Genomic DNA, 57,671 nt, shown 5'->3' with positions numbered 1-57,671 from the left:
GATCGCAACTTGTAAACTGGCTGCAAAACCATCAACAGCCAGTGCGAGAAGAAACTTGGAGTGCCGAGCTAGTCCAGAGATTTGAAGCGATCGCCTACACTAATAGTGTGGTCGAAATTATTCCCATTCATACAGTTCATCTGCCTTCAGGGTCGCTACAATGTAATCCCTACCATGATAGTTTTCAGCTAATAAGGGAGCTTTTTTTAGCATGACAACCACGCCAAATTTGTTATATCTTAAGATAAGTTAACATAATTCTTAATAATCACCTTTTTGAGCAGAGAAGCTAGGCGATTGCGCGAAAAATACCGGAGGATAGACCTTAGTGAATAAAAGATGGAGAAATGCAGGGCTGTACGCGCTGCTGTTTATTGTCGTAATTGCGCTGGGAACAGCATTCTTTGACAAACAACCCCAAAGCAGAGAAACATGGCGATACAGTCGCTTTATTCAAGAAGTTCAGCAAGGCAGAGTAGAAAAAGTCAGTTTGAGTGCAGACCGCTCTACAGCACTGGTTACACCCAAATATGACCCAGCTAAACGGATTGTTACCTTAGTCAACGATCCAGACTTGATTAATACTCTGACTTCTAAAGGCGTTGATATTTCTGTTTTGCCCCAAACCGACGAAGGATTTTGGTTTAAGGCACTGAGCAGCTTATTTTTCCCTGTATTGCTTTTGGTTGGCTTATTCTTCTTACTACGTCGCGCTCAAAGTGGCCCGGGTAGCCAAGCGATGAACTTTGGCAAATCCAAAGCCAGAGTGCAAATGGAACCTCAAACTCAGGTGACATTTGGCGATGTCGCTGGTATTGACCAAGCCAAGTTGGAATTAAACGAAGTCGTAGACTTTTTGAAAAACGCCGATCGCTTTACCGCCGTTGGTGCAAAAATTCCTAAAGGTGTGTTGTTAGTTGGCCCTCCTGGTACAGGTAAAACCCTCCTAGCTCGTGCCGTAGCTGGTGAAGCAGGTGTGCCCTTCTTCTCAATTTCCGGTTCAGAATTTGTGGAAATGTTCGTCGGTGTGGGTGCATCCCGCGTCCGCGATTTATTTGAACAAGCTAAGACCAATGCTCCTTGTATCGTCTTCATCGATGAAATTGACGCTGTAGGTCGTCAACGGGGTGCAGGTTTAGGTGGTGGTAACGATGAGCGGGAACAAACCCTCAACCAGTTACTCACAGAAATGGATGGTTTTGAAGGCAACACTGGCATCATCATTATTGCTGCTACTAACCGTCCTGATGTCCTAGATGCAGCACTGTTGCGTCCTGGTCGCTTTGACCGTCAAGTTGTGGTTGACCGTCCCGACTATGCCGGACGCAGCGAAATCCTCAAGGTACACGCCCGTGGCAAGACCTTGGCGAAAGATGTGGACTTGGATAAAATTGCCCGTCGTACCCCTGGATTTACTGGCGCAGATTTATCCAACCTGTTGAATGAAGCCGCAATTCTGGCAGCACGCCGGAATTTGACTGAAATTTCAATGGATGAAATCAACGACGCGATCGACCGCGTATTAGCTGGGCCAGAGAAGAAAGACCGGGTAATGAGCGAAAAGCGCAAAACCTTGGTGGCTTATCACGAAGCTGGTCACGCTTTAGTTGGTGCTTTGATGCCAGACTATGACCCAGTACAAAAAATTAGCATCATTCCTCGCGGTCGCGCAGGTGGTTTAACTTGGTTTACCCCCAGTGAAGACCGGATGGACACTGGTTTATATAGCCGCGCTTATTTGGAAAATCAGATGGCTGTGGCTTTGGGTGGTCGGATTGCTGAAGAATTAATCTTTGGTGAAGAAGAAGTTACCACTGGTGCTTCTAATGACTTGCAGCAAGTAGCACGGGTTGCGCGTCAGATGATTACTCGATTTGGGATGAGCGATCGCTTAGGCCCTGTTGCCCTTGGTCGTCAACAAGGTAATATGTTCCTCGGACGGGATATCATGTCAGAGCGCGATTTTTCTGAAGAAACCGCTGCTGCTATTGATGAAGAAGTCCGTAAACTTGTAGATGTAGCCTATACACGTGCTAAAGAAGTGTTAGTGGGCAACCGTCACATTTTAGATCAGCTAGCGCAAATGTTGGTTGATAAAGAAACAGTAGACGCTGAAGAGTTGCAAGAAATTCTGTCGAACAACGATGTGACAACCGCAGCGTTTGCCTAATTTAATGAGTAGTTAGGAGTAGAGACGCGATGAATCGCGTCTTTACAAAAGTTAGGAGTTAATAACAATCCGTAACTTTTAAAAATTGGGTAATTCTGGGATTTTCCAGAGTTACCCCAATTTTTTTTAATTCATTGGCAAAAGCCCGGTCATGAAGACCGGGCTTTTAATCCGTAATGGGGTTATATTCCCCGAAGGTTCGTTATAGAGTTTCAGTATAAATCGCTAATCTGATGATAAAGACTACCACACGAGCATAATCAGTTCCGGAAAATTAGAAAAATTTTTTTTAGATACACCAAAATCAAATTACTAACGCCGGAAGAACGTGTCCAAATGTTGGCACAGAAGTTACGCGAACTTGGTATCGATCCTGATTCTCTCCCGTAATCACTCGAAATCAGGGTAACTCGGAGATTTTACGAATTACCTTGATTGCGATCGATCCAAAAAGAATTTATGCATTCTGTCGTACACCCCTCATGGCATCAAATAGATAACTTTCTAAATCTCGATCGGACTAGCATCACGAGTGACTGGATACTAATCAGTTGGTTTTACGCTCTGGATGTCGGTTTCAAAAATAGCCACGCCACAAAGAATGTAGCCGCCGTAAATAGTTGCGTTAAATCCAAAGCAGATAGATAGCCATCTGCAAATGAAGCAATGCTGCGATCGGTAATGCCAAATACCCAGGATGACAGGCCAAATAACCAAATCCCATTCTTGAGATTTCCGACGAATTCTTTAGAGTCCGATCGTTTTTGATCTTTCATAATCTTCTGTTCCGTTGGTGAACAATCTAGTGATTGATGCTCAATACCTGCCATTAGGAATTTTTTCCGATTCCTGACGCTGAATTTACATTTACTATCTATTAATAATATTAATAAATATTTCACCTACTTGACATCCCTACCTAAAGGTACATCTCATAATGATGACATTCCTCTTTTGGTTCTGTTACCTCCGATAGACGGCAATACGTTGAGTTCTCAGCTTTACAGCGTCAGGTTTGAATACTGAAATCACATAATTTTTAAATAACCATATAAATATTTATTTATGCTTTGCATAAAATACCTCATAGGATAGATGCGTTTCCAAAATCTCTTTATATTTCAATTGTGTAGAGACTTCGTAGGGGCGCACAGCTAGCTATGCGCCCCCACAAAGAAATGAAATACTTATTTTGGAGTAGATTAATTCCTTACTCTTGACTCAGCACGGGCTAAACGCCCCGCTTCCGCTAACAGCACTCAGCACTCAGCACTCTTCATCTCACCAACTGCGCCGCAGAATTAAAAAATTGACGACACAACCCCTTCGTGACTAAAACTGTTGTCAACAAGTTAGCAAAAGCAACCATAAACATAATCAAAATTTCGTAGGAGACAGCATCTAGAGGTTTGACACCAGCTAATAACTGTCCGGTGGTAATTCCTGGTATTGCGACCATACCTATGAGTATCATTTGATTGAGAGTAGGAATCAATCCGGCTTTGATGGCGTCTTTGCGATACTGGCTAACTGCTTGCTCTGGAGTTGCACCTAAGCTTAAATGGGTTTCTATTTCGAGATGGCTGGAATTAATCGTGCTGACAAGGCGATCGCCTGCGATCGCAGCTGCATTGGTAGCATTTCCTAAGACTATCCCTGCTAGGGGAATTATATACTGTGGTTCGTACCATCTCTCTGGTTGAACGATTAACAAGTTGATGTAAAACACTGTCACGGCGGTACTAATTAAAATTGCACCCCACACCAAAGGCAACAGATGAGGAATTTTTGGAGTAATGCGATTTCGTGCGACAATCGCCGTAATTGTCAGCATTATTGCTAATAGCGCCAAAACTGCCCAAGGATTGTCTAAAGCCAAGATGAAATCTAAAATGTATCCCAATACAAGAAGTTGTAAGATGGTTCTCCCAGTAGCAAGGGCTAGGTTCAACTCTAATCCTAATTTTTCCCAAGCAGATAAACCAATGGCGATCGCCATCAATCCCACACCAATAGCTAAATCCACGAAATCCAGCTCGATCAGATCCTGCATAGGTTCTCTATCTCCTGGTATTTTCTGCTCAAAGCAGCCCACACAAGAGGAACTTTGACCTGATGTGTTGGATCTTGGTTGATATATATCACTTTCATCAATTCAAAATGGTACGACCTTAACATGGCAAACACCTAGTATGCCTACATCTGTAAATTAAATGTGCGGTGGTTTCCTGTACCACAATTTAAGTAAAAACCCTAATAGATGCGTATCTTGGGCGATAGTCTTTTAGTAGCTCCTCTTTGATTAACAATTCAATCAGCAAAAATTGACTGTTGAAGTGCATCCTTTGTATCTCCCGATAAAATGAGAACTCATGATCCAAAGTGTAAATCCCATCCCTGTCTTTGATATCAAGCAGCAATATACCACCATCGAAGCAGAAATAAGTGCAGCCGTCTTAGAGGTTTTAGCTTCTGGCCGCTATATCGGCGGCCCCTTAGTCGAAGGCTTTGAACAACAGTTTGCCGTTTATAATACTGTTACTGAATGTGTGGCTTGTAATTCTGGTACTGATGCGCTCTACTTAGCGTTACGAGTTTTGGACATTGGTGCAGGCGATGAAGTTATTACAACGCCTTTTACCTTTATTGCAACATCTGAAGTGATTAGCGCCGTTGGCGCAAAGCCTGTTTTCGTTGATATTGACGCGACTACGTTTAATTTAGATGTAGAGCAAGTCGCAGCGGCGATTACACCCAGAACTAAAGCGATTATCCCGGTTCACCTCTTTGGACAACCCGTGGATATGACATCATTAATGGCGATCGCTCAGTCTCACAATTTGTCCATAATTGAAGATTGTGCTCAGTCTACAGGCGCGATTTGGGCCGGTGAAAAAGTCGGAAGTATTGGACATATTGGTTGCTTTAGTTTCTACCCTACCAAAAATCTTGGTGGTTGCGGCGATGGTGGAGCAATAACCACTAACGACCCAGCGATCGCCACTAAACTGCGAATCCTACGAGATCATGGTAGTAAGGTTCGATATTTACACGAAGAAATCGGTGTAAATAGCCGCTTGGATGCTCTCCAAGCAGCCATTTTGCAGATTAAGCTACGTTATTTGGATATTTGGAACGATCGCCGTCGAGATATTGCCAATTATTACTATCAGTTCCTCAGTCAACTTCCGGGAATTGTCCCGCCCCAAGAATTACCTGGGGGTATTGGAGTATGGAATCAATACACTATTCGTATATCAGGCGAAGGGCGAAATGGTTCTAGCGCCAAATACCGAGATTGGGTGCGCAGTCAATTGCAAGAACAGGGCGTGAGTTCAATGATTTACTACCCCCATCCTTTACATTTGCAGCCAGTTTATCAAAGTCTGGGCTATCAAATTGGGGACTTTCCAATAGCAGAGCAAGCTTGTCATGAGGTTATATCCTTGCCGATGTTCCCAGAACTGACACAACAACAGCAAGACCAGGTGATTTATGCGCTGAAAGAAGTTAGGAGTTAGAAGTTAGGAGTTAGAAGTTAGGAGTTAGGAGTTAGAAGTTAAAAGTTTTGAATAAATAAGTTTCTTCAACTCATAACTCATTACTCCTAACTCATCACTCCTAACTCATAACTCTTAACTCATAACTCTTAACTCCTTACTGTATTTGCACTCGCTAAGGCTTCTACTAGTCCACGCACAGCAGCAATCATTGCGACTTCGCTATTGAGTTGATTGATGGCGGAACCAACACCAACACCAGCAGCACCAGCCGCGATCGCTAATGGTGCGGTAACGTTAGAAATGCCGGAAGCACACAATACGGGCACTGTCACTACACGGGAAATCTCAAAAGCTGCTGCCAAGGTGGGAGCAGCTTTTTCAATTAATCCTAGAGTTCCGGAGTGAACTGGGTTACTGCTAGTACCGCCTTCGGTTTGGATAATATCTGCTCCAGCTTTCACCAATTCTTCTGCTAGCTGTACTTGTCGATCTAGTTCCAGGATGTGGGGAACGGTGACAGATAAGGTGATTTCCGGGAGGAGAGCACGAGTTTGCTTAGTCAGCGCTAGCACTTCTGGAGCTTCAAAGCGGCGTCCTTGAGCATAAAAGGAATCGAAATTCCCGATTTCAATTAAATCAGCACCAGCTGCTACTGCTTGCACAAATTTCTCTGGCTCTACTGCTGATACACAAATAGGTAAATTTGTCAAACTTTTAGCTAGTTGGACTAAAGCGGGATCGGCGGCAATATCGACAAAAGTTGCACCGCCTAATTCAGCAGCTTTGACAGTAGCACCGACGCTAGCGGCGTCGAAGTTATTCAAACCGCTAATCACTTTTAGAACGCAGCGGTTAGTAAATGCACGTTGGAGTGTGGAATGCATCGTCATAGTTTGGCTTTTGAAGCTACGAAAATTAGGTATATTCTACCGTCCCTCAGTTGATGAGATACTAAATCAGTATGATAGTTGCCAAATATTGATAGTTTTTTGATAATTTTATCCTTAGCGCCACCGATCAAAGTTTTGCCATCTGTACTGAAAGCGATCGCATCAACTTCTAATTCCATCCATTTATCTACGTTTGTAAGGTTTTTACCACTATCCTAGTCAAACTCTGGAGGCCATAAATCTGCGATTGGTACTTCCCATCCTGGGAGCAGTTCGGGAACTGTTAAAATATCGCCATCACGAAGTATTATTGCCTCTTGTCCAAAGTTGTAAACTTCAACAATCCGCTCATCTGGATTGAGCAAAATTCCTACCTTAGTTCCCAAACTCAGAAATTCTTGAATTTTGGCTCTCAAATCCTCTAAATTATCGCTAGGGGACTTCACCTCTACAGTCAAATCGGGAGCCAATTGAGCAAAAGACTTGGGACTACGACGCAAGCGTTCGGCTAAAACAAATGAAGCGTCTGGTGCGCGCAAATCGGAATTAGGCAACCTGAAACCGGCGCTAGAAGCCGCTGTTCGTCCTAGTTTGCGCGGTCTAACCCAGTTATGTAACTGGGCAATCATTGCCGCTGCGACTTCATCTGATTCGTATCCTGATGGACTCATAACAATAATATTACCCTTAACCAGTTCCATACGAAAGTCAGGGTGCTGTTGCTGCATTTGTTCCAAGTCTTCAAGCGTTAGGGACATAAAACCTCTAATTACACGCCTTGTTTCTATATTAATTATGGAGACAACAGACCTCTCTAGGTGCGATCGCTCCATGAATTACCTTGACTTTTTACGGAATTTAGAAAGGGTACATTGATTTTACTAAATGAATTTCCTAATTATTTTCCACGTTTACAATCAAACTTTATTTCCTGCGACTATGACTTTAGATACCAAAACCATTTTTGCTATCTTGACTGATAAAGGGTCTGCCATCGACTGGAACCAACTACTTACCGAAATCCTGACCGCTTTCAACTGCTCTACAGGTAGCATCCATACCCTAGATAAAGACAGTCAGTTATTGCACCTAAAGGCTTACCAAGGCATTCCAGAATTGCTTTTGCCTAAAATGACGATAATTCCCATTGGCAAAGGAATGGCTGGTGTCGCCGCCGAACGCAAGCGACTCGTACAGATTTGCAACCTGCAAACCGACGAATCAGGAGTGGCGAGGCCCTCAGCAAAAGAAACGAAGGTAGAAGGTTCTATGGCAGTACCGCTGATGCTGAATGGTCAATTGCATGGTATCTTGGGCATTGCAAAGCCAGTTACCTACGAATTTACTGCCGAAGAGAAAGAGATACTGATGCAGATTGGAGAGGCTATTAGCCGGAAAATCGTCAGTTAAAATCAAATACTATTACTATTTTTCAAAATACTTCATTGCTGTTTGTACTTTCTCAACTTGTCTGGGTGCTTGCATTTCGTTAAAGAGGGCGTAGGCGTAGCCCATCGCAGACATCGCTTGGACAAAACTTTCCCTATTTTTCTCAATTTCACCCATTTTTTTATGAGTCAATGCCAACTGATAATAAGCCTCAGCTAAGTCTGATTTAGCACCAATTTTATCAAGAATTTCTATTGCTTTTGAATGATGAAAAATTGCTATAGTAAATTCTCTCTGTTCTCGAAAAATTTCCGCCAGACAACTTATAGCTTTAGCTTTAATCTGGGTAAAGTTGTTTTCTTCAGCATGAAATATAGCTTGTTGGCAGAACTTAAAGGCTTTTTTTAGATTACCTAAATTTATATAAGTTATGCAGAGAGTTACTAAACTATGCCCCATTCCCCATAAAGTCACTCTACTTGACAATGACATAGTATAAAAGGCATCTTCAGCAAGATAAAAGGCATCTTTTCTGCTACCAAAACGTGATTTTATCAAAGCTAAACAACATTGAGCATAAGCCATGTAATCATCAAGATTGCTATTTGCTTCAGCAAGGCTACAAACAGAATTAAAACAATCTTCGGCTGCTTTTATTTCCCATAATTCTAGTTTACAAAGCCCTGTATTGAACAAAATAGATATTTTTGTTTGCTTGACATCTAATTTGCCTAATACTTCTTCTGATTTCTCATAGCATTCTATAGCTTCTCTAATGCAACCGATAATTCGATATGTATAGCCAAGGATATTGTAAAGTCTAATTAATCTTTCTTGCGATTTTATATCGTCTATTATCCGTTTAATGACAGAGAAGTTTTTCTGGAGCAGTCCCAGTTGGTAAAATGAGCAACCCAAAGGCAAACCTAGACTCCACTGTTTACCTCGTCCTTGTAAAATTACATCACCAGCTTGCTCAAAATCATTAATTTCTACATAGTGATAATAAGCTTCTAAAGCAGTCAAAGCATCTGTAATATTTTTGATATCTGTAACTCTTCGCGTCCAAAATTCTGCGGCTTTTCGGTTGACTAATTCCCATTCTTCACTGACTAACCTTAATCGGCTAATTGCTTCATCACGAATTACCGGATGCAGCCAATATTGTCCTTTTTTTGCTTCTATTAAAGACAAATCTTGCAGAGCTTTAATTACCCGTCTACGTTGTTGTTCTGGTACATCCCAAAGCAAAGATAAAACTCCTTCAATAGGCACTGAAGTAATATCTTGATAACGATAGCATCCTAAGCGACACAAGAGGCAATAGGCTTCTAAATCATTCGTTTGGAGTCGCGTAAATTGACTGGCAACTAAATCTTTTAACTCTCTTTCTATTAATAAATATGTACAGTTTTCCTGCCAATAGGCGTGTATATCACCAGAAAAATCTGTCAATATTGCTCCTCGGAGAATTTGCATTGCTTTGGCATTACCTCCATAAGCTCTACACATTTCACTGAGAATAGTAGAATCACAATTGATATGGTGACGGCTGAAAAACTGTCGCCATGCTTCATCATCTAAACCTTCGAGTGGATAGAGATGAACTTCTACACTAGACTCCCGCAAACGCTCACGACTTGTTACTAAAGTAACTGAATGCACATCTGAATCTGCTAATACTCTCAATAACTCAACATAAGGGCGACGATCTTCTAGGAACTTGCCATTTTTATCGAGAGCAGTTTCTAGATTATCGATAAATACCCCAATTTTAAAAGTTTGCTCTCGGAGTTTGCGCCGTAGTCGTTCTAAGCTGATACCGAAGTCACCTCCTGGTTCTTCGTTAAAGTATCGCCGCAGCCATTCTTCAACCACACTTTCCACTGGCGTGAGGTTTTGGATTTCTGTAGCCATCCACAGTTCCAGGACAAAATTAAATTTTTGACTTTTAAAATATTTGCGTGCTAATCTGGTTTTGCCAACACCACCTTCACCTTGGATGAGGATAACTTTTGCTCCCCGACTAACGAGGGTGTGAAGTTCGGCTATTTGGCGATCGCGCCCTACAAAGTTAGAATCTAAATCTTGGGGTCTAGTGCCATTAGTCGCTAAATTGGCAATATGGAGGATTTTTTGCGACTGTTGGCTTGTTCTAAATCCCTGAACTATCCCTTGGAAGGTTGATTTAGAGACTTTCACTCCTAGCACTTTTGACAGTAGATGCCAAAGTTCTGCACCAACTGATTTTAAATGCGCTTCTGTATAACCACGCCTACTGGCAATATCCTGGTAAGTCCGCTTTTCATCCTCCCACAAATGCCGCAAGATAATCCTTTGAGTTTTATCTAAGTGTTCTCCCGTCTTGAGAAAAACCAAGTTATCTACAAACTCTAAGGCTTCTTCTGCACCCATTTGCGAACTTGATGTATCATTTGCAGTTTATTATAACTATATTTTTACTACTTATTCCTACCTTCCATAGTACAAAATACTTTTTCCTACTCGGTAGGAAACTTACTTTATCCGACTGCAAAGCATTTTCGGCTGTATTACTCTTGTAATTAATACAGGCGAAGTTAAGTTAAGCGCCAAGCCAAAGTGGTTGAGGAGAGGTTTAGAGAGCGTTACTACTGCAAGCTTAGTAAATCACAAATGTTATTGTCCCATATTAATTACTCATGAAAGTGGTGTCTACTAAACAGGCAGTGGGTATTAACTAACTAGATTCTGTAGAGCGTATTTACAACTAAGTATGTAAGTCTTTACCCTACAGGAGGTTCAATGATGTTAGACAAAGATTGTCATCATGATTGCAATCAGAATCAGTGCCCTTTTGCCCAAGATACGCGTAATCTCAATAGATATGTCTGCCTCAAATGTGGTATTGAGCGAGAAATAAATCAGTGTTCTTCTGGTTTTGGCTCGTTATTGCTGTTGTTATTGAGCTTGTTTATTGCATTTCAACTACTAGTTAATTATGAAAAGCAAAACAATGTACAAAGACAACAACAGTCTTGGAATAATTCACCTAACAACGCAATTATCCACTTATAAAACTAATACTGTTGATTCTCCATAGCCTCATATTTTTAGAGGTGTAGGGGAATCACAAAAAATATTCACTGCCAAAAATTTAGCTAATTTCGTGAGTAAAAACATGGACACAAATCAGGATACGCTTTTATTTCGTTTTGCCTCTAAATCCTTGAAATATTTTTTGTTGGTACTATTTGGCATTGCGATCGCTTACGTTTTATCAAGTGGTTTAGGTATCTTACAAATCATACCCATACTGCTGTACCTTTTACAACAGTTTTTGTTTCCACTGGGAATTATCCTGTTGTGTTTAATGACAATAGCAGTCATTTTTGAATCCCTGCGTTAAAAATTGGGGGAGTGGTAAGTTAGGAGTTAGGAGTTAGAAATAGAATTGCTTCTCTTGTCTCCCTTATCTCTCTAATCTCCATCACTTTCCCCTGGCATCTAAAAACTTCAACTGGTGGTATAAACAGCTAATCTGCACTAAATCCACACCTACTGCTTGGGCTTTTCGTAATGGGTTGCCGAAAATTGCTTCTATCTCCAAAGGACGATGTTCGTCGTAGTCAATTTTCATACTGGGGCGGTAAGGTGTCATTTTGACAGTATAATCGAGCATTGTTTGAATGAAGCGATCGCTAATAATCCGCCCATAACTTTTCGCCCCCGCCGCTACTTCATACATCAACTGTTCGACTAACTTGCGGGTGTACTCATACGCCATTAATTCATCAGTTCTAGCGTTGAGAATCACAGAAAGCCCATTGTAGGGGATATTCCACACCAACTTTTTCCAACGTGCTAGTAGTAAATCTTCAGCTAATTCAATTGAGATACCAGCACTTTCAAAGTCATCAGCAATTTGCTGCATCCTCTGAGTTATCCCACTAGGCTGATAGTTAGGGGTATATTCACTGAAGTTAATTTGTCCATAGTCTAGATGGTGTATATGCCCTGGCCCCACTTTGTTAGAACACAAAAAGCACAATCCACCGATAACCGTTACATTACTAACTATTTCAGCGACTTCCTCTTCTACACCAAGTCCATTCTGTAATACCAACACCACCCCATTGTCTTTAACTACAGGTGGCAACATCTTTGGTAGTAAATGGTTTTGCGTCGTCTTTAGTGCCACCACCACCACATCGCATTGTGGCATCTTTTCTACGTCGTTGTAGGCGTGGACTTCGGGAAGGGTAAAGTCACCGTCTTTGGACTCTACCACTAAACCATATTTGTTTACCTGTTCGTAATCACTCTTGAGCAAAAAGTGGACATCCAACCCAGCTTTTTGGAGTCTAGCGCCATAGAACCCACCTAATGCTCCAGTTCCCAGAATGGCATACGTGCGATCGGACATTTCTTTGATAACGGAATTTTCCTAGAAACATCATAAGGTGATGTCTGACAAGGGTACGCGTCTAGCTGTAGTTTATTCAACGCCTGATTTTAAATTTATTTTGTTTAATAAAACTTAAAACAGGTTTATTATCCTTTAAAATCTTTTGCAGAGATTTAGGTAAGATATATGGCTGATATTGTTGATATTGCAGTTACGTCTGAGTCGTTTAAAACACTAGTAGCGGCTGTACAAGCTGCTGGTTTAGTAGAAACATTAAAAAGTCCTGGCCCGTTCACTGTCTTTGCACCAAATGACGATGCTTTTGCCAAGTTACCAGCGGGAACTATCCAAACTCTGTTACAGAATATTCCCCAGCTAACACGGATTTTAAAGTATCATGTCGTTCCTGGAAAGCTGCTAGAGGCTGATTTGGCACAACTCGGTACGGTTAATTCTGTGGAAGGTTCACCCATTAAAATTCATTCTTCTGATGGTTTTGAAGTTAAAAATGCCACAGTTTTAGCAGCAGATATCGAAGCTGATAATGGTGTAGTACACGTTATCGATACGGTAATTTTACCGGGTTAATTCTGGCTAGGGTGGGTATTTTCCACCCTACCGATCCAAAATCTTTATAATTAACTAACTATTGGTACTATCAAAACGCAACTCAAAAGTTTAGTTTGTGTTATGTTTGCAATGTGAGTACTCACTGTTATGTTAATGTAAATTTCGTTGTTTTAAAATAAATTAAATTCTTAAAAAGCCAACATCTATCCCAGGAAATTAATGCTCGATTTTAACACCTTGGCTGAGTTCTCTCGTGGCAATTGCGTAAGTATTTGTGCATTTCTCGTACCAGCGAACTTACTTGTCACAATTTTAACGATGAGCCTAGTTGCCTTACGTCGTCCATCGCCTCAAGTGTGGCAATCTGCTGGAATCGCTAGCTTTTTCGCTTCTGTAATGATACTGCACGTATATACTTGGTTCATGATTGGTGTGGTGATGGCTCCTACTTATATCTTGATGTGGCTAGCAATCACCTGCTTAGTGACTAATTTTGCAGCAATTCTTTTTCAAAGACGCTACAGCAACAGCCCTAGTCTTTCCAATTAAAGTCTATCGGGCATCTATGGATGATATTTTCAGAAAATCAATCATCATTTGACCAAATAATTACTAATTCGTAATTCGTAATTATGAAGTTAAACTACGAATTACGTTAGCGCAGCGTTAGCGAAGCGGTAGCGAGTACTCGAGCGTCCGCAGGAGCGTCATTATCAATTACGAATTATGTTGACGCCTCTCCATTCATGCTCAAGGATGGCATATAGCCAAGAGTCTCGCCATTCTCCCTTAATCCAATGGTGTTCTCGCAAATATCCTTCCTGCTGCATTCCGATTTTTTGCATCACTCTTGCTGAGGCAATGTTTTCTGGGTGACAAGTAGCAAAGATGCGATGCAAACTTAACTCCTGAAAACCAAATGATACAACGGCTTTTACAGCTTCAGTTGCATATCCTTGCCCCCAAAATTCCTTAGTAAAAGAGTATCCAATAGAGCCTATTTGGTTGTCAGTATCCTGAACGGATATACGACAGATACCAATTAATTGCTTTTGGGGTTTCAAAGTCACTGCCAAGGCAAAATGCTGACGGGGTTTTTCCCCTTGCAATGAAATCTCTCTTTGCAAAAAGTTTTTGGTATCTTCTTCGGTATTCGGGCCAAAAGTCAAGTAACGCACAACTTCAGCATCAGCAGCGTATTGATGAACCTCTTGCCAATCTGATTCTACAAAGTCTCGCAGTATAAGACGTTTGGTTTCTAGTGGTATCATTTGGGAAATTCTGCACGTAACTGATTGACTACCCGATCTAGTCCCACAGAATGGGCGGCTTTGAACAATAAACGATCACCTGCTTGCACAAATGTTTTCAACCTAGCCACCAACTCGGCATGAGTTGCAAAACACTCCGATGCAATACCCTCAGCACTAAGAGCGATCGCTTCGGCATCTTGTCCATCTACCAAAACCAACAAACCGTCTAAATTCAACTTTCGTACTGTTTCTCCCACTCGCTGGTGCAACTGCTGCGATCGCTCTCCCAATTCTTTCATTGCACCCAATACGGCAATTTTTCGCTTTCCGGGTGTATCTGCCAATAATTGCAATGCTGCAATCATAGCTTCTGGTGCAGCATTGTAAGTTTCATCTAAGATTACCACATCGTTGGGTAAGGTAAATCGCTGCGATCGCCCTGTGGGCATATCCACCATTACACCTGATTTGAGGGTTGCCCAATCGATCCCTAAAACCTTTGCCACCGCTAAAGCTGCCAAGAAATTAGTGGCATTATGACGACCAGCTAAAGGTAGAGGTAGTTGGATTCCTGCAACTTCCACCTGGTCGTTATCAATTAACTGCCCTTGAATATCTCCACCAGAAAAGCCGTAAGTCAAAACTTCTCCCTGCCAAAATTTCGCTGCTGTGGCCATTAATAAAGGATTGTCGTGGTTGAGAATTGCCACACTATCAGCAGGCATTTCGGCTAACAACTCACATTTTGCCTCAGCGATCGCCTCTTCGGAACCGAGTAACTCAATATGCGCCGTCCCCACATTGGTAATCACTCCAATTGTTGGCCGCGCTATTTGCGTCAGTTCGGCAATTTGTCCTCTACCGCGCATAGCCATTTCAATCACGGCGTAGTCATGTTCTGCACCAAGTTCTAAAAGAGTTTTCGGAACACCGATTTCGTTGTTGTAATTTCCATAAGTTTTGTGAACTCGTCCCTTTGTTCCTAAAACTGCGGCGATCAATTCTTTGGTTGTAGTTTTACCCACCGAACCGGTGACACCAATTACAGGAATATTAAAGCGATCGCGCCACCATCTGCCAATTTGTTGATATGCCTTGAGAGTATCTTTTACCTGTAGTACAGGGAATCCCGGATTTTCGTATTCAAAATCTACGATTGCAGCTATTGCCCCTTTTGCGATCGCAGTTGGCACAAATTCATGTCCATCAAACTTATCGCCTCGGAAAGCGACAAATACTTCACCCGGCTTCAAGGTACGGCTATCTGTTTGGATACCACTAGTTACTTGTGTTAAAGCAGTTTCAGATAAGTTTACAGAATGAGCCAAAATAACTTCAACCAGTTGGGTTAGGGTGGCAGAACAACGCATAAGCAATTGATAATTTATTTAAAGTTCAAAATCATAAAAGCAAAAAATAGTGGCAAAGAAGCTTAACTTCCGTGCCACGCTTTATTTATAAGCTACTTATACAGTTTAATCAAGTAAGGACAATGGGCATAACAAGTGATGTTCGATCGCCCTATGCACGATTTTTAATCAAGATTACTTGCACAATTTGTATTGCTATCTCACTCGGAACCCCTAAAGCTTGATATAAATCAATTAAGAAGTTTTTTTCTTCTTCAGGTATAATACCTTCAGCTAGGACAAAATCGGTGGCTACTGTAAAGGCTGTTTCCCGCAAATCTTGAGATAGAGAATCTTTGGCTGCATTAAACAAAGCATTAAAGTCATCACCTTGGAGAATGCCCAAAATTTTTTCAAACAGCCTGTTCATCATTTCATTAGAATAACTTTTAAAAAGTTTCATCCGAGACAGCACAGAAATGATAGAATTTGCTTGCTCAACAGAAAGATAACCGTCTGAAGCCGTTGCCGTCAATATAATGACAGCAAAAGCTTCCGCTGGACTGAGTGCTGCTTGGGCTTGGCTATCTGTACCCAACACAGCGTCGAATAGACCCATTGTAGTAGCTCCTTGGTTAGAGTCCCAATAGCGTTAATGTTACCTGTATGTTTGGTAGATTTACAGGTAGGACTGTGACGCTTGAGACTTTCATCCTTTAGTGTTCCCAGGATTGATTCACGGCGAACACTCGTATCCAAAGGTTTTTGGCAGGAACTACATTGCCATCTTTAAACTTAGCGTTCTCCGGTCTTTTCTATTGTCTCAATTACCGCCAGACCTATACCAGAAGCTGCCATTAACAGTACTACTGAGATCAGATAGGCATTGGTCAGCATTCGTAAGGCTTCGTCGAAAAAAATATAGGTGGTCATTGCTTCACCTTTTTAAATTTGTGCTGCTTGTGCTTTTTATTTCTCCACACCCGGATAGGTGAATTTCGCTGAGAAACTTCTAGCAATTGCATCTTAACAAAACTTTAGCTCTTTCAGAACCCCGCTGAAAATTTTTCTTTCTGAAGATTCTATGAAGTTTATAAAAAAGAGAATGGGGAATGGGGCATCCCTTCTCCTTCTCTACAAGACGCACTTGCGTTCGCTCAGAGGAAGTGGGATTGGGCAAAACAACTTTCTCGCTGCAATTTACCTTGCTCCTACCGCGATTTGGCTCAACTAATGACATGCACTAGTAGTACGCCAAGGAAACGCAAGCGGGGTAAAGGGTAAGGGGGAAGGTGGGGTCTCCTCTGAGGATAAGGTGCAGGGGGAAAGGGTTTAAATCCCTTACCATGAATTCCCTTTTCCCTTTCCCCAGTCCTCACAAGCGCATTTTTGGGTTAGCAGACTACTAGGTGGAATCACACCATATCTTGCCACGATTTTTTTCTATGACTATTTTGTAGCTGATGGATAAGCCCATAGCAGTACTTTTGCCGATGGGTTTCGTGGTGAAAAAAGGATCAAAAATGCGCGATCGCACTGTTTCAGGTATCGCACAACCATTGTCGGCGATCGCAATCGCACCAACTACAATCCTTAACAAGGAAACACCAACAAAGCTTGCAACCAGTTTGTGAGAAATTTTCATAACTGTATGTCAGCTATAACCGTGTCAGTATTCAGTGTTCCCAAATTTTTGCAAAGAATTTAGGTTATTATCTTCGGTAACTGCGATCGTCGGTATATATATCAGGTATTTTGTGAAATTGGGATAAACAAGACAAGCTTAAAGTAAACAGCGTTCAATCGTCGCTACAACTGATTGAGAAAGAGTATCGAAGTCGTAACCACCTTCTAAGCCAAACAGAATTTTACGAGTTATCCCCAGACAATAATCAGTAAATAAAGCGTAGTCTTCTGGCTGTAAATTAATACTTGCCAAAGGATCTTCCGCATTGGCATCGTAACCAGCACTGACAATTAGTAAATCTGGCTGGAAGTTGGCTAAAAACGGTACTACCTGTTTTTCAAATAGTGGCTGATATATGGCAATATCACTACCAGGGCGTATTGGTAAATTTAATACGTTATTGTGAAAACCTCGTTCTGTCGATCTTCCCGTACCGGGATAGCATGGGTACTGATGTAGAGAACAATAGGCGATGCGTGCTTCAGTTTCCACGATCGCCTGAGTACCATTACCATGATGTACATCCCAATCAAGGATGGCGACGCGGTTAATTCCAGGTTGTTCTAGAGCAAATAAAGCGGCGATCGCGGCATTAGAAAATAGACAAAAGCCCATCCCTGCATCACTTTCAGCATGGTGTCCTGGGGGACGCGCTAGTACAAAAGCTGGATTAGCCGACCTTAACACAACCTCAACTCCATCCAACCATGCACTGACTGCCAATAATGCTACATCATAACTGCGTGGGGAAACTGGCGTATCTCCATCCAATGGCCCGCCGCCACTAGAAGCGATTTGCCATAGTTTTTTGATGTAGGCTGGGCTATGTGCTTTAAGCAACGAAGACATCAGCGATGGCTGTTCTGATGCTGGTGTAGGCAAATGCCAGGTAATTCGATCGGCGAATGTAGCTGCTTTTAGGGCATTTGCGATCGCACTTAAACGTTCTGGTTTTTCGGGATGGTATTTTCCAGTCTTGTGATCTAAAAATTCGTCGGAATAAATGACTGGTAGCATAGGACGAAAAAGGTCGGCAGCAAGACAATGAATTTTATTGTATCCTCACTGGTACAAAGAGTTTCCCTTGTACTAGAACACCAATTCAGTAATCTTGAAAGAACCTCTCCCCCTACCCCTCTCCTACGAGGCTACGGTGTACACACAAGTCGAGAAATCCTATCTGAAACTTGGTTTCGTCGCCCTAGCTCTAAAATTAGGGGGATAAATAGAGTTTCAAGTTGCCTACAATTTGGGGATTTATCGGCAACTAAAGAGTTGAAATCCTTGCGGTCTATACTTGTGTGTACACGGTAGCTCCTACGAGGAGAGGGGAGTTTGGCTCCCCCTTCCTTGGTAGGGAAGGGGGCTGGGGGGTTAGGTTTTTGATTACTGAATCGATGCTCTAGATTGTTGGTCGTTTACTTTCAAGGATTTCTGTTGCTTTCTGTTCAGGAAGTGGGCGGTAGAATAAAAAGCCCTGTACCTCCTCGCAGTTGATAGATTTCAAAAACTGCAATTCCTCTTCCTTCTCTACCCCTTCGGCTGTTAACTTTAATCCCAAACTGTGTCCTAAGGTAACTATGGCCTGGATAATATGAGCTACTTTGGCATCCTGCGTCAAATATTGAATGAAAGATTTATCTATTTTCAGATTGTGGAGTGGCAAAAGCTGTAAGCGCGAGAGCGAGGAATGACCTGTACCAAAGTCATCGATGGAGATATAAACACCCATCTGCTGTAGCTCCTCTAAGACCCTTCTGGTAAAACCCAAGTCCTCAATCGCTGTGGTTTCCATAATTTCTAATTCCAAAAAGCGCGGCTCCAGACCAGTTTGTTCTAAAACCTTAGCTATAGTCTCTACCAATTTGGGCTGACGGAACTGCTTCAGAGAAAGATTGACAGCGATCTTAATCGGTGGCAATCCAGCATCTTGCCATGCTTTATTTTGGCTACAGGCCGTCTGTAGAGTCCATTCACCGATGGGGACAATTAATCCACTTTCTTCGACCAAGGGAATGAATACACTGGGGGCAACTAATCCCATCTCTGGGTGTTGCCAACGCAACAGAGCCTCCATACTAGTAATTTCTCCTGTGGCAATGTTCACACGAGGCTGATAGTAAAGCTTAAATTCATTGCGTTCTAGGGCATAGCGCAAGCTCTTTTCTAAAGTCAGGAGTTCAGGATTTTTAGCACTTAGGGAAACACTGTAAAATTGGTAGTTATTCCGCCCTTTGTCCTTGGCGTAGTACAAAGCGGCATCTGCGTGCTGGATTAGTGTTTCGGTGTCAGGGCTGTTGCGATCGAGTAAGGCAATACCGAGGCTAGCAGTTACATAAAGTTCATGCTCTTGGAGATGAAAAGCATCCTCTAAGGCTTGTAAGATTCTCTGCGCCACTAAAGTTACTTCTTCAATATCATTGATTCGTGGAAGTAAAATAGTAAATTCATCGCCTCCCCAACGGGCTACAGTGTCTCCATCTCTGAGTGAGTTTTTTAATCTTTGAGAGACGCTTTGTAACAATTGGTCTCCCAGAGTGTGACCCAGAGTATCATTAATTACCTTGAAGCGATCCAAATCGAGGAAAATCACAGCTAAACTTTCGCCATTTCGAGTGGCGTTGGGCAGAGTTTTACTGAGCATCTCGTTAAATAGGAGACGATTCGGCAACCCTGTCAGCAAGTCATGAAGGGCTTGATAGCGAATTTTTTCTTCTACTTGCTGACGCTGCCGCGCACCAATGATACTGGCGGCCATGGTCAAAAGAGTAGATTCTTCATGCTTTGACCAATGACGTTCAAAGGTGCAGTCTGCCAAGCCAAGATACCCCCAGAAATGATTATCCAAGCGAAGAGGTACCAAGAGAAGGGATTTAATGCCATCTCGAATCAGGAATTCTTGTTCGGCGACAGGAAATTTTTGAGTGATGCCGCTAATCGACTGCCCGCTAGAGAGAACTGTGTACCAACGGGCTAATTCAGGAGCTTGATAAAGCTGATTCTGCCAATGGTGGTGGGTAGATTTAATCCCAGATTGTGTCCATTCAAACCGTAGGCTGACTGCCATTTCCTCTGTAATAGGATGGAGATGGTTCTGAAAGAGATAGGCACGATCTGCTTTGGCAGCTTCACCCACTACAGCTAGAGCTAGATCGATACCAGTTTCGTAATTCATTTCTCCTAGCAAATAATTGGCAGCTTCTGCAACTGCTTGTAGCAAGCGATCGCGCTGCCGGAGTTCGGCTGTAGCTTGCTTTTGCTCTGTAATATCTCTAATAATAAAAGTTCTAATTAAATCACTTTCTGGAAGATAAAGAACGGATTGTTCAAAAACTTCTGTGCCTACTTCCACCTCGCGCACAAAAGAATTGTTTTCTAGATTTTTAGCTCCAATCAACAGTCCCGTTAAAATTGGGTGTTCTGTCCCAACTTCCCTAAGATTGGGAAACTTGAGCGCTGCGGCTGGATTGACATACGTAATTCTTCCCTCAAAATCCATTTCAATAATTGAATTGGGGATGAGTTCAGGGAAGGATGCTAGGCGAGCTAGAGCAGACTCACTAGCTGCTTCAAAGCTGGGATCGATGGCTAAGGTTTGAAACGGATTGGCAGGACTGGCTTGCTCTGATAAAAAACCAGATAAGTCTTCAACATCAAAAGATTCAGAAAATGCTTGTTCGGAAATGTTGGAAATAGCATAATATTTAGCCTGAGCTTTATTACTGCCAAAAGCAATGACATCTCCATGCCTAAGATTATGAGAAAAGCATTTAGTGCCATTTACAAATAAGCCATTAGTACTTCCTTTCCCCTTATAGTTACCATCAATAATCTGGAAGCCGTATTGGTCAGTTTCTGGAACAGTGACTCGCAATAAAATTGCATGTTGCATTGATACCGATCGGGAAGCCAAGACAATAGTGTTTGCAGGATGCCGCCCCAGAGAATAAGTAGTCTCTTGCAGGGGGACAGTTCGCCGCCCTTCTAGGTCTTGGATGACCAACAGATGGCGTATTTTTTCCCGCTCATTTCCTTGCATGGCTGTTCCTCAAATTTTTTATATAATTAATATTTATGTCTCTCACCATTTGCGTAGGCGAGCATTTACCGCAGGCATCGCAAAATTGGTATGAGGGTGTAAACCAGCTTTTACCTTCATGATTGACCGCACTCAGTACTCTTCTTTTTATAGAATGAGTTGGCTAATTGTTCAATCAGTTTTTGTAGTAGAAATTATAGTTTTTTTTCTACTCATAGATAAGTTATAAACTTTGTTCCTTCATCTATATCATTTAACCTTGTCTTTCTTAGGATACCCAGATTAACAATTCAAAATTAAAATTTTAAAATTGTACCCTTACAGGGAAGCAAGCTGGGCGTAACGTGATGTTGCGGCAGCCTCTTGTAGAGAAGAGAGTTACATAAGAAAATTCCAAAGCCGACTAAAACTGAACAAAGTCAGAGCCAATGCGCCTTCGATCTCAGTGTAGATTTTGGCGTTAATCTCTCTTTGCAGCTATCCATTAGCCACATCTTTTTTAAGACTTTATAAAATACCTAATCTCCGACCTCATAAACTTAGAGACTTTTTATGTCCTATATATAGATTATTAGTCCAAGAACTTAGGGATATAAGATAGAGAGGTATGTTTAACTTTTCTTCCCTTGATAATTGGGTTGAAAAAGTGAGCATTAGTTAAGTATGGTTAATGAGTACGAATTCATACCTATTATTCACAATCGAATGCTGAAAGTAAGTGTTTTGAGCATTGGATGAGCATTTTAGAGAGAGTGAAGGCTGAAGTGTTGACATTATGTCGGTTTATCGTAATCTGCAAGAAACTCACTTAAATCGTGCCCGCGCCAGTCTCAGACAAGCGCTTTCTTGGTATGGATATCTTCGCAAGTCAGGACAGTTATCATCTAACCCAGAATTTGTAGGTTTGATGAAACCAGAATTGGAAGCTTTGAGAGCCACACTCAACAAGCTAGATTCAAACGTCATTAGAATTGCTGTCTTTGGTTTGGTGAGTCGGGGAAAGTCAGCAGTTTTAAATGCCTTGTTGGGAGACAAGATTTTGCAAACTGGGCCCCTGAATGGTGTCACCCAATGGCCCCGTTCCGTGCGCTGGCAGCCCAGTGATAAGGTGCTAGTAGAGTTAATTGATACCCCTGGATTAGATGAAATTGAGGGGGAGTCACGGGCAGATATGGCACGAGAAGTAGTACATCAGGCGGATTTGATTTTGTTTGTCGTGTCTGGTGATATCACGCGCACTGAGTATCAAGCGCTGCTGCAATTAAGGCGATCGCAAAAACCCCTGATTTTAGTGTTTAACAAAATAGACCTTTACCCAGATACAGACCAAGGGGCAATTTACCAAAATTTACAACAACTGGGTGCAGGGCATCCAGAAGCGAAACCTCTATTACCCGATGAAATTGTGATGGTGGCAGCAGAACCAGCAGCAATGGAAGTCCGGGTTGAATGGCCTGATGGGCGTGTCACTTATGAATGGGAAACACCACCACCGCAAGTAGACGAACTCAAAGAGATAATTCTGAATATTCTGAATCGAGAAGGGCGATCGCTTCTGGCTTTAAATGCACTGATCCAAGCACGGGATGCAGAAACCGCGAATCGCTCAAAAAACTATCGATTTACGCGAAAAGGAAGCCGAAGAAATTATTTGGCAATTTACCAAATACAAAGCCTTGGCAGTAATGCTCAATCCCATCGCCTTCTTAGATATCCTTGGCGGAACTGTTGCTGATTTAGCTTTAATTCGCGCTCTCGCTAGATTGTATGGTTTGCCGATGACTAGCTATGAAGCCGGGAAAATTTTAAAAACGATTTTATTTAGTTCTGGCGGCTTGCTACTTGGAGAATTAGGTAGTAGCTTTCTTTTAGGTTTAGGTAAAACTACGGCTGCAATCGCCAGTGGTGACAATCCCAGCAATATTACTGCTTTTGCTGGCAGTGCGATCGCTCAAGCTGGTATCGCAGGTTATGGCGCATATTCCGTTGGCAAAGCTGCCCAAGTCTATCTCGAAAAAGGCTGCACTTGGGGACAATTAGGCGCTAGCAGTGTCATTCAAGAAATTCTCTCTCAAGTCGATCAAAATACAATTCTGTATCGTTTGCGACAAGAATTAAACATAAAGTATTGAGAATAATTAAAAACTGCTATCTTTTTGTTACCGTTTATAAGCGTTTATCAACTTCTATCAAAGTCTTCTGACAATTAACTGACATTCTCAATTTGGGATGCAAGATTGAGAACATGACCACCTCTGCTTGCGATCGCAACTAGTAGAATTCCCATACCTTTTTGAATCTAAAGATGCCAAGAGGGTAATCCCACTCAATTTTGCGAAAAAGATGGCGGTGTTTACCACTACTTTTTGTGGGAAGCGTATCTAAACTAGAAATGTGAGCTGACTGAGGTCATTAAAAGCTTGCAGCTAATAACTCTGTCTGTAAATTAAAGGTGAAAGTATCATGACAACTACCCTAAAAATTGAAATTGCTGGGGCAGAAACTCTAGAAGAAGCCATTACTAATGCCATTACTGAAGCCCGGACAACTTGCGATCTAGATGGCAGCAATTCTGCTGGTTGTGCTGTAGCGTGGGACATTGTAGAAGAATTGCAAGCCGAAAAATCTCATCAACACCAAGCAAAATCCAAAAAAACCTCTTTGGAAAATTACTGCGATCGCCATCCAGATTCCGTAGAATGTCTAATCTACGACCTTTAATTCTTCCGTAAATCAGTTGTTGCTGATTGCGTTATTTGCTTAATTGCCTCTAAATCAAGTGGTGGTGTTTCACTTTCCATTGCCAACCACAACAGATATTCGATATTCCCAGCAGGCCCAATGATCGGCGACCAAGTTAAGCCTTTGTATTTCCATCCTAATTCGTGAGCAGCTTGCAAAACCTGGAAAATGGCATCAGCTTGGTCGTTTGGATCGCGCACAACACCTTTTTTACCCACACGGGATCTGCCGACTTCAAACTGTGGCTTGACTAACAACACAGCTTCACGATTAGCTTGAGTTAGTTGCCACAAAGCAGGCAGAATCTTATTTAAAGAAATAAACGATACATCAACCACCGCCAAATCAGGAATCGGGTCATTTTCACCATATAACTCATCCGGTCGTAGTTGCCGTAAATTGGTGCGTTCCCGCAAAATCACTCGCGGATCGTTCCGCAACCGCCAGTCAACTTGTCCGTAACCGACATCAATACCGTAAACTTGTTTTGCTCCAGCTTGCAAGAGACAATCAGTAAAACCACCAGTAGAAATCCCACCATCTAAACAAATGCGCTCTGCTACGGGAATGGCAAATACTGACAAAGCTTTGGAGAGTTTTTCACCGCCTCTAGAAACAAAAGGCGATCGCTTTTTAATATTTATTTGAGCTGCAATATCAACTTCTGTTCCAGGTTTATCAACTAACTGCTGATTAACAGTAACTTCCCCCGCCTGAATTAGCCGTTGTGCTAAGGCACGAGAAGAACATAAATTTAACTCTACTAATAGTGTGTCGAGTCGCTGTTTCGCCAATTAATTAGACTCTCCTGGTAAAATTAAAGCCAAAGCACTATTGATAATTTGTTTTTGGTTAACCAGCTTTTCTAATTCTTGGACTTCATAACGAGCTTCTTCTACTTCCAAGGAAGCCTCATCAATGGCATTTAAATAGGCTTCTGCTAAAATTTCTAACAATTCTTCTGGGGTGAGATAATAGCCCCCAGCTTTGGGCTGCTTATTTTCTCGTTGAATTTCCCGAACCGAATTCCGAATTGAGACTTCCCAAGAGCGAGTCGTGCGATTTTCAGCTTGTTGTTTAATCAGATGCAACAACAGAATCACTGCATCGCTACGAATCGTCTTGATGATGTCATTTCGGCTCATTTCCGTTAATTCTTCAACTATAATCAATGCTCCTTGAACATCGCCTTTAACAAGTAAGTCTTTCAGGGTTAATAATTCTTCCATCATCAGCGCCTCAAACATCGGCAACTTCTATTGTGGCTTATGACGTTTATTCCTATGCTCTTAAGAATTAGCTGACTAATCCTGCCGATCTTCAGAATTAGACGAGGAAGTGTCGCTATTTGTATCCTGCTGTTGAAAGTTAGGAAGAGTAGCAGCAGGGTCAGTGTAAACTCCTTGTTCATAAGCCTCCAATGCCCTCGTAAGTATTGCTGCGGCTAGATTACTGGTAGTACGTTTTTGAGTTTTTGCCCATTCCTCCAGTCCTTTTAGTGTTTCTTCTGTCAGGTTTACTGTTAATCTCCATCTCGACGGCATTTCAAATATTTCCATACTTACACCCCCTATATAGTGCCTCACTGTGCTGCCAAAATTTTACCAAATAAGTGCATCCAGGTGCAGCACTAATGATATTATCTCTGTAAAACCGACGCAGGTTTTAACTACAGAATCTGCAAAAAAATAGCGATCGCCCCCAGCACGGAAAAGCGATCGCTTCGTAAACCCCCATATAGGGAGATAAATACAATGATGACACAATTACAAAAGTTAACAGATGTCCAAACTGACTATCAAGCATCCCCAGAAAGAGAATCCATCAATAGTTGGTATTCACAAAAAAGCGATCGCTCCATTAAACCAAAGTGCGATCGCTATTTATGTTTATGTCGAGGTAGACACCTGGCCCACTTAAAATCTAAATATCTATCTCGCTCAACTCACGTGTAATGTGATCGAATGGTTCATCTACAAAAGCACTGTTAACCACACCTGCTGCTGCTACTTGCTCCTTAATTAGATCCTTGAGAATCTGGATACCGCGAACCGTAGGCCCAATAGGTACTCCTAAAGAATTGTAAGTTTCCCGCAGCCCTTGCAGCACTCGTTCATCCAACACATTGGTGTTCCCAGCAACCAGCGCATAAGTGGCGTAGCGCAGATAGTAGTCCATATCGCGCAGACAAGCTGCATAACGACGAGTTGTATAAGCATTTCCACCAGGGCGAATCAATTCTGGCAGTTCTTCAAATAACTGTAAACCAGCTTGCTTGACAAGTCCAGCCGCATTAGAATTTATCGCCGCCGCTGCTTGTACTCTTGCTGTACCACTATCAAAGTAAGACTTCAGGCTATCGATCGCATTCCGGTCAAAATATCGACCAGCTAGGTCATAATTCTTAATTAAACTTGTTACCGCATCGCGCATTCCTTCTTCTCCCAATCATTGCTATTTATGGTTTGATATTTATTTGGCTGCACTTATGCACCAGTAAAGTTTTGTGCTATTAAAAATAGATTCGGCACAAAAACAATCTATCCACTATCTATGGATTCTATGCCAAAGTTGACCCCTATATGATGAACTTTCCAGTTTTGTACAGATGATCGCCGAAAGGTTAATATAACCTGATAATCCAGATATCTGTAGTACAAGCTACAAAATCAGCTAATGTCTAGTATTTAAGATATTTCTGGTGTGTCACGGCCTGATTGAGATCGGCAGGGTTAGGATGCAATGTAATATTCTGGTTTACTTTAGGAAATTGGTAGAGAAGGAGTAACAATGACAACACCACAAGAAGTCTTGAAATTGATCCAAGACCAAAAAATTCAGCTGATCGATCTCAAATTCATCGATACAGTAGGGACTTGGCAGCACCTCACACTGTACCAAAACCAAATCGATGAGACTGCATTCACTGATGGCGTACCGTTTGACGGTTCCAGCATCCGAGGTTGGAAAGCGATCAACGAATCGGACATGACGATGGTACTCGACCCCAACACTGCTTGGATCGACCCCTTCATGGAAGTGCCAACGCTAAGTATAATTTGTAGTATTAAAGAACCCCGCACGGGAGAATGGTACAACCGTTGCCCACGGGTTATTGCCCAAAAAGCAATAGATTACCTGGTTTCCACTGGTCTTGGTGACACAGCTTTCTTTGGCCCTGAAGCTGAGTTCTTTATCTTTGACAATGCTAGATTTGCCCAAACCGCCAACGAAGGCTACTACTTCTTAGACTCCGAAGAAGGTGCTTGGAATTCCGGTAAAGCTGGTACAGATAACAAACCCAACTTGGGTTACAAACCACGCTTCAAAGAAGGTTACTTCCCAGTTTCACCAACGGATTCTTTTCAAGATATCCGTACAGAGATGCTGTTGACAATGGCACAATTAGGTGTGCCCATTGAAAAACATCACCACGAAGTTGCTACTGGTGGTCAGTGCGAACTAGGTTTTCGTTTCGGTAAGTTGATCGAAGCGGCTGACTGGTTGATGATTTACAAATATGTCATCAAGAACGTTGCCAAGAAATACGGCAAAACCGTTACCTTCATGCCAAAACCAATTTTTGGCGATAACGGTTCGGGAATGCACTGTCACCAATCCATCTGGAAAGATGGCCAACCTCTGTTTGCAGGTGATAAGTATGCTGGTTTGAGCGAAATGGGCTTGTACTACATTGGTGGTCTTCTCAAACACGCACCAGCGCTGTTGGCAATCACCAACCCTAGCACCAACTCATACAAGCGCCTAGTACCTGGTTATGAAGCTCCTGTTAACTTGGCTTACTCCCAAGGGAACCGTTCCGCTTCTATCCGTATTCCTCTATCTGGTACTAACCCCAAAGCCAAACGTTTGGAATTCCGTTGTCCAGATGCTACTTCTAACCCCTATTTGGCATTTGCTGCAATGCTTTGTGCTGGTCTCGATGGCATCAAGAACAAAATCCATCCTGGTGAACCCTTAGATAAGAATATCTATGAACTCTCTCCAGAAGAACTGGCAAAGGTTCCTTCAACTCCAGGTTCTTTAGAACTGGCTTTGCAAGCACTGGAAAAAGATCACGCCTTCTTGACCGAATCAGGCGTCTTCACGGAAGACTTTATCGAAAATTGGATTGACTACAAACTAGGTAACGAAGTCAAACAGTTGCAGCTGCGTCCTCATCCTTACGAGTTTTACCTCTATTACGACGCTTAATTAAGAGTCGTATCTAACTAAAAAGTCATAAGTAAGTTTTGCCACCCTAGATAAAGGGTGGCTTTTTTTAGAGCTGCCGGTTGAGATATTCACTCAAAAAATCAACCTTCAAACTTAGCTCATGGAAGCATGACTCGGCCCATAAATCATCCGAGTGTTAGCATCAACCTTCCCTTGAATTGGGTTCCAGTAGTGGGATGCTTCTTCAGGAAGACCAAGTTCTTGTGCCGCACGCATCAGCATTGATTGTTGGCGATTCTTGACTTGTTGGTGTTCACGCGCCATTAACGCCCGAGATTTATCTGCAATAGACATAACCATAGCCCTCTCTATTTTGTGAATATATAATTTTTGTTTTCCTGAGACTACTATAACAAAAATTCTGTAACATAAGCTACTGTTTTAAAAAATTTATATTTGCTTTTGCTGACAATATCAGCTATTTTTTCCCAGAGCTGGAAAAATCTCCCTAAGCCACTTTTGACGGCTAAAATCATCTGGCTTCAGATTGTCTCACCTGAAAAAACACACCTCTCTCAAGACAGAACACTTATTCGTTACTTTTGTTTACATTTAAAAGGTCTGACACTTCAGTTCAAAAGTGACTAAAAAGTGACTAATTTTTATAACTTTTACTGTTTTTTTAGGTGAAGCGGCATAAATACAACAGTTGAAAAAATTAAGTTAGCATTAAATAAAGATTTACAAAACTTTACATAAGTTATGACAGTTACCTACCCACGCAAATTTCAAAATGTTTTGAGTGCGAGAGATATATTGAAACGAGTGGTATGCGATCGCGAAATCCATCTAATTACTCTCAACCGCTACCGTTACAGCGAACAACGTAGTTGCAAAGACCTAACTGAGGTAATTGAACAACTGAATGGACAGCCACGGGAACTGGTACGGGATTTGTCTCATCACATCTCAGATGAAGCTCGTCATGCCATGTGGCTAACTGACTTGTTGATTGATTTGGGAAGCGATATAGGAACTCCCCCCGGGACTTCCTATATTGATGAATTTGATCGGCTGCTCGACAAAGACACCTACGATCCAAAACATAACCTAGAGGACGGGATAATTGCTGCCTTGGCCGCAATTAACATTACCGAAAAGCGGGGTTGTGAGTATTTCTCTGCCCACATTCACGCGCTTAAACAAGCACCTCAGACAGAAGAAAACATCAAAATTCGGGAAACGATTGAAAAAATTCTCCCAGAAGAAGCAGGACACGTCCGCTGGGGTAATCGTTGGCTAGGAGAAATTGCGCGTAAGAGTCCAGAACATCAGCAAAAGGTAGAGCAAGCCAAGCGAAAATATACCGTAATTGAACAAGCCGCATTTGAATCAGGAATGGATATCACCTTGGGTGCAGAACTACGGCGAGTTGCCAACCTGGTGGAAGTCGCAAATACTATGCCGCTTTGGCAACGTCCTCAATACTTGATGGAACGCTTACCCCAGACTTTGCTAGCGCCGGAGTTGCAATTTACTCGAATTCAGGCTGCACAAAAGGCTTGGCAGCGCGATCCACAGGCGTTTATTGAGAAGTTTGTGCCAATGTTCCTCAACGGCATCCAGGATACAGAAAGTAGCCGCAAGAAAACAACGGTGTAAAAGGGCATGGGGGATTGGGTATGGGGCATTGAAATAATTAATAGTTTTTCTCCCTCATCTCTCCCACTCCTTTTTTTTAACGTGAGTTCGATGAATCTCTCCCTCCCAGCCTCCCTCTCCGAAACCCAAAGGGAGGAGCAACGAAAAATTCAGCTTTTTGCTCCCCTCTCCGACACGGAGAGGGGTTGGGGGAGAGGTCAAATAAGACTTGTCGAACTCACGTTTCTTTAAAAAAAATTCATATAAAAAAGCCAAATGCAAATTTTTGCATCTGGCCTTGGGTGTAAAATAATTAAAAAGACTAAGATGATCTGGCAGATCCTTCTTAACACTTATTTTGTCGGGAGCCATCTACGAGGAGAACGAACCAAGGGGTAAAAGTAGGTCAAGAATAATAAATTTGTTAGCAAGTGCAATAAACCTATACTACTTATGCGAATCCCTACCTAGATAAGCAAGAGATGAAACGAAAGGGATTTTATGCTTCGGCAAAAGGCGCTAAACAAATGTCAGAGCGAAGAGCGGTTGCTTTCTTTTGTAGATAATCGGCTACTGGATGTATGAGAAGAAAATTTATTGGGGAATAAAGTGAAGTTGCCCTAAGGCTGTTTCTTCAACAAGCAAAATGTCTGAATTAGATGTGCTTTAGATTAACTCGTAGCCTAAATAACATCTATTTCTAGAGCCGTTGAGGATTGAGATGCAAAGCTTTCCACCGAAAATGAGCAACAGTTGTAGAGCTTTTGAGGAGTTGGTAATGCTATCAATCAAAGCACTTAATTTGATTTGCTTTTCGATCGGCAGAATTGAGACCAACTATATATATACAAAGTTTGCAGTTGAAATACTAAGCGATCGCTGAAGACTTTCGTGTGTCAACTGTATATATTTCCGCCAGAAAAGCTGTGTAAAAAACGTTAACACAATATCCTGTTTCCTGGTAATTCTGTTCCTTTGGGAAAAGAGGCATTACCCTACAGTAGTTAAACCACAGCATAGATATTTCGGACTTTTTGTGTCACTTCTCTGCGCCCACTACCACGATGACGTGGCGCATCATCTGAAGCTTGTTCAGATGCCGCCGAGAGCCACTGTGACGAAGTAGGCGTGGAAGGCAGCCCTGTTGATAAGTGATTGACCATTGCTTGGCAGTTAAAAGCTAAGGGGCCGAACACCAGACTCGAGACTAAAAGTGAAATGGCAGCACGCATAGCAAATGTCTATTTGGGAACTCTCCACTTCACTGATACTTAGCTTTTTGATTAATATCCGGACAATTCATCAAAAAGTATTCTGTTTTACTGAAAATAAACTCTTCTTATCCTCCGTTTAAATGTTCGACTAATAACCAATTACCAGAGTGATTGTAATGACCCCACAATGTAACTAATTGTTCGTGGGGATAAGCGCGTAATTGCTCGTCGATATGCGATCGCAAAGTCACAAGCTGCCAATTTTGCCCTTGATACGCGGCTGGTGCTGTGACAGTGAATTTGTATTCCTGCTGTTCTAAGCGGTAAAAAATCCCTTTGAAACAGTTACTTTCCGGAATTAATGGCTTGCCAAAAGCAGATTTAGGGCAATCGCCACTAACTGGATAGGCTTGTGGGTTATCTAAGTAATACAGTTGCCAGTGCCGCCAATCCGAACGATTGGGGGGAAGATTAAACAAAGGAATAATTAGCGCTTTTGAGCGATTATCTTCTAATAAAGCCGTTTGCAGCTTTCTAATAGGTAAATCCCTCGGCTGGCAGTTTAATTCAACACATATCGCCGCCGCCATCCCTGCTGCTTGACCAATGCCCATCACCACAGGTTGTAATCTGGTAGCGCCATTGGCAATGTGGGAGACAGAAATATTCTTTTCACACACCAAGAAACCATCTGTTGTGGCTGGAATTAAACAACTGTAGGGAATTGTAAAAGGAGTTCCAGTCCAACGTCCACCCCAACGGATCGATTTAGGTTGCAGTGGGAATTGAACACCAGGATAATGATGGTCATTGGCGTAATTACCAATTGCGATTGCTTCGCAAACGCCTGCCGTAGGATGCCCGAAGGGCTGTAGGGCGATCGCATCATTAAATATAGATGCAACTCTACCTTTTGCGATCGGCAAAATATCCTGTTCTCGGACAGTAGTTAGCCCCACCAAGCGGCGGCTTTCCCGGTAATAGGGATGCAGTGCAAAAGCTGTAGAAGTGTGAGGAAATACTTTTTCTGCTAAACCATGGCGACGACCAAGCTGTTTTTGGATAAAATGAGCAAAATTTTGGCTGTGCCAGCGAGATTCTTGGATGAATTCACCTCTGGATACATCTGACTCTATCAATCGCCCTACCCCTTCGCCGTAGTCATTGCCACAGATTGGCCAGTTGATCATAAATAGGCCACCGGGCAAACGTCCATAATTTAAAAATGTCTCTGCTCCATAGGCATCCCAAGCACCTGTAAACTGCGATGAATTATAGTTAGGCGCAGTTGGAATCTCTGGTGCTATTGCTTCACCAAAGTCCTGCATAATCACTACATAAGTGGGCGCTTGCACAGGATATTTGTGGGTTAAAGAGCTAAAAGTCACTGGGGCGCTGGGTTCTCCCCACTCAGATTGCAATTCCCAGCCCCAACGGTAAGGTATGTCAGCTAAAGCTAATAAATCTCCTAATTCTGTGCCATCGAGAATAATCTTGGCTGTGACAGCAAAATCAGCAAAGCGGACACCAGTAATCAAATTACCTTGTCGAAATACCTCTAAAGGTACTTGTCCAGAAATCCAGTGCAAATTCGGCAATTCCTGCACCCAATCTGCAAAAATCTCTGCTCCAATTCGGGGATCGTAACTAAAAAAGCTTACCCAACTGTTATCTAATCCTCCAGGCTGTCGTTGTCGCAATTCCTGCAAAAACGCACCCCATAACCCTGTTTGAAAGGATTCTAATTCATTGCCATCGGGTACAGACACTCCAGCCGAAGTTAGCATTCCTCCCAACCAAGGAAATTCACTCACCAAAATGGTTTTGGCTCCCCGTCGCGCCGCTTGGATAGCAGCCGCAGTGCCTCCGGTTCCACCGCCGACAACTAAAACATCAGCTATATATGTTTGATTAACCATAAATAATTTACGTATTGTTGACGAGATACATGAGATTTTATCCTCTTGCATAAGTCTTTTATTATTATCTAATGTTTGTATTAGCTAATGATTAAATAATTAGAATGTCAAATTGATTATCTATTTATCGTATTTTTACTGAAAATAATTAGTAATTATTTGGGAATACTAATAAATAAAGAGTAACTTGTGATTAAAATGGAAGTTTTATTGATTTATGCTTGGGCTTATTTTTCAATTTCTTGTCACGAAATGGGACATTTTACAGTAGCTAAAATGATTGGTTTTAATCCATATTCAGTAAAAATTGGAACTGGAAAAAGAATGTTAAAGTTTAAATTATTTAATTGTATATTTGAACTTAATATTTTCCCAAATGGTGGTATAACTTATATGTCTAATTTAAGCTTGCATAACATTAAACCTAAGTTGATATTTGTGTATTTAGCCGGGCCGATGATTAATTGTTTATTATTTGGATTAATTATTAATATTTACAATCAGAGGATTTTACATTATAAATTTACAAGCTTTCTAAATATTATAATATTTTTTGCTGTTTTTGAATCTTTATTAATTATTGGAAATCTTTGTCCATCACAATTAACTTTATACGGACAAAAGCATTCCAACGATGGTCAGCAAGTACTCGATGCTTTGACTAAAACTCAGGCAGAATTTATTCAACAAAAGTTAGGTTTAGCTAGATACACAATTAATAAAAATGATTCTTTAATTGAGTTCTTTAATAATAATTTGAAAATATTACAAATACTATATGAAGCTCAAGTAGAATTCGAGAAAAGAAACTTTGATCGAGCAATTGAATTATTGGAGGCAATTGTAATCAACGATTGTCTGATTGTAAGAGATAAACTATATATTCTTGATATTTTAGTTTCGATTGTTATTGAGCATGAACAAATTCAATATTTGCAAAAAGCTGATGCTTGGTCTGCTCAAGCACTGGCATTAGCTGGTGATATTAAAACTATTCAAGGAACTAGAGGAGCTATTTTAATAGAATTAGGTAGATATAGTGAAGGTAAAGAAATGCTTTTACCTTTAACGGAATCAGGTAACGATCTCATTGATATCGCATATAGTTGTTGCTACATTGCTAAAGCAGATTATTTTTTAGGCAATGAAAATCAGGTCAAAGATTGGTTAAAAAAAGCTAAACAAGTTGGTGTTGCTCCTCGTACTTTACTAAGGATACAAAAGGAAATTAATTATTTTATATAAATTAAAATTTTTTTTGATGGTTTGACCAAAACTACCAGTTCCCAAGACTCGAATGATTTTATAATCTCACTTTAGTGACTGACCCAATATCAAGGCTTAAAGGCGATCGCCTACCATGAAGAATGTCTATATTTTAACCTTACTCTTACAGATGCTAAGTGTTGAGCCTTTTTACCACTCTCCCATAATTTTTGTTTGTCAATGGTGAATAGCTCACAGTCCACGCCAGTTTGCTCAAGCCGGAAAACCCGCCCACCCAACTGGCTCAAAAAACTATAATTTTGACTATTGACCAACTTTAAAAATTTGAACAACGCTTAAAACAAGCCAACACACAAAAATCACAGGTGTGATAGCCTAACGTTGACTGCTAATGTTACATCTAGTATCGTTAAGCGGGGAAAAACCAACGTGAAAGCACAGGTATTTAGAGGCGTTAATCAACTGTCTTACGAAGATATCCCAGTTCCAACTCTGGAAGCAGATGAAGTGCTGGTACAGGTGCGGGTTGTGGGATTGTGTCAGTCAGATATAAAAAAAATTCGTTATCCACTGTATGAACCGCCGCGCATTTTTGGACATGAAACCGCCGGCACGATCGCAGCAGTAGGCAATAATGTCAAAGGTTGGCAAGTTGGACAACGGGTAGCAGTGATGCATCACATCCCTTGTATGCGTTGCGCCTATTGCCTAAATGATAATTTCTCGATGTGCGATGTTTACAAAAACATCTCCACTACCGCAGGCTTTAACGCCAGTGGTGGCGGTTTTGCTGATTATGTCAAAGTTCCAGGACATATTGTGGAAAACGGTGGGTTAATTTCCATCCCGGATAATATTAGTTTTGAAGAAGCCAGTTTTGTAGAACCAACTAACTGCTGTTTGAAGGCAGTGAGAAAAGCTCAAATTGCTCCAGGACAAACTGTATTAGTTACTGGTGCTGGGCCAATTGGGTTAATGTTCATTATGTTGGTGAAGTATTTCGGAGCAAAAGCGATCGCTACTGATTTACTACCCTCTAGAATTGATAAAGCCTTGAGTGTCGGTGCAGAGGCGGCTTTTGATGCTCGCGATCCCGATTTATCTGCCAAAATTCATGCCTTAACTGGTGGACTAGGCGTTGATGTCACCTTGCTGGCGGTTCCGAGTGAGAAAGCTTTCTTTCAAGCACTTGATAGTACCCGCAAAGGCGGTAAAATCTTGTTTTTCGCCGAATTTCCTGATGAGGTGGAAATTCCCATTAACCCAAATATCCTCTACCGTCGAGAAATTGACTTGATCGGCAGTTATAGCTCATCTTATCGGCTTCAGAATCTATCAGCCGATATTGTGTTTAATCAGCGAATTGATGTAAAAGCGTTGATTAGCGATCGCTATCCATTAAAAGATTTATCAGCAGCCGTGGAAGTTGCGATCGCACCCACACCGGATACTTATAAAATCTTAATTTATCCGCAAAAGGAAGATTAGGGAGATAGGAGAGTGTTAAAACTAGAAGTTTAAAGTTCTGTCTGAGATTCAGCTACGAAGCTAAAAGGTTCAACGATGGAGCTAAAAGGTTCAACGGTGAAGCTAAAAGGTTCAACGGTGAAGCTCAAAGGTTCGACGGTGAAGCTCAAAGGTTCGACAATGGAGCTAAAAGGTTCAACGGTGAAGCTAAAAGGTTCAACGACGGAGCTCAAAGGTTCGACGGTGAAGCTCAAAGGTTCAACGGTGAAGCTCAAAGGTTCAACGGTGAAGCTCAAAGGTTCAACGGTGAAGCTCAAAGGTTCGACGGTGAAGCTAAAAGGTTCAACGGTGAAGCTCAAAGGTTCGACGATGAAGCTCAAAGGTTCAAAGTTCACCCTTACAAGCTCACGTTTCATCCTTATCTCTCTCACTTTCCCCTTGTCCGCAACAAAATGCTTATTACTCTACTTTTCGTCGCTCTACTAGCTTTCTACGTCGCCTGGAATCTCGGAGCAAACGATGTCGCTAATGCGATGGGAACCTCTGTAGGTTCCAAAGCTGTCACTCTCAAACAAGCACTAATAATTGCTGGGGTATTAGAGTTTACGGGTGCTGTGTTGTTTGGACATGAGGTAACGGAAACTCTCGCAACGAAAATTGCTAATCCCGCTTTATTCGCAGCTACACCCCAAATATTAGTTACTGGGATGGTAACGGTATTAATATCCTGTGGTGTGTGGTTGCAAATTGCCACATCACGCGGTTTACCAGTCTCATCTTCTCATGCGGTTGTTGGTGCGATCGCTGGATTTAGTTGGGTAGCTTTGGGAGTAAATGCAATTGATTGGTCATCAATTGGCTTAATTACCATTGGCTGGATTTTAACGCCATTAATTAGTGGTGCGATCGCCGCTTTATTTTACAGTCAAATCAAGCACTGGATTTTGGATCGACCCAATCAAGTAGTCCAGTTACAAGAATGGATTCCCTGGTTAAGCACTGCGCTGCTAGGTGTATTCGGCGTGATTGTCTTACCATCGCTTACAGAACCGCTAACCAATTTTGTCATTGAGCAAGTTGGTTTTACAATCCCTGCTTACGACATCCCGCTGTTAACAGGTGCAATCGCAGCCGTTGGACTCACAATCCTTAGTTGGCGACAATTGGGAGATAAGGGAGACAAGGGAGAAATACTCCCAAATCCCGTAGAAAGATTATTCGGTCGATTCCAACTCCTAAGTGCTTGCTTTGTCGCCTTTGCTCACGGTTCTAATGATGTGGGAAATGCGATCGCTCCTTTAGCTGCGATCGTTTACATCAATCGCACTGGTAGCGTACCTACTGATGGTATAACTATCCCGCTTTGGATTTTAATCCTTGGTGGTGCTGGTATTGTTGGTGGTTTAGCTGTCTGGGGAAAAAAAGTTATTGCTACCATTGGCGAAAACATCATTGCCTTGCAACCCAGTAGTGGATTTTGTGCCGAACTGGCAACTGCTACCACCATACTTATTGCTTCCCGGCTAGGTTTACCAGTCTCCACCTCCCACGCTCTCGTCGGCGGTGTAGTTGGTATTGGACTAGTGCAAAATCTCAAGTCGATTAAGTTTCAAACACTAAAAGGTATTGCTGCCGCATGGCTAATTACAATCCCCGTGAGTGCTGTCCTTAGCGCTGCCATTTTCAGCATCGCCCGAATTTTATTCTTCTAAGAATTATTAATATTTTCCCAACTTTTCCTCTATTGGAATTTACTCAAAGCAAAACCCAGACTGCAACAACGCCAAAAAAAGCGTGCTTTTGCAGAATTGTTGCTCATTCATTAGAATGTTGTGCAGGGGATAACGTAACTTAGAATTTCCACAGAAGGATACTTTAATCTCCATTTAGAGATATAAACTGTCACACCAGTTACATTCCACACAAATTTACAGTTAGTTTCGCAAGTCAGACAATTTGGTGGGGATATCTAGCGACAAGTCGCCTACGCACACGCATCTGTGAATCTTTGACAATTATTGTTGGCAGCAAAACAATAAATATTTATTTGGAGTGAGATTTCTTTAAAAGTAAAATTTCATTGGCAAATAATTTATGAAAATTAAACTGACCAAAAATAAAAAAGTCCCTATTTAAGGCACTTCCAGGCGTGGCGATCCAATACTTTTCGGGTTTTGGGGAAAAGGAGAAAGAAAAAACCTTTAACCTTTACCCTTTAACCTTTTCCCCAAACCCAATGGCCAGTTAAAAATGGTTAACCGAGCAGTATTGAGACGGGTGCTACCTCACCAAAATTCCAAATCTAATGGTTAAATACTTATCAATACTGAAGAGAACACGGTGTAGTCAGCTGTGTTGGCAAACTTAGATGCTTTGCTAACTTGTGTCTAGTATGACAGAATTACGTTGAAATGCGGAAGTGCTGTTAAAATTTTTAATTTATCTGACAAAATACAGGAAATTAGGATGACCGCCAATAAAGTGTACGGGAAGCAGCTTTATCGTCAAAGTATTAGAGGTTAGAAGCTAATGGGGCGATTCGAGAAGCAACCAGAAAACCCAAGAGTCAGAGGGGAGCTATCTAGAGCAGCAGAAAATGCTCTTTGGGCTTTAGTTGAAGACTTAGAAAATCTTCAGCAGAATGTCCTCAGAGGCTTGCAGGAAGACGTAAAGCGGCTTCAGTCAGAAAAAAATCGGTTATCTGATGAGATTCAAAGCTTGGTAGAGGAAAAAGAGCATTTACAACAAGTGCGCCAAATCACCGAGCAGCAAGTATTAATTCGGCAACTGGCAGAAGTTCTGGCAAAGCATATATCTTCACAACTGCAATCCTCTCTGACAACTTTAGCTAATCAAAGTATGGAGGGCAAATCTTACGAACAAGCGGCGTTGAAGTCTGCTGAAGTGAGCAGCAATGTAGTCGGTGAAATCAATGAAAAAGTTGAACACATGTTTGACAGTCTCGATGACACCGTTACAGTTACCTTTAATTCCTTACAACAGGAGCTGAAGAACTATCAAAGTAATCTTTCCCAACAGTTGTCACGGATGTATAGCCAGCAGCAGCAAGGGGAAACGATTTTGGCGGAGTTTGTTAACCGCCTGCATGGAGAACTAGAAAAAACTATAGAAGAAACTTCACGCAAATCAGCAACAGCAGGTATACCTACTGTTTTGCAGTTTACGGAGCCACAAAAAAACAGTTCTGTTGAAACATCCTTGCCAGAGTTTGAGCAAGTAGTAAGAAATTCCCTTGAGCCAATTTCCCCGATCTCCAATCAATTTTCATCAAGGGAAACAACATTAGAACCACCGACTGTTAGAGAAAACACCGCAAATCCAATTTCTTCTCCCAGCAAGGATGCATCGGTAAGGGAAATAACATCAGAGCCACCAATTGTTAAAGAAAACGTCGCGAATCCAATTTCTTCTCCCAGCAAGGATTTGTCGCCAAAAGAAACAACACCAGAGCCGCCGATTGTTAGAGAAAATACCGCGAATCCAATTTCTTCTCCCAGTAAGGATTTGTCGCCAAAAGAAACAACACTAGAGCCGCCGATTGTTAGAGAAAATACCGCGAATCCAAGCAAGGATTTGTCGGTAAGAGAAACGCCATCAGAATCTACTGCGGCTGTAGTTCCGCCACCAAAGGATAATGCCACCGAGCCAATTTCTGTCCTCAATCAGGAATCGCCGGAAGACGAAACGAAATCAGAGTCTTTGCTCACATCTGTGCTACAGCCGAGAATAATCCGACCTTCTCTCAAGATTCCTACTGAACCACTTTCTGTCCGCCGTAAGAACGTATCGCAAAGTACAGCTGAATCCTCATCGACCACTGCGCCAGAAGCGCAGGTGGAAGCAAAACCCCCACAATCGCGATCGCCTAATTCCTCTGGGTTATCGGCACTCAGAATCGGTTTGTTTTTGATCGTCTTATCGGCAGTGGTGTCGTCACTTTACAACGTAGCCATCAAGGTGATTTTCCACGAAGGTTCCCAGATTTTTGGAGTATTAGAGGTAGAGCAATTGCTACCGCCGACTTTGGGCAATACTCTGTTAATTTTGACGCTACGGTTTATGGTAGTCGTACCACTAATGGTACTTTTGTCTCCGATATTGCATCCAAGACTGTGGCAAGATTTGGATAACTTGTCTGCTTCAGTCCGAGGAAATTCCACACCTGCCAATGCCGCTACCAAGCAGATTTTGGTGTTGTCAATTGTGAGTGGCTGCTTTTTGTTTTTATCTCAGGTATTAATCTATATTGCGATCGCTCAAGTCACAACGGGAATGGCGATCGCACTGTTCTTTATCTATCCAATGGTTAGTGGTCTATTCTCGTGGTTTCTGTTTCGCGATCGCCCCACTCTATTCCGCATCGCCGCGATCGCCGCGATTTGCTGCGGTGAATTGTTGGTTTTAGGAGGTTCTCCCAGCATCGGTATCGGTAATACTTCAATAGGAAGCAGCACTGCCATTCTTTCGGGTGTGGCTTTTGGTGCCTACATAATTCTGACGCGAGTCTGTGCTAGCAAACTCCATCCGGTGACTTTTACTTTAATCAACTTCACTACCATGTTGTTGTTGAGCTTTATCTGTTTGATGCTACCTTTGCCCAGCAGTTGGAACTTGGTAGTAGTTGACCCCTCGAAAATGCTGGAATTGGTTTTAAGCGCGTTTATTTTAGGCGTGCTGACCCTTGCAGGTTATTTGCTCAATAATGTTGGTATTAGTAAACTAGGTGCCTCGCGATCGGCGCTCATCGGTGGTAGCATCCCAGTTTTAACCGTGATTTTCGCTGGGTTAATCATTCAAGAAAATTTGGATATTGTGCAAATTCTGGGAGTGTTATTTGTAACCTTTGGCGCGGCTGCTTTCAGCTTTGAAACAATGCGAAATCAGGTTAAATCCTCTAGTCCCACGAATTAAATGGCGAGTTCAATCAGCTTAAGAGTGATAGGAGCTACTTTACTCCCCATCACTCTCAGCATCAATCTTGACGCTAATGCACTCACTTGTAACTTCAAGATCCCCGACTTCTCAAAGAAGTTGGGGATTTAAGTTTTTACGAATAATTTCAGAATGCTGTATAGGTGCAGATACAATACTTGTCGGTTAACGCGAAAAGGGGAATGGGAAAGGGGAAAGAAAAAACCTTTAACCTAAACCCAGTAACCTTTTCCCAAAACCAAATTCCAGTTTAAAATCCCAAACCCAAGCAGTATTGGGTGCAGATATAGCAGTTGCCAGGTAGATTAGGAAATAATGACAAGCGTAAATCTCAGAAATAGCAAGGTTTTTACCTCCAGCATGGTTGTTGAGTTTCGACTACGCTCAACTGCCGCGTAGTCGAAACACTGCCTCCTGCCAAGCTGCCTCTTGCTATAACACTTAATAGATCGGCAAGCAGTATTCAGAATAAATCGACTTGTAATATATTTTTAGGAATTTAGCCTGATACAGGTAGGGAAAACACGTATATGTAAGCAACATGAGTAGTACGAGCATAAGTACTTGCTCAGAGAGAATATTCGCAAGGAGTTAAGACTATTGCAGCATATTTTGGAACTAAGAGATGGAGAAGTCGCAGAAATGCTTAGAGGAACTCGTTTTTTCAAGCCAAACGTACTTAGTTGATATTAGGCGGTCGGCCTACCTGTTTTTTCAGTATAGGAGGCAAAGTAAGTGGGCAAGAATAGACTAACTTATGTTAAGCAATGTAAATTACATGAAATTGCCTTGTAGTGAGAGCTAAAGTCCTTGTTGTTCCGTTTTATTTGTCCTTAATGAGGAAGCCTCCCAGACTGCACTAAGTCACTACAAATCTTTAATTATTCACACCCACTTACTAATTGTGTTTTGTAAAATGGTATCTTTATTTCTATCGTTTTATACAAGTCAACTTAATCTGCGATCGCCAAAACACCCAGAAAAAGAAGCTTTTATCGTAGCTTACTACGGATTCTCACTCTTTTCTCGCGACAAACTATCTACGTAATTTAAGTCTCTGAAATATACAAAATAGCGAGGTAAAACATACTTGAAAGTAGCCAAGAAATTAGTTAAATCATCAAAATTTAAAATTCTTTCATGAAAGAAATATAAATTTATGGCAAAAAAAACTCTAAACAATCATCGGATGGAACCCAAGATGTCTTATTATATGTATAGCTATTAACTAATCTTTCGGTTATTAGCACGAGCAGCAAAGCCTTATATCTACGCGATTGAGTCGGAAGTAATCGCGGCTTTTTGTGTCCACTCATCATATATAAAATAATAAATAAAAGTGGGATTTAGGATAGATATAAAATATCATCAAACCTTGATTTAAGCAGAATATAAAATATTTAAATAGTCATCATTTATAAACTTTAAAATGCACAATTTTATTTCAAAACGAAAAAATGGTGATATGATATAGAACAATATTTGAAAAACAACAGGTATTTTGAAATTGGAATTATTTGCTCTACTTGATGTCTACTATCTTTCCTCAAGCCAACGGCTCATATTACCGAGACATCACTGGAGGTTGTGAACAAAATGATAGTTGACAACGGGCTGTATAGCTCAACCTCTAAATGTGGCTACACCTGGTAAGCGATTTGTTTTGAGACAATTCCCAATTATTTCTAGTCAATTGTGTACTACAAATAATTCGCCAAAGTGGCAAAAAAGCATCTTTTTCTAGTAACAAATATCCCAGATTAACTGTGCAAACTAGTTTTTATTCTGAATCGGCACAGCACCATCATTAGGTGTAAGCAGCTTGACGTTGTTGCTCTTGAAAGATGAAAAAAACCAGAAAACTGAAAGGCTTTGGAGATGAATTGCAGCATAGTTGACTGTTGGGACATAAACCACCGTTAAACTAGATTTGGTGGTGTCTCTAATTTCCCGGTTAAATGCTTCAGACAGTTATAGTCACAACTAGCAACTCTGCTTTTTAACCAGGAAAGATGCGAAAATGGTAGTTTGCGCTACCACCGATATCATCGTTATCGCATACTAATATAGTTTGAAGTAAAGACAGCTTTCAGCCAGGTGTGTACTACTTATTTTCACTCGATTAAAATTGTGTAAACGTGCTATTCAATTGTCTGTAATATGAGTAACGACATAGATCTGATCAAACGTCTTGACCCCAGTGCGATGGATCAGATCATGCTTTATCTGGCTTTTAGTGCCATGCGGACGAGTGGGCACAGGCATGGGGCATTTTTAGACGCAGCCGCAACAGCAGCAAAGTGTGCAATTTACATGACCTATCTAGAGCAGGGACAAAACCTGCGGATGACAGGGCATTTGCACCACTTGGAGCCAAAACGAGTAAAAATTATTGTAGAAGAAGTCAGGCAGGCACTAACAGAAGGCAAACTGTTAAAAATGCTGGGTTCTCAAGAACCTCGCTATTTAATTCAATTGCCTTATGTCTGGCTAGAAAAATATCCTTGGCAACCGGGGCGATCGCGCGTTCCTGGTACTAATCTGACAAGTGAAGAAAAAAGACAAATTGAGCAGAAACTACCAAGTAATCTACCTGATGCTCAGTTAGTTAGCTCCTTTGAGTTTCTGGATTTGATCGAGTTTTTACACAAGCGATCGCAAGAAGACTTACCAGCAGAACACCAAATGCCTTTGAGTGAAGCTTTGGGCGAGCATATTAAGCGCCGTCTGCTTTACTCAGGAACGGTAACACGGATTGATTCTCCTTGGGGAATGCCCTTCTACGCGCTAACCCGTCTTTCTTATACCCCAACAGACGATGAAGAACGTACACACATCACCGTGGAAGATACCGCTCGGTATTTTCGCATGATGAAAAATTGGGCAGAACGGCGACGAAATGCCATGCGCTTGCTGGAAGAACTTGATATCCTCCCAGAAAAAATGGATCGGGCTATGGAAGAATTGGATGAAGTTATCCGTGCCTGGGCAGACAAATATCATCAAGATGGTGGTATTGCAGTGGTTTTACAGACAGCTTTTGGTGAAAGAGAAGACTAGTACAACTAACTGTACAAACTGTGCAAAATCCTAAATTCCCAAAGCTGAAAAACTGACGTGAGTTCAACTAACCTCTCTCCAACTCCTCTTTGCGTTGGAGAGGAGAATTATAATGTTTTTCATTTATTTGAATGAAATGCTTATCTGGTCAGTGGACATGGGAACAGTGCTAGGTATCGTATGCCCACAAGTGGCAGAAGTGCTACCGAAGTTTATCCTACTTAATACAACGTTTGACAAAAGTTGCATTAGTGTACAATCCGCCTGAAGGTTCGCGTGATATCTTTGTAGTCTAGATAAGATCGGGTGTTGGCATCATTGAGAAGGGCAAAAAGACGGCTTTTTTGGGCGAGATGCTGAAACTTCTTCAACCTTTCGATGATGATATAAACACCAAAGTAAGAAATATAATAACTATTATTGCTTTAATTCCAGCTTGTTCCGACTTGGAACTAGTGCGACAAAGCGATCGCTTTCTCTACGATCGAACTACCGATAATTTAATACGCTTGGGTTAGCACCAAAAACCTTAAGTTGTGTAGGTTGGCGAGGCACTGCGCCTTTGCGGTTTCCCGACTTGTACCCCTTTGGGGAAGCAAGCTTCACGCTGCGCGTCTCTCCTTCTCCTTTTGACAGAGGCGTTGCGCTAAGGGAGAAGCAAGTGGGGTTTGAAAAACGTAGACCCGAAGGGGCTTCTCGAAGAGTAACCCAACATTTTCATAGCTTTGTTAGGTTGCGCTTTGCTTCACCCAACCTACAATTTTTCACAAAGCCAAGCGTATCGATCGGTAATCTTTTTTTTGACGCAGATGGGATTGGTAAAGCTGCACAAGTTCAAATCGCCTAGTTCTCGAATCAAGCAATAGTAACTAATGTAAATATTACTGTCATTGCCTAACCAAAGCTATACAGTCAGCAAAGGTAAATTATCCAGTCAGGTTGAAGCATTGTAAATATATAAGGCTGGGTTTCGCTGTTGCTCAACCCAACCTACAAATTAAAATCGGATAATTTATTTTTTGGTAGTCCCTGAATCAGGTTGGCAAATAGCCACTCTAAATTCAACCTGTATATCAATTACACAAAGCACTGTAATCTAATTAGTGCCCGGTTGAGTTGGAACAACTGGTTGGGTTGGAATAACTGGTTGAGTTGGAATAACTGGTTGAGTTGGAATAACTGGTTGAGTTGGAATAACTGGTTGAGTTGGAACAACCGGTTGGTTTGGAAATGGGGTAGTTTCTAAACTTGGACTTGAACCCTCAGGAATTATCGTTGGCTGTGTAGACGAAGATGAAGCACCGATAACACTATCAGCAGCACTGATACAAGTATCTAGCGCTTGAGTAGCGGGAAAGTTGATTTGGCTACGCAAGCCAACCACACACTGACCAAAGCGCACGGGTAACAAACTGCGTCCACAATAATCTAAAACTGTCGGATTAGCTTCTTCCTTAGTACTTAAGCTAACACCAACTACACAGGTTGCTAACTCTTCAGGACGCCGGGCCTTCCCACAAGAAAAAAGCGCATCCGTTGCAGCAATTTGGGTTTCCTTATCAATTTTCACCACGCAAGCAGCCAAATCTCTTGGACGCAATGCTGCTGCACAACCTGCTGATGCCGCTTCTGCCTTTACACCCACACTCAGTAGGCGACCCGCACAGACACTATAATCATTCCTGTAAGAGGCAGCAACAGCCACATTAGGCAAGATTGTTAAACATCCAGCTATAGCCAAAACTGGTAATGTTAAAATCCTGGAGGTGGAACTGCCTTGTTTGTTCTTAACTCTGCTAACCACTTTTTTGCTCATTGACATTGCCATTCTCCAAACACCCAAAGTTATGCTAACTCAAATATCTTAAAAATCCTCTGTAATCTAAGAATTTCAGAGGTAGTAAAGTATGGACATAATTAATTATGTCGAAAATTGTGTTAATATAGCTGTTTGAAAGATAAGTAGGCAACGTAAAAAGTATTTCAGAGTAAGAATACTGCGTAAACCAATCTGATGATTGAGTAGCCTACGAAACTAAATAAACACAAAAAACTTATGGGCAGAAGTACGGCGTGACAGGTCGGAATTCAGGCTTGGAGGCTAGTTTGTCGGGTTTACCGATTAAAAGCAACTGGCGCAAAAATCGATGCGTCTACCTTGGTGAGATACGTCTTACCTCGGTAAGCAGCTTCAAAAAACCAAGAATCCCCTGATTAACAATTAGGGGAGTGTCAAAATGGAATGTTTCGGTAAAGTTTAAACAGGATTAGATTAAGGAAACTCATGTCCCGATATAGAGGGCCCCGCCTCAGAATTGTCCGCCGCTTGGGCGACTTACCAGGATTAACTCGTAAAAGTGCCAGACGCGCTTACCCACCTGGGCAGCATGGCCAGAATCGCAAGAAGCGCTCTGAATATGCTATCCGTCTAGAGGAAAAGCAAAAGCTCCGCTTCAACTACGGTTTGACTGAAAAGCAATTGCTCCGCTATGTGCGGAAAGCCAGACGTGTTACTGGTTCTACGGGACAAGTACTGTTGCAATTGCTAGAGATGCGCTTGGATAATACCGTTTTCCGCTTAGGTATAGCTCCAACTATCCCAGCCGCTCGTCAATTGGTAAATCACGGTCACGTAACTGTTAACGGTCGTGTGGTGAATATTGCCAGCTACCAATGCCGTCCTGGTGAAACAATTGCCGTCAGAGATCGGGCACAATCACGGAAATTGGTGGAAGCTAACTTGCAATATCCCGGTTTGGCAAACCTCCCCAGTCATTTGGAGTTTGACAAAAATAAATTGGTTGGTAAAGTCAATAGCGTTATTGAGCGCGAATGGGTGGCATTACAAATTAATGAACTACTTGTGGTGGAATACTACTCACGACAAGCTTAAACACTTAGGAGTTAGGAGTTATGAGTTAGGAGTTGCAAGACGATAATTTCTAACTCCTCACTTTTAACTCCTAACTTTTTTCAACCGCCAATTTGCGACATGGTGCGAGTATATGCACCTAAAATGCCAGAATCACGCCCTTTAAAGTTAATTTCTGGCTTATTTGCGAGTAAATCTCTGACCTGCTCTTGTAATTTAGCGGTGCTGACACCAGAACGCAGGGCAGTTTTTAAATCTATTTGACCAGTTTCATTCAATAGACAGGGACGCAGCCAGCCATCAGCACTCAGGCGCATCCGATTACAACGATCGCAAAAACATTCCGACATCTGACTAATAAATCCTAGTGTCCCCTTCGCACCAGGAATTTGAAAAACATCGGCAGGGCCAGCACCACGAACTTGTGATTCTGTCAAGCCCCAGCGATCGCGAATACGTTCTCGTAAATCGGCTGAAGATACCCAACCGCGATCGCCAAATAAATGCACATTACCAATGGGCATAAATTCAATAAAGCGAACGTGCCACTGTTTATCAATTGTTAGGACGGCTAAATCGAGAACTTCGTGGTCATTAACGCCAGGAATTACGACCACATTCAGCTTCAGGGGGTCGAATCCGACTTGATGGGCTGCTTGAATCCCCTGCCAAACTTGTTGCCAACGAGAACGCCCCTGATTACCAATAATTTGGTCAAAAATATCGGGATCGAGAGAGTCTAGACTAATATTAATTCGTCGCAGACCAGCATTATAAAGGTTTTTTGCCATCGGAGCCAGCAAAAACCCGTTGGTGGTCATTGAGATATCTTGAGTTTGGGGTAAAGTTGCGATCGCACCGACTAAATCCACCACACGCGGACGTAATAAGGGTTCACCTCCAGTCAAACGAAATCGGGTAAAGCCTACTGGAATAAATACCTCTTGAATTAAGGTGAGTAGTTCTTCATCAGTCAATAACTGTTGCTTGAGAATATAGTCCAGTTCTACTCCCTCTGGCATACAGTACTGACAACGAAAATTGCAGCGATCGATTAAGCTAATGCGGAGGTAGTCTACCTGGTTCATCGTTTTATTTTTATTCTCTCTGATTAATTAAAGAAGAATGCACAATTCAGAATTCAGAATTCAGAATCAAGACACTCTCTACAAGACTCTGCGCTATCCGCCAGTACTTCTCTACAAGACGCTGCGCGTAGCTTGCTTCCACGAAGTGGTACGACAAGCTCAGTAACCATCACACAGAATTAAATTCTGTTAGCGGATAGCTAAGGTTTAGCCCATTCTGGCGACTGACGCCTTTATTCTTGACTTTACAAAGGTGGTTTACCCCCAATACTTATCGGGTTTTGGGGAAAGGGACTCATGTTAAAAGGGAAAAAACCTTATATATCAAGCCTTCTACTCCTTTTCCCCTTACCCTTTTCCCTTTAACCGAGCAGTATTGGGTTTACCCCTTTCCTACTATCTTTGTTGTAACTCAAAATACCGTACTCCCCCTTAAGTGAGAGTCCACAGATTGTGGCATAATAAGCCGATCGCATCCACTAGTTAGTCATCAATCGTGCAAGATACCGACTCCATCAACGACCTTGCTGCTGCTTTACAACAGCCAGCCGATATCAGCTTTGAACTGCCCGATCCAGAAGATGAACAGATTCTAGAGTCAGATTTTCAACAGCAGCTAGAAGTAGCTTGGCAGGTATGCGATCGCTTTGATTTGCAAACTGAAATCTGGCGGGGGCGAATTTTACGGGCGATCCGCGACAGAGAAAAAGTGGGTGGTGACGGCCGCGGTACTGGCTTTCTCCGATGGCTAAAAGAGCGGGAAATCAGTAAAAGTCAAGCATACTCCTGGATTCAACTGGCAAATAGTGCTGATACTCTCATCGAAGACGGTAAACTTGACCCCGGATCTGTGAATAACTTCAGTAAACGGGCATTTGTCGAAACCTCCAAAGCAGTCCCAGAAGTGCAACAGATGGTGAGTGAAGCCGCCCAAAAAGGCGATCGCATCACAAGGCGGGAAGTGCGTCAACTCAATGATGAATGGACAGCCATGTCCTCAGATTTATTACCCGAAGCCGTTAAAGAAAAAGCCGCAGATAACACCCTTCCCCCGCGCTACATTGCCCCACTGGTGAAGGAAATGGAAAAACTGCCAGAATCGCATCAAAAGTTTATCCAAAAGGAAATAGCTGCCAATCCTGATGTGGATACTCTGAAACAGGTAACTAGCGAAGCGCGTAACTTGGCGAAATATCTCAAAGGGGCGGCTCAAGTTCAGGCGCTAACCCAGGAAAATGTTGATATTGAAACAGCCTTAGAAGAAGCGCAAAGAGTCGGCTGTTTGAGCATTGCTGCTGATTTGGTAAATCAGGCATCGCAAATTGAACAAACGATCGCTAAATTGTACATGACTTGGAAACGGATCGGTAATTTAGCAGATCGATTATATGTAGATACTGGTGCAAGTACACCCAACCTGCGATCGCTCCTTACTTGCTTGGAACCTCTAGGTGGTGAAATCATGGAATTGCAACTGAGTGGTGCGACTGAACACACTGTTCGTTTGCAAATTCAAGAGACGAATTAGGGAGTGGGGAGTAGAGACGCGATTAATCGCGTCTGTACAAGAGTTAGGAGTTAGGAGTTATTCTCCTCCTGCTTTCCTCTTTCCCTTCACTGGGATAAGTTTGGGTTTGTGGGTCATCTAATATGACGTGAGTTCGACGAGTGCTATTTTGACCTCTCTCCCAGCCCCTCTCCTACCAGGCTACGGTGTACACACAAGTGTTGGTGCAGTGTATCTATCCCGCCTCGGAATAAATTCCGAGTCTCATAACGCAAGTCCTCTAAAAGAGGACTAAACAAGAAATTTAGTTTAGTCCTCTAAAAGAGGGCTTTAACTATCAGCCCGGAACTTTAGTTCTGGGCGGGATATTTGCTCAGTGTGGGACTTTCACTTGAACATATTGGGTGGGTAGGATTTTTAGAGATGTGTGTACACGGTAGCCTACCAAGAGAGGGGAGCAAAAAGCTTCCTTACTCGTTACTCCTCCCTCTCCTTACCCAGACGCTACGAACTCATTTGCTACGGCGTACGCAATTGCTATTTCGGCGAACTCATTTGTTAATTTGGCGTACGCAATTGCTATTTTGGCGAACTCATTTGTTAATTTGGCGTACGCAATTGCTATTTTGGCGAACTCATTTGTTAATTTAGCGTACGCAATTGCTATTTTGGCGAACTCATTTGTTAATTTGGCGTACGCAATTGCTATTTTGGCGAACTCATTTGTTAATTTGGCGTACTCATTTGCTATTTCGGCGTACTCATTTGTTAATTTGGCGTACTCATTTGCTATTTTGGCGTACTCATTTGCTATTTCGACGTACTCATTTGTTATTTCGGCGATGCCTACGGCTGGCTACACCTACGTATTTGCTGATTGCGTTTATCCTAAAACAACTTAAAAAACAAATACCTCTCTCTGGTATTACTACGCAAAACCTGTCCCTCTTTAGATCAAAGAAGGACAAGCTTGAACCATAGTTCAAAGTAGGGAGAGGTTTGTCGAACTCACGCCTAATTAGCAGGGCAAGATTTAGAGGTGAGCGAGGAGTTATGGGGCGTCGCTGTGGGTACTTGAGCAACCAGAACTACGTTTCCATTGGCATCCATTACCCAGCCTTGGGCTTCTACAATTTGAGTAGGTTCATTGACAGAATTAACTTTCTGTAATTTTTTTTCTGTGTTTCTCTGCGCCTGAACAACGGCTCTTTTTTGAATACCGCCAGCACGATTCTGACTCTCTGGAGGGAGCGCGATCCAATCTGCTAGTACAGCATCATCAGCTATCAATGGCTCCGTGGGATCGGCTACTAGTCCTCCGCGTCCAGTTGTAATAAATGAATTTCTTCCTATTTTTCCACCAGAACTACAACTAGCAACAATTTGCCGCGAAGTATCAACCAGATTTACGGGCAGTACCACTAATCCTTTACTGGGGTCAGCATCCGGTGAGTTGATTTGTACAGTGCCATTTAATGAAGGGTTTTGCTGAGAAAATGCGGTGATGTCATTTGTTAGCAGGTTATTCGGGTCTTTTTCTTCTGGATCAAGCCTCTCTACCTCTGCACCTGTGCGAGGCACAAAACCAAAGAGGTTCTTAGCAGTGATTGTGATTTTACCACCAGAGCCAGAGAAGCCGTTGGCGGTGATATCGCTATTTTCTAAGGGAGCGGCAACAAGGAAGCCATTTGGTGCTTTGATGGTAATATTACCGCCATCTCCATCACCTCCGGCATTAGTGGATATTTGACTATTGCGGTGCATCAGTAATAAATCCCGCACCTGTAGCGAAATATTCCCGCCCTTACCTAACTCACTATTAGATGTGAGTTTTCCTTTATCCAGCAGGATAGAGCGAGCGTTTATATTGAGTTCGCCTGCTTGACCTAAATTGGATACACTCCCTTGAGAGTTGAAATCGTTTTCAGCTTCACTGCTCACAGTTATTGCAGCTCCATCCCGGACAATCAATTGCTTTGTAGTTACTATTAAGTTGCCGCCATCTCCAGACCCTTTAGTTCCAGCAAACAACCTACTGAGCTTAGAACCATTTGGTGAAGTTCCACTTACTTCTACCAATTCAGAGGCGTTCACTGTCAAATTTCCTGCATATCCTGTGGCTGGTATAAATTGATTTGACTTAATAAATAGTATTGCCGAAGACTCTGCTGATACCCCTGCTCCCCCCTGGATACGCAACATTTTGGTATTTATAGTTATATCACCAGCATTTTTCTCACCAGCGCTAAACAATCCGCTGGGTAGTAAATCAGTACCATCTGGCAATGGCGTGATAGTGCCGCCGATCAGTTCCACCGAATCTGAGGCATTTACGATTAATTGACTCGGTAAACCCGAACCACGATTATACATTAATACTTGTGCTCCACCCCTGACAATCAACTTCCCGGTAGCGATCTGTATGTTTCCAGCGTTTCCAGTTGAGTAAGTCCCACTTGACAATATTGCACTACCGTCAAGTTCTAAAGACTCGGCGGCAGTCACTATCAAATTCCCTCCTTGTTGCGCTCCTAAAGTGTTAGCAGAAATCTCTGAGCCGCCATTGAGCAGTACGCGCCTGCCTTGTATTTGGATATTACCGCCACCATTGCCACTAGTATCTACAATAGATTGATATGTGTTAGAACCATCAGTTCGCTGGATGAGTTGAATATTCTGGAAATTCTGAACACCTTCATACCCTAAACTCCAGCCTTGGTTTGTAGGATTCAGACTAACCAGACTATTGCCAGCGACACTTCCTAGCTCTATTCGTCCCGATTCTGCTGTTAAATTTCCTCCATCCAGGGTGATATCATTACCTACAAGTGCCAAGGTTTTGCCTTGCTGCACCTGTAGACCAACAGGCATTTCTAAGAAGGAACTGGTTATGCCACCTGGACTTGCTTGGGATTGATTGTGGATCGTTCCTGGTGTAGCTCCAAATTGTAAGCCAACGGGAACACTGACTCTCAGAAGGGGTGTGGTTTGGGGATCTGTAGCGCTAAAGTTAGTACCATCGGCAAAATTCAGACTACTTGCTGTACTTGCCACGAATGAACCGGGGATGTCTAGAGACGCATTGGGGCCAAAAATAATCCCGTTGGGATTAATTAGAAAGAGGTTGGCTTTACCGTTAGCTCGAAGTGTACCATCAATATTAGAAATAGACTTGCCTGTTATCCGAGCAATGACGTTATCAATATTTGCCGCATTGTTAAAGTAAGCTGTACTTCCAGTAGGTACAGAAAACTGTTCAAAGCTATGGAACAAATTTGTGCCACGAGTTGCTCCACCATCAATTTGGTCAGTAGGCTTACCATTGATTAGCTTAGGTGTAACAACTGAATTTTCCGAGCCCAAAGTGTCATCTCTAACAATCTGAGCCAAAGCATAACTCCCAGAGAAGGTGAGCGCTCCAGTAATTCCTAAAGCACTCACTAATCCTAACTTCCAGTACCAAATAGTTCGGCTTTGAGCCATTATATAATTTGCACCAAAAAACAATAGTTTAGTGAATTACTGCTCATTACTAATTATGATAATGAAACTGTGAGATGATCTATTCAGCCTAACTTTGTGAGTATAAAAATCGGGATTTTCATATTCACTTGGATGGGGCTTTTAGCTGCTCTATAAAAACCACATCCTTTAGCAGTAGCAGCCTCTCTTACTTTGGTTTGTAGGGCAAGGGATACACAATAATTTATTCACTAGCACTAATTCCTGTCCTAGTTCTCCGGTAATTTCTGGCAAAATTTTCTTTGCTTGCTCATTATCAACAGCATCACCATCTTGAATTTTATTTATATCTATACTGCACTGAAACTTAATTTTAAGAATTTTGTTTCCTGATATAGAATACTTTTCGAGTACCTTGTGGAATTTAGAATTCTCCAGTATCTCACTTATTTCCTGCTGAATTTCGTATTGTATCTGCTGTAATGTTTCAGTATCTATAACTGTTGACTGTACTGTTTTAGATTCCATGAATTTTGCTCTCCTTGCAGACTGGTCAATGTGTAAATTTATTTTGTGATGTACTAAATTAACGTGAGTTTGATTAGTACAGTTTGGTAACGAAGGAATCAATAATACAAAGTCTAGAGTGGTACGAAAGCATTAAGTTTCTAACGCTCTTGTGAACTTCGATAATTATGAATTCAGCTTGACTAGTTATAATTACGCATGGTGTTACAAAACTTCATATATTTCTGCCGGATTTGCTTAAAGCATTCATAAATCTGGCTACTGACCGTTGATTGCTCAAGAGAATTGAGTAATTGATATCTCCTCAAGTCTCACACTCTGCTTACGGTTTGGATAAACTTAGAAGCTTTATTAAGGCGATCGCTTGCATAAAGTCCATAGCCAATCAGCGATCGCACTCACACCTATTTGAGTAAAAGAAGCGATCGCTCATATAAAGTTCATTGCAAAGAAGCGGTGTCTACGCCGACGCAGCAAGAAAAGTTATAAGAATCTCAATCTTTAATTAGCACCGCAAGATGTAGCAACGAGCGAGGAGTTATGAGGCGATGCAGTGGGTACTTGAGCAACCAGAACCACGTTCCCATTGGCATCTATAATCCAGCCTTGGGCTTCTACAATTTGAGTAGGTTCATTGACAGAATTTACTTTCTGTGATTTTTCTTCTGTGTTTCCCTGCGCCTGAATAACGGCTCTTTTCTGAATACCGCCAGCACGATTCTGACTCTCTGGAGGGAGCGCGATCCAATCTGCTAGCACTGCATCATCAGCTATCAGTGGCTCTGTAGGATCGGCTTGTATTCCTCCACGCCCTGTAGTAAAAAATGAACTTCTTCCTATTCTTCCACCAGAACTACAACTAGCAACAATTTGCTGCGAAGCATCAACCAGATTTACAGGTAGTTGCACTAATCCTTTACTAGGGTCAGCATCTGGTGAATTGATTTGTACAGTGCCACTTAATGAAGGATTTTGCTGAGAAAATGCAGTTATGTCATTTGTTGGTACGTTATTCGGGTTTATATCTTTGGGATCGAATATCTCCACTTCTGCACGGGTGCGTGGCACAAATCCAAAGATATTCTTAGCGGCGATCGCAATTTTACCACCAGAGCCAAAGTTGGCGTTAGCAGTAATATCGCTATTTCCCAAAGGAGTGGCGACGAGAAAGCCATTAGGTGCATTGATGGTGATATTACCGCCAGTTTTATCACCTCCAGCATTAGTAGAGATTTGACTGTTGCGACGCATCAGTAATAAATCTCGCACCTGTACCCCAATGTCACCGCCCTTACCTGACTCACTATTAGATGTGAGTTTTCCTTTATCCAGCAGGATGGAACGAGCGTTTATATTGAGTTCGCCTGCTAGACCGAAATTGGGTACACCCCCTTGATAGTTAACATTTTTTCGAGCTTCACTGCTCACAGTGATTGCCGCCCCATCTTTGATCGTCAATTGCCCTGTAGTTAGAGTCAAGTTGCCGCCATTTCCAGGCCCTTGAGTGCCAGCAAACAAGCTACTGAGCTTAGAACCATTTGCTGAGGTTCCGATTAATTCTACAGACTCAGAGGCGTTCACTGTCAAATCTCCTCCATTTCCTGTAGCTGGTATAAATTGGTTAGAAAAACGCCCAAGTATACCCTCAGAACTTGTTGATATTGCTGCTCCTCCCTCGATACGTAACTTTCCAGTATTAACTATTATGGTGCCAGCATTTTGAGCGCCATAAGTTGCACTAAATAATCCACTCGATATTAAATCACTACCATCTGCCAAAGGAGAAATGGGGATGCCTGCAATTAGTTCTACGGAATCTGAGGCGTTGATGGTCAATTGTCCCGCCAATCCCGAACCAACATTGAACATTAAGACTTGCGCTCCATCTTTGACAATCAACTTTTTGGTAGTGATATTTATATTTCCAGAGTTTCCAGCGTCGAAAGTTCCAGTAGACAAGAACGCATTTAACCCAAGTTCTACAGACTCGGAAGCGTTCACTGTTAAATTTCCTCCCGGTTGCGCTCCCAGAGTAAAAGCCAAAAGTTGTGAACCGTCAGTTACCAGTACGCGCTGTCCTTGCAGGTGGATATTACCGCCACCTTTGCCACTGGTATCTAAAGTAGATGGAATCTGACTTTGCTGGGTGAGTTTGATGTTCTGAAAATTTTGAACACCCTCATATCCTAATGCCCAACCTTGATTCGTTGAATTCAGACCAACCAAACTATTGCCAGCAACGCTTCCTAACTCAATTCTTCCCCCACTTGCCGTTAAATTTCCGCCCTCTAGGGTTATATCACCACCGATCAGTGCTAAGGTTTTGCTTTGCTGCACCTGTAGACCAACACCTTGTGCGAAGGTATTAATTGCATTATTGGGACTTGCTTGGGATTGATTGCGGATGGGCGCCGCATTTGTTCCGAATTGTAAACCTATAGGAACACTTTCTGTGAGTAGAGGTGCAGTTTGAGGTGATGTAGCACTAAACTTTGTACCATCAGCAAAGTTCAAACTACTCGCCGTACTCGCCACAAATGAACCGCCAATATTTAAAGAAGCATTGAGTCCAAAAACAATGCCGTTAGGATTAATCAGAAATACGTTGGCTGTGCCGTTAGCTTTGAGAATGCCATCTATATTAGAAACAGAATTGCCTGTCACCCGACTGATGATGTTCTGAATATTTATTGCATTGTTGAAATAGGCTGTCCTTCCCGCAGAGATAGAAAACTGTTCAAAGCTGTGGAGCAAGGTTGTACCACGAACTGCTCCACCATCAATCTGGTCTATAGGCTGACCATCGATGAGCTTTGGTGTAATGATTGAACTTTCAGATCCAAGTGTGGCATCTTTTTGAATTTGAGCTAAGGCATAACTCTCAGCAAAAATGAGCACTTTAGCAATTACTAAAGTACTCACTATTTTTAACTTCCAGTGGCAACTGCTTCGATTTTGAGACATGAAAAACTGGCGCTCAAAACATCAGAGTTTATTAAAATATTGTTTTTGCTAGTTAGTGATGTTAGTACGCTGATGTTATCTCTGTAACCTAACTACTACATAAAAGCAAAGTTTAATATTTTTACATTCACTAGAATAAACTCTTTACAGTCCGAAGATTAAATTATTTAGCAGTTACAGCCTAAAGGGCTACCAGTTGATGGGCAAGGGATACACAATGCTTTTTTGACTAACACAATTTCTGGTATTGAAGGTCTTGAAGTTTCTGCCAATAATGTATTGGGTTGCTGTTCATCAACTGCATCATCGGATTTGAGTTGATTGGGATCGAGATTACACTGCCAATGAATTCTCAAGACTCTATATTCTAATAAGCCGTACTTTTCAAGCACTGAATGTAAGTCAGCGTTTTCTAGGCTTTCATTCATTTTCTGCTGAATCTCTTCTTGTAACTGCTGTAATATTTGAGGATCTATAACTTGTTGAGAACTCATGAGTGTTTTCGTTCCTGACGGGAGGTGGATAATTATTGCTTCAGTTTAGTTAGCAATGATTACGGTCAGTGTCACAAAAGTTCATAATTTACCTACGGGATTTTATTTACAGCTATTTTTAACTAATACCAATTCAAATTATTTATTGTCGAGTGGGCATCTCGTCTAGTAACTAAAATCGGGCTTCCACTTACCGCCTTCCCCACTAATTCTTAATCCCTGTCGCAGCAATACCTTGAAGAAATTGACGCTGACCGATGAGAAATAATACCATCACTGGAATTGTGGCTATTGTCACTGCTGCCATCATCAAGGGCCAATTATTCGTAAATTGCTCCTGAAACTCAGCCAACGCTAGTTGCACTGTCCTTAATTCTGGTCTTGTCGTAAATACTAAAGGCTTAAATAAATCATTCCACTCACCGATGAAGGTGAACAAAAACAGCGTTAGCAAGGCCGGACGAGCTAAAGGTAACATCACCTGCCACAAAATTTGCAGTCGGTTCGCCCCATCTATCGCTGCGGCTTCCTCTAACTCTACAGGAATCGTCTGGAAATACTGACGTAATAAGAAAATCCCATATCCGCTAACCGCAGTGGGTAAAATCAGCGCCCAGTATGTATTTATCAGGTGTCCCCACTTCAACACCAAAAAGATGGGAATCACCAATAACTGAAAGGGAATCACTAAAGTTGCTAAAACGACTAATAGCAGTGCTTGGCGTCCCCGAAACTTTAATCGTGCTAGGGCGTAACCAGCCAAAGCAGAAGTGACAATCTGAAACGCCGTCACAGCGATCGCTACCAAGGTAGAATTAGCAAACGCGAGCAAAAATTTTCCTTGTTGCCACGCAACGCGGTAATTTGCTAAAGACCAGTTATTTTTGAACAAATTTTCTGGGCTAGCGGATGTCGGTGCAAAGGAGGTGAGAAAGACCACAAACAATGGTAGTAAAACGATAAATGCCCCTAGCAGTAAGATTACTAGGCTCAAAAAATCGCTAGATTTCAGATTCGGGTTTGATTTGAACATAAACTTAAACTGCAAAGCATTTATTTCGCTAGTACTAGAACATTGCCCCCCAGCAACAATTAATCTATAAACATAGTCTACTTGTTA

Annotated in this window: 51 protein-coding genes and 1 pseudogene (1 of these 52 only partly in view); 22 read left to right on the top strand and 30 right to left on the bottom strand. The window is 42.0% G+C overall.

The genetic code is table 11. From position 1 onward, the window contains the following. On the top strand, positions 1-215 hold the end of the coding sequence (locus ACR5KR_RS14965; protein WP_448267069.1) for an aminotransferase class IV. The gene continues 580 nt to the left of window position 1, outside the view; the window shows 215 of its 795 coding nt (coding positions 581-795); the start codon falls outside the window, past its left edge; it ends in the stop codon at positions 213-215. Between the two features lie 113 nt (positions 216-328). Then, complete coding sequence (gene ftsH3, locus ACR5KR_RS14960; RefSeq protein WP_322659564.1) at positions 329-2,170, top strand: ATP-dependent zinc metalloprotease FtsH3; 1,842 nt, start codon at positions 329-331, stop codon at positions 2,168-2,170. Between the two features lie 557 nt (positions 2,171-2,727). Here the strand turns inward: ftsH3 and ACR5KR_RS14955 are convergent. Continuing rightward, on the bottom strand, positions 2,728-2,946 hold the full coding sequence (locus tag ACR5KR_RS14955) for a hypothetical protein (protein ID WP_448267068.1): 219 nt from the start codon (positions 2,944-2,946) through the stop codon (positions 2,728-2,730). Between the two features lie 500 nt (positions 2,947-3,446). Continuing rightward, the gene (locus ACR5KR_RS14950; protein ID WP_448267067.1) at positions 3,447-4,223 is read right to left on the bottom strand and encodes an ABC transporter permease; all 777 of its coding nucleotides are present in this window, start codon (positions 4,221-4,223) and stop codon (positions 3,447-3,449) included. Between the two features lie 319 nt (positions 4,224-4,542). Between ACR5KR_RS14950 and ACR5KR_RS14945 the strand changes: the two genes are divergently transcribed. Then, positions 4,543-5,691, top strand: a complete 1,149-nt coding sequence (locus tag ACR5KR_RS14945) for a DegT/DnrJ/EryC1/StrS family aminotransferase (RefSeq protein ID WP_448267066.1) — start codon at positions 4,543-4,545, stop codon at positions 5,689-5,691. 128 nt (positions 5,692-5,819) lie between these two features. Here ACR5KR_RS14945 and ACR5KR_RS14940 read toward each other — a convergent pair whose 3' ends face one another. Genes ACR5KR_RS14940 through ACR5KR_RS14930 form a run of 3 tightly spaced genes read right to left on the bottom strand, consistent with a single transcriptional unit; the run spans position 5,820 to position 7,321 of the window. After that, a complete protein-coding gene (locus ACR5KR_RS14940) occupies positions 5,820-6,563 on the bottom strand; it encodes a DUF561 domain-containing protein (protein WP_448267065.1) in 744 nt (247 codons plus the stop codon). Continuing rightward, positions 6,560-6,742 carry a hypothetical protein gene (locus tag ACR5KR_RS14935; RefSeq protein ID WP_448267064.1) on the bottom strand — a complete coding sequence of 61 codons (183 nt, stop codon included), beginning with the start codon at positions 6,740-6,742 and terminating at the stop codon, positions 6,560-6,562. The genes ACR5KR_RS14940 and ACR5KR_RS14935 overlap by 4 nt, the downstream gene beginning before the upstream one ends. A gap of 36 nt (positions 6,743-6,778) precedes the next feature. Continuing rightward, on the bottom strand, positions 6,779-7,321 hold the full coding sequence (locus ACR5KR_RS14930; protein WP_448267063.1) for a Uma2 family endonuclease: 543 nt from the start codon (positions 7,319-7,321) through the stop codon (positions 6,779-6,781). A 127-nt stretch (positions 7,322-7,448) separates the two neighbouring features. Between ACR5KR_RS14930 and ACR5KR_RS14925 the strand changes: the two genes are divergently transcribed. Further along, complete coding sequence (locus ACR5KR_RS14925) at positions 7,449-7,973, top strand: GAF domain-containing protein (protein ID WP_448267062.1); 525 nt, start codon at positions 7,449-7,451, stop codon at positions 7,971-7,973. A gap of 15 nt (positions 7,974-7,988) precedes the next feature. On the opposite strand, the gene ACR5KR_RS14920 is transcribed toward ACR5KR_RS14925, so the two are convergent. Then, on the bottom strand, positions 7,989-10,367 hold the full coding sequence (locus ACR5KR_RS14920) for a tetratricopeptide repeat protein (protein WP_448267061.1): 2,379 nt from the start codon (positions 10,365-10,367) through the stop codon (positions 7,989-7,991). Between the two features lie 369 nt (positions 10,368-10,736). On the opposite strand from ACR5KR_RS14920, the gene ACR5KR_RS14915 reads away from it, so the two are divergent. Both ACR5KR_RS14915 and ACR5KR_RS14910 read left to right on the top strand, forming a co-directional pair. Continuing rightward, entirely contained in the window at positions 10,737-11,009 is a 273-nt protein-coding gene (locus ACR5KR_RS14915; protein ID WP_448267060.1) for a hypothetical protein, read from the top strand. 103 nt (positions 11,010-11,112) lie between these two features. After that, on the top strand, positions 11,113-11,340 hold the full coding sequence (locus ACR5KR_RS14910) for a hypothetical protein (protein WP_445631698.1): 228 nt from the start codon (positions 11,113-11,115) through the stop codon (positions 11,338-11,340). 81 nt (positions 11,341-11,421) lie between these two features. Here the strand turns inward: ACR5KR_RS14910 and ACR5KR_RS14905 are convergent, their stop codons facing one another. After that, positions 11,422-12,357, bottom strand: a complete 936-nt coding sequence (locus ACR5KR_RS14905) for a putative 2-dehydropantoate 2-reductase (protein WP_448267059.1) — start codon at positions 12,355-12,357, stop codon at positions 11,422-11,424. A gap of 168 nt (positions 12,358-12,525) precedes the next feature. Here ACR5KR_RS14905 and ACR5KR_RS14900 point away from each other — a divergent pair, with 168 nt between their 5' ends. Continuing rightward, positions 12,526-12,927, top strand: coding sequence for a fasciclin domain-containing protein (locus ACR5KR_RS14900; protein ID WP_445631700.1), 402 nt, complete (start codon positions 12,526-12,528; stop codon positions 12,925-12,927). 201 nt (positions 12,928-13,128) lie between these two features. Then, positions 13,129-13,458 (top strand): hypothetical protein, encoded by a 330-nt coding sequence (locus tag ACR5KR_RS14895; RefSeq protein ID WP_445631701.1) that lies wholly within the window; start codon positions 13,129-13,131, stop codon positions 13,456-13,458. A gap of 164 nt (positions 13,459-13,622) precedes the next feature. Here ACR5KR_RS14895 and ACR5KR_RS14890 read toward each other — a convergent pair whose 3' ends face one another. The 7 genes from ACR5KR_RS14890 to ACR5KR_RS14860 all read right to left on the bottom strand — a co-directional run bounded on the left by ACR5KR_RS14890 (position 13,623) and on the right by ACR5KR_RS14860 (position 21,237). Further along, complete coding sequence (locus ACR5KR_RS14890) at positions 13,623-14,180, bottom strand: GNAT family N-acetyltransferase (RefSeq protein ID WP_448267058.1); 558 nt, start codon at positions 14,178-14,180, stop codon at positions 13,623-13,625. Then, positions 14,177-15,532 (bottom strand): UDP-N-acetylmuramoyl-tripeptide--D-alanyl-D-alanine ligase, encoded by a 1,356-nt coding sequence (locus ACR5KR_RS14885; RefSeq protein ID WP_448267057.1) that lies wholly within the window; start codon positions 15,530-15,532, stop codon positions 14,177-14,179. Before ACR5KR_RS14885 ends, ACR5KR_RS14890 begins: the two co-directional genes overlap by 4 nt. 151 nt (positions 15,533-15,683) lie before the next feature. After that, positions 15,684-16,130, bottom strand: coding sequence for a tellurite resistance TerB family protein (locus tag ACR5KR_RS14880; RefSeq protein ID WP_448267056.1), 447 nt, complete (start codon positions 16,128-16,130; stop codon positions 15,684-15,686). 176 nt (positions 16,131-16,306) lie between these two features. Next, positions 16,307-16,444 carry a hypothetical protein gene (locus ACR5KR_RS14875; RefSeq protein ID WP_190240853.1) on the bottom strand — a complete coding sequence of 46 codons (138 nt, stop codon included), beginning with the start codon at positions 16,442-16,444 and terminating at the stop codon, positions 16,307-16,309. A 472-nt stretch (positions 16,445-16,916) separates the two neighbouring features. Beyond that, on the bottom strand, positions 16,917-17,156 hold the full coding sequence (locus ACR5KR_RS14870) for an ATP-binding protein (RefSeq protein ID WP_448267055.1): 240 nt from the start codon (positions 17,154-17,156) through the stop codon (positions 16,917-16,919). A gap of 138 nt (positions 17,157-17,294) precedes the next feature. After that, positions 17,295-18,215: a histone deacetylase family protein gene (locus ACR5KR_RS14865; protein ID WP_448267054.1), complete on the bottom strand. Its 921-nt coding sequence runs from the start codon at positions 18,213-18,215 to the stop codon at positions 17,295-17,297. A 385-nt stretch (positions 18,216-18,600) separates the two neighbouring features. After that, positions 18,601-21,237, bottom strand: a complete 2,637-nt coding sequence (locus ACR5KR_RS14860; protein ID WP_448267053.1) for an EAL domain-containing protein — start codon at positions 21,235-21,237, stop codon at positions 18,601-18,603. A 775-nt stretch (positions 21,238-22,012) separates the two neighbouring features. Here ACR5KR_RS14860 and ACR5KR_RS14855 point away from each other — a divergent pair. Together ACR5KR_RS14855 and ACR5KR_RS14850 are read left to right on the top strand one after the other, a co-directional pair. Continuing rightward, a pseudogene (locus tag ACR5KR_RS14855) lies at positions 22,013-23,369 on the top strand (DUF697 domain-containing protein). Between the two features lie 331 nt (positions 23,370-23,700). Further along, positions 23,701-23,958, top strand: coding sequence for a Calvin cycle protein CP12 (locus ACR5KR_RS14850; protein ID WP_445631708.1), 258 nt, complete (start codon positions 23,701-23,703; stop codon positions 23,956-23,958). On the opposite strand, the gene ACR5KR_RS14845 is transcribed toward ACR5KR_RS14850, so the two are convergent. The 3 genes from ACR5KR_RS14845 to ACR5KR_RS14835 form a co-directional block, all read right to left on the bottom strand. Further along, positions 23,955-24,773, bottom strand: coding sequence for a TlyA family RNA methyltransferase (locus ACR5KR_RS14845; protein ID WP_448267052.1), 819 nt, complete (start codon positions 24,771-24,773; stop codon positions 23,955-23,957). The genes ACR5KR_RS14850 and ACR5KR_RS14845 overlap by 4 nt on opposite strands. Continuing rightward, positions 24,774-25,208, bottom strand: a complete 435-nt coding sequence (locus tag ACR5KR_RS14840) for a DUF29 family protein (RefSeq protein ID WP_448270202.1) — start codon at positions 25,206-25,208, stop codon at positions 24,774-24,776. A 75-nt stretch (positions 25,209-25,283) separates the two neighbouring features. Next, on the bottom strand, positions 25,284-25,538 hold the full coding sequence (locus ACR5KR_RS14835) for a ribbon-helix-helix domain-containing protein (protein WP_445631710.1): 255 nt from the start codon (positions 25,536-25,538) through the stop codon (positions 25,284-25,286). Between the two features lie 223 nt (positions 25,539-25,761). Between ACR5KR_RS14835 and ACR5KR_RS14830 the strand changes: the two genes are divergently transcribed. Beyond that, positions 25,762-25,899 (top strand): hypothetical protein, encoded by a 138-nt coding sequence (locus ACR5KR_RS14830; protein WP_445631711.1) that lies wholly within the window; start codon positions 25,762-25,764, stop codon positions 25,897-25,899. A 3-nt stretch (positions 25,900-25,902) separates the two neighbouring features. Here the strand turns inward: ACR5KR_RS14830 and apcB are convergent, their stop codons facing one another. Next, a complete protein-coding gene (gene apcB, locus ACR5KR_RS14825) occupies positions 25,903-26,412 on the bottom strand; it encodes an allophycocyanin subunit beta (protein WP_445631712.1) in 510 nt (169 codons plus the stop codon). A 357-nt stretch (positions 26,413-26,769) separates the two neighbouring features. Between apcB and glnA the strand changes: the two genes are divergently transcribed. Beyond that, positions 26,770-28,194 (top strand): type I glutamate--ammonia ligase, encoded by a 1,425-nt coding sequence (gene glnA / locus ACR5KR_RS14820; protein ID WP_445631713.1) that lies wholly within the window; start codon positions 26,770-26,772, stop codon positions 28,192-28,194. A gap of 114 nt (positions 28,195-28,308) precedes the next feature. Here the strand turns inward: glnA and ACR5KR_RS14815 are convergent, their stop codons facing one another. After that, the gene (locus ACR5KR_RS14815) at positions 28,309-28,509 is read right to left on the bottom strand and encodes a hypothetical protein (protein WP_322677020.1); all 201 of its coding nucleotides are present in this window, start codon (positions 28,507-28,509) and stop codon (positions 28,309-28,311) included. Between the two features lie 408 nt (positions 28,510-28,917). Between ACR5KR_RS14815 and ACR5KR_RS14810 the strand changes: the two genes are divergently transcribed. Then, the gene (locus tag ACR5KR_RS14810) at positions 28,918-29,817 is read left to right on the top strand and encodes a ferritin-like domain-containing protein (RefSeq protein WP_448267050.1); all 900 of its coding nucleotides are present in this window, start codon (positions 28,918-28,920) and stop codon (positions 29,815-29,817) included. A 983-nt stretch (positions 29,818-30,800) separates the two neighbouring features. On the opposite strand, the gene patX is transcribed toward ACR5KR_RS14810, so the two are convergent. Together patX and ACR5KR_RS14800 are read right to left on the bottom strand one after the other, a co-directional pair. Next, positions 30,801-31,028: a heterocyst-inhibiting protein PatX gene (gene patX / locus ACR5KR_RS14805; RefSeq protein WP_445631715.1), complete on the bottom strand. Its 228-nt coding sequence runs from the start codon at positions 31,026-31,028 to the stop codon at positions 30,801-30,803. Positions 31,029-31,135: 107 nt separating this feature from the next. Next, entirely contained in the window at positions 31,136-32,929 is a 1,794-nt protein-coding gene (locus tag ACR5KR_RS14800; protein ID WP_448267049.1) for an FAD-dependent oxidoreductase, read from the bottom strand. Between the two features lie 198 nt (positions 32,930-33,127). Here ACR5KR_RS14800 and ACR5KR_RS14795 point away from each other — a divergent pair, with 198 nt between their 5' ends. Then, on the top strand, positions 33,128-34,174 hold the full coding sequence (locus tag ACR5KR_RS14795) for a site-2 protease family protein (protein WP_445631717.1): 1,047 nt from the start codon (positions 33,128-33,130) through the stop codon (positions 34,172-34,174). Positions 34,175-34,585: 411 nt separating this feature from the next. Further along, a complete protein-coding gene (locus ACR5KR_RS14790) occupies positions 34,586-35,644 on the top strand; it encodes a zinc-dependent dehydrogenase (RefSeq protein WP_448270199.1) in 1,059 nt (352 codons plus the stop codon). A 29-nt stretch (positions 35,645-35,673) separates the two neighbouring features. Here the strand turns inward: ACR5KR_RS14790 and ACR5KR_RS14785 are convergent, their stop codons facing one another. Further along, positions 35,674-36,039, bottom strand: coding sequence for a hypothetical protein (locus ACR5KR_RS14785; protein ID WP_448267048.1), 366 nt, complete (start codon positions 36,037-36,039; stop codon positions 35,674-35,676). 36 nt (positions 36,040-36,075) lie between these two features. On the opposite strand from ACR5KR_RS14785, the gene ACR5KR_RS14780 reads away from it, so the two are divergent. Then, positions 36,076-37,335 carry an inorganic phosphate transporter gene (locus ACR5KR_RS14780; protein ID WP_448267047.1) on the top strand — a complete coding sequence of 420 codons (1,260 nt, stop codon included), beginning with the start codon at positions 36,076-36,078 and terminating at the stop codon, positions 37,333-37,335. An 817-nt stretch (positions 37,336-38,152) separates the two neighbouring features. Next, positions 38,153-40,555: an EamA family transporter gene (locus ACR5KR_RS14775; protein WP_448267046.1), complete on the top strand. Its 2,403-nt coding sequence runs from the start codon at positions 38,153-38,155 to the stop codon at positions 40,553-40,555. Between the two features lie 1,794 nt (positions 40,556-42,349). Here ACR5KR_RS14775 and ACR5KR_RS14770 read toward each other — a convergent pair. Beyond that, positions 42,350-42,493 (bottom strand): hypothetical protein, encoded by a 144-nt coding sequence (locus ACR5KR_RS14770; RefSeq protein WP_448267045.1) that lies wholly within the window; start codon positions 42,491-42,493, stop codon positions 42,350-42,352. Between the two features lie 243 nt (positions 42,494-42,736). Here ACR5KR_RS14770 and hetR point away from each other — a divergent pair, with 243 nt between their 5' ends. Further along, on the top strand, positions 42,737-43,636 hold the full coding sequence (gene hetR, locus ACR5KR_RS14765) for a heterocyst differentiation master regulator HetR (RefSeq protein WP_445631722.1): 900 nt from the start codon (positions 42,737-42,739) through the stop codon (positions 43,634-43,636). Positions 43,637-43,989: 353 nt separating this feature from the next. Beyond that, positions 43,990-44,154 (top strand): hypothetical protein, encoded by a 165-nt coding sequence (locus tag ACR5KR_RS14760; protein WP_448267044.1) that lies wholly within the window; start codon positions 43,990-43,992, stop codon positions 44,152-44,154. A 578-nt stretch (positions 44,155-44,732) separates the two neighbouring features. Here ACR5KR_RS14760 and ACR5KR_RS14755 read toward each other — a convergent pair. Continuing rightward, positions 44,733-45,458, bottom strand: coding sequence for a hypothetical protein (locus ACR5KR_RS14755; RefSeq protein ID WP_448267043.1), 726 nt, complete (start codon positions 45,456-45,458; stop codon positions 44,733-44,735). Between the two features lie 462 nt (positions 45,459-45,920). On the opposite strand from ACR5KR_RS14755, the gene rpsD reads away from it, so the two are divergent. Further along, positions 45,921-46,529, top strand: coding sequence for a 30S ribosomal protein S4 (gene rpsD, locus ACR5KR_RS14750; RefSeq protein WP_445631725.1), 609 nt, complete (start codon positions 45,921-45,923; stop codon positions 46,527-46,529). Positions 46,530-46,609: 80 nt separating this feature from the next. Here rpsD and moaA read toward each other — a convergent pair whose 3' ends face one another. Then, positions 46,610-47,596 (bottom strand): GTP 3',8-cyclase MoaA, encoded by a 987-nt coding sequence (moaA, locus tag ACR5KR_RS14745; protein ID WP_448267042.1) that lies wholly within the window; start codon positions 47,594-47,596, stop codon positions 46,610-46,612. A gap of 37 nt (positions 47,597-47,633) precedes the next feature. On the opposite strand from moaA, the gene ACR5KR_RS14740 reads away from it, so the two are divergent. Both ACR5KR_RS14740 and ACR5KR_RS14735 read left to right on the top strand, forming a co-directional pair. Continuing rightward, positions 47,634-47,762: a hypothetical protein gene (locus ACR5KR_RS14740; RefSeq protein WP_448267041.1), complete on the top strand. Its 129-nt coding sequence runs from the start codon at positions 47,634-47,636 to the stop codon at positions 47,760-47,762. A 330-nt stretch (positions 47,763-48,092) separates the two neighbouring features. Further along, positions 48,093-49,124, top strand: coding sequence for a hypothetical protein (locus ACR5KR_RS14735; RefSeq protein WP_322674727.1), 1,032 nt, complete (start codon positions 48,093-48,095; stop codon positions 49,122-49,124). 993 nt (positions 49,125-50,117) lie between these two features. On the opposite strand, the gene ACR5KR_RS14730 is transcribed toward ACR5KR_RS14735, so the two are convergent. The 5 genes from ACR5KR_RS14730 to ACR5KR_RS14710 all read right to left on the bottom strand — a co-directional run bounded on the left by ACR5KR_RS14730 (position 50,118) and on the right by ACR5KR_RS14710 (position 57,584). Further along, entirely contained in the window at positions 50,118-52,586 is a 2,469-nt protein-coding gene (locus tag ACR5KR_RS14730; RefSeq protein WP_448267040.1) for a two-partner secretion domain-containing protein, read from the bottom strand. A gap of 168 nt (positions 52,587-52,754) precedes the next feature. Further along, entirely contained in the window at positions 52,755-53,093 is a 339-nt protein-coding gene (locus ACR5KR_RS14725) for a hypothetical protein (RefSeq protein ID WP_448267039.1), read from the bottom strand. A 501-nt stretch (positions 53,094-53,594) separates the two neighbouring features. Then, positions 53,595-56,057: a two-partner secretion domain-containing protein gene (locus ACR5KR_RS14720; protein ID WP_448267038.1), complete on the bottom strand. Its 2,463-nt coding sequence runs from the start codon at positions 56,055-56,057 to the stop codon at positions 53,595-53,597. A gap of 167 nt (positions 56,058-56,224) precedes the next feature. Further along, positions 56,225-56,551, bottom strand: coding sequence for a hypothetical protein (locus ACR5KR_RS14715; protein WP_445631730.1), 327 nt, complete (start codon positions 56,549-56,551; stop codon positions 56,225-56,227). Between the two features lie 205 nt (positions 56,552-56,756). After that, a complete protein-coding gene (locus ACR5KR_RS14710) occupies positions 56,757-57,584 on the bottom strand; it encodes a carbohydrate ABC transporter permease (RefSeq protein ID WP_448267037.1) in 828 nt (275 codons plus the stop codon). Positions 57,585-57,671: the final 87 nt, after the last annotated feature.

The organism is Nostoc sp. DSM 114159, assembly GCF_053470285.1.
The sequence above is the reverse complement of the archived record's forward strand: the minus strand, read 5'-3'. Positions and strand labels throughout refer to the sequence as shown.

Excerpts from the sequence above, each read along its gene's own strand:
- ACR5KR_RS14890 (WP_448267058.1), bottom strand. The coding sequence starts at position 14,180 with ATGATACCACTAGAAACCAAACGTCTTATACTGCGAGACTTTGTAGAA.
- ACR5KR_RS14870 (WP_448267055.1), bottom strand. The coding sequence starts at position 17,156 with ATGAAAATTTCTCACAAACTGGTTGCAAGCTTTGTTGGTGTTTCCTTG.
- ACR5KR_RS14880 (WP_448267056.1), bottom strand. The coding sequence starts at position 16,130 with ATGGGTCTATTCGACGCTGTGTTGGGTACAGATAGCCAAGCCCAAGCA.
- patX (WP_445631715.1), bottom strand. The coding sequence starts at position 31,028 with ATGCGTGCTGCCATTTCACTTTTAGTCTCGAGTCTGGTGTTCGGCCCC.
- ACR5KR_RS14910 (WP_445631698.1), top strand. The coding sequence starts at position 11,113 with ATGGACACAAATCAGGATACGCTTTTATTTCGTTTTGCCTCTAAATCC.
- ACR5KR_RS14815 (WP_322677020.1), bottom strand. The coding sequence starts at position 28,509 with ATGTCTATTGCAGATAAATCTCGGGCGTTAATGGCGCGTGAACACCAA.
- ACR5KR_RS14740 (WP_448267041.1), top strand. The coding sequence starts at position 47,634 with ATGCACAATTCAGAATTCAGAATTCAGAATCAAGACACTCTCTACAAG.
- ACR5KR_RS14950 (WP_448267067.1), bottom strand. The coding sequence starts at position 4,223 with ATGCAGGATCTGATCGAGCTGGATTTCGTGGATTTAGCTATTGGTGTG.
- ACR5KR_RS14840 (WP_448270202.1), bottom strand. The coding sequence starts at position 25,208 with ATGGAAGAATTATTAACCCTGAAAGACTTACTTGTTAAAGGCGATGTT.
- ACR5KR_RS14795 (WP_445631717.1), top strand. The coding sequence starts at position 33,128 with ATGGAAGTTTTATTGATTTATGCTTGGGCTTATTTTTCAATTTCTTGT.
- ACR5KR_RS14935 (WP_448267064.1), bottom strand. The coding sequence starts at position 6,742 with ATGGAATTAGAAGTTGATGCGATCGCTTTCAGTACAGATGGCAAAACT.
- ACR5KR_RS14785 (WP_448267048.1), bottom strand. The coding sequence starts at position 36,039 with ATGAAACGTGAGCTTGTAAGGGTGAACTTTGAACCTTTGAGCTTCATC.
- ACR5KR_RS14940 (WP_448267065.1), bottom strand. The coding sequence starts at position 6,563 with ATGACGATGCATTCCACACTCCAACGTGCATTTACTAACCGCTGCGTT.
- glnA (WP_445631713.1), top strand. The coding sequence starts at position 26,770 with ATGACAACACCACAAGAAGTCTTGAAATTGATCCAAGACCAAAAAATT.
- ACR5KR_RS14860 (WP_448267053.1), bottom strand. The coding sequence starts at position 21,237 with ATGCAAGGAAATGAGCGGGAAAAAATACGCCATCTGTTGGTCATCCAA.
- rpsD (WP_445631725.1), top strand. The coding sequence starts at position 45,921 with ATGTCCCGATATAGAGGGCCCCGCCTCAGAATTGTCCGCCGCTTGGGC.
- ACR5KR_RS14920 (WP_448267061.1), bottom strand. The coding sequence starts at position 10,367 with ATGGGTGCAGAAGAAGCCTTAGAGTTTGTAGATAACTTGGTTTTTCTC.
- ACR5KR_RS14725 (WP_448267039.1), bottom strand. The coding sequence starts at position 53,093 with ATGGAATCTAAAACAGTACAGTCAACAGTTATAGATACTGAAACATTA.
- ACR5KR_RS14895 (WP_445631701.1), top strand. The coding sequence starts at position 13,129 with ATGCTCGATTTTAACACCTTGGCTGAGTTCTCTCGTGGCAATTGCGTA.
- ACR5KR_RS14905 (WP_448267059.1), bottom strand. The coding sequence starts at position 12,357 with ATGTCCGATCGCACGTATGCCATTCTGGGAACTGGAGCATTAGGTGGG.
- ACR5KR_RS14915 (WP_448267060.1), top strand. The coding sequence starts at position 10,737 with ATGATGTTAGACAAAGATTGTCATCATGATTGCAATCAGAATCAGTGC.
- apcB (WP_445631712.1), bottom strand. The coding sequence starts at position 26,412 with ATGCGCGATGCGGTAACAAGTTTAATTAAGAATTATGACCTAGCTGGT.
- ACR5KR_RS14800 (WP_448267049.1), bottom strand. The coding sequence starts at position 32,929 with ATGGTTAATCAAACATATATAGCTGATGTTTTAGTTGTCGGCGGTGGA.
- ACR5KR_RS14945 (WP_448267066.1), top strand. The coding sequence starts at position 4,543 with ATGATCCAAAGTGTAAATCCCATCCCTGTCTTTGATATCAAGCAGCAA.
- ACR5KR_RS14835 (WP_445631710.1), bottom strand. The coding sequence starts at position 25,538 with ATGGAAATATTTGAAATGCCGTCGAGATGGAGATTAACAGTAAACCTG.
- ACR5KR_RS14930 (WP_448267063.1), bottom strand. The coding sequence starts at position 7,321 with ATGTCCCTAACGCTTGAAGACTTGGAACAAATGCAGCAACAGCACCCT.
- ACR5KR_RS14755 (WP_448267043.1), bottom strand. The coding sequence starts at position 45,458 with ATGTCAATGAGCAAAAAAGTGGTTAGCAGAGTTAAGAACAAACAAGGC.
- ACR5KR_RS14865 (WP_448267054.1), bottom strand. The coding sequence starts at position 18,215 with ATGCTACCAGTCATTTATTCCGACGAATTTTTAGATCACAAGACTGGA.
- ACR5KR_RS14715 (WP_445631730.1), bottom strand. The coding sequence starts at position 56,551 with ATGAGTTCTCAACAAGTTATAGATCCTCAAATATTACAGCAGTTACAA.
- ACR5KR_RS14720 (WP_448267038.1), bottom strand. The coding sequence starts at position 56,057 with ATGTCTCAAAATCGAAGCAGTTGCCACTGGAAGTTAAAAATAGTGAGT.
- ACR5KR_RS14850 (WP_445631708.1), top strand. The coding sequence starts at position 23,701 with ATGACAACTACCCTAAAAATTGAAATTGCTGGGGCAGAAACTCTAGAA.
- ACR5KR_RS14760 (WP_448267044.1), top strand. The coding sequence starts at position 43,990 with ATGCTGAAACTTCTTCAACCTTTCGATGATGATATAAACACCAAAGTA.
- ACR5KR_RS14810 (WP_448267050.1), top strand. The coding sequence starts at position 28,918 with ATGACAGTTACCTACCCACGCAAATTTCAAAATGTTTTGAGTGCGAGA.
- hetR (WP_445631722.1), top strand. The coding sequence starts at position 42,737 with ATGAGTAACGACATAGATCTGATCAAACGTCTTGACCCCAGTGCGATG.
- ACR5KR_RS14885 (WP_448267057.1), bottom strand. The coding sequence starts at position 15,532 with ATGCGTTGTTCTGCCACCCTAACCCAACTGGTTGAAGTTATTTTGGCT.
- ACR5KR_RS14780 (WP_448267047.1), top strand. The coding sequence starts at position 36,076 with ATGCTTATTACTCTACTTTTCGTCGCTCTACTAGCTTTCTACGTCGCC.
- ACR5KR_RS14730 (WP_448267040.1), bottom strand. The coding sequence starts at position 52,586 with ATGGCTCAAAGCCGAACTATTTGGTACTGGAAGTTAGGATTAGTGAGT.
- ACR5KR_RS14830 (WP_445631711.1), top strand. The coding sequence starts at position 25,762 with ATGTCCAAACTGACTATCAAGCATCCCCAGAAAGAGAATCCATCAATA.
- ACR5KR_RS14710 (WP_448267037.1), bottom strand. The coding sequence starts at position 57,584 with ATGTTCAAATCAAACCCGAATCTGAAATCTAGCGATTTTTTGAGCCTA.
- ACR5KR_RS14955 (WP_448267068.1), bottom strand. The coding sequence starts at position 2,946 with ATGAAAGATCAAAAACGATCGGACTCTAAAGAATTCGTCGGAAATCTC.
- ACR5KR_RS14875 (WP_190240853.1), bottom strand. The coding sequence starts at position 16,444 with ATGACCACCTATATTTTTTTCGACGAAGCCTTACGAATGCTGACCAAT.
- ACR5KR_RS14925 (WP_448267062.1), top strand. The coding sequence starts at position 7,449 with ATGAATTTCCTAATTATTTTCCACGTTTACAATCAAACTTTATTTCCT.
- moaA (WP_448267042.1), bottom strand. The coding sequence starts at position 47,596 with ATGAACCAGGTAGACTACCTCCGCATTAGCTTAATCGATCGCTGCAAT.
- ACR5KR_RS14775 (WP_448267046.1), top strand. The coding sequence starts at position 38,153 with ATGGGGCGATTCGAGAAGCAACCAGAAAACCCAAGAGTCAGAGGGGAG.
- ACR5KR_RS14900 (WP_445631700.1), top strand. The coding sequence starts at position 12,526 with ATGGCTGATATTGTTGATATTGCAGTTACGTCTGAGTCGTTTAAAACA.